This window comes from Oligella sp. HMSC05A10 (assembly GCF_001808335.1).
In the GTDB taxonomy this organism is placed as follows: Bacteria; Pseudomonadota; Gammaproteobacteria; order Burkholderiales; family Burkholderiaceae_B; genus Oligella; species Oligella urethralis.
The window spans coordinates 1-57,671 of record NZ_KV792930.1 but is presented as its reverse complement, the minus strand read 5'-3'; the positions used below and the strand labels follow the sequence as shown (position 1 = coordinate 57,671).

The window sequence follows — 57,671 nt, the reverse complement described above, 5'->3', positions numbered from 1 at the left end:
GATGCCACCATGGGCAATGGTCACGATACAGTGAAGTTAGCCCAGTGGGTAGGGCCTGAGGGGCTGGTGCACGCCTTTGATATACAAGCACAAGCCCTCCAAAGCACCAGAGCACGCTTAGAAGCGCATGGATTAGTTGAGCGCTGTCAATTGCATTTATGTGGGCATCAGTTGATGCAGGAGGTAGTGGAAACTGAGGTCGCCGTGGTGCTTTTTAATCTAGGCTATTTACCAGGACAGGATAAATCCATTACCACCTTGGTCGAGACCACCTTAAGCGCTATTGAACAAGCACTAGAGCTATTAAAAGAAGGTGGCGTATTGATTGTGGTGGTCTATCCGGGGCATGCGCAGGGCCGTGATGAGCAAACAGCCCTGGATCGGTGGATTCGCGAGCTTGATACTGAGCGCTACCGAAGCCTACGCTATCAATTTGAAAATACCGCTGCACCCGCCCCCTACGTCTTAGCCGTGGAAAAACTAAAAACCCGTTAATTGACGACTGATAAAGAACTTCACCGGCGGTAGATTATTACTCAAGCGCACCACGGCCGAGCGTAGCAATCGAGCCGGTGCACGCTCATTGGTAAAGAGCTTAACAATGGCATTGGTCCCATGGAATAAAAACAGGGTGTGTGGCATATGCTTGCGCTCATAGCGCTTTAACACCGCCTCAGAGGCAAAGTCCTCGCCCCGTGTATGGGCTTCACTAATCACTGTCGCCAAAATATCAGCGCCGCCCAGACCCAAGTTAAAGCCGTGCGCAGTGACCGGGTGCATACCCACGGAGGCATCGCCGATTAAGGCGCTACGCTGCGCCACAAAGCTACGCGCATGCACTCCGACTAGAGGATAGGTATGCACATCACTCAGTACCTTCATCTTACCAAAGCGATTATTCAGCATACGCATCATCTCAGCGGCCAGCTCCTCGCGATTAAGACTCAAAATCTCCTGCGCTCGATGCGAATCAATGGTCACCACACAGTTTGTCATATGGTCGCCCAAGGGCAATAAGGCCAAGGTGCGTCCGTAGAAAAAGCACTCCGATGCGATTTCATGATTGGGCACCGTATGTTCAGTGCGGAACACCATCACAGTGCGCCCAAAATCATGCATATCGGTCGCAATGCCTAGCTGACGACGAGTATTAGAAAAACGGCTGTCGGCTGCAACTAACATGCGCGCAGTCAGTACGCGATTATCCTCTAAGGTCACTGTGACTTTATCAGTACCAGTGGTGACCTGCGTCACACCCAAGCCGGTCTGAAAAGTGATATTGTCAAAACCCTGCAGCGATTCATAGGCAACACGGCGGATATTGTAATTGGAAATTAAATAGCCTAAAGTATCAATTTCACGACCGCGCACCCGCTTTGGATGCGGAAAGGTCAAGGAGTAATCAGACTCACCATCCAATACCCGCGCCTCACGCAAGAAGTAAATGGATTTTTCATCAACCCGCTGCCACATATCCAGCTTTTGCATAATCTCGCGCGAGGTGTGAGTTAAGGCAATTTCACGACCATCATAGGGCGGATCAGCCAAAACGGACTCAGAGCTTTTCTCAATCAAGGTGACTTTTAAGCCAGTGGGCGCCACGCCGCGAGCAAAACTAAGGCCGGCGGGACCCGCACCAATCACAATAATATCGCTATCAAATTGATTTTCCTGCATAAGCAAAATCCTATTATTTCTGCATAGAGCCTGTTATTACCCTATGAGTTTAACAAAGGCTGCACCGCTAAGGGCACAATCGACCCCGTGATAAGCTACTTCTTTTGCGTCAACATGTCGCGTAGCCGCGCTAAACGTTCCTTAGGCGACATCCCCTGAAAGGGATCCTTTTCAATGGCGACGCCACTCTCTAATCCCATTTCGGCAATAAAGCGCGATGGCTCACAGATTATATCCTCGCGCGCACGACGGCGCTTTTTACACCAGGTTACGGTCAAATGCTTCTGTGCTCGGGTAATGGCCACGTACATCAGGCGCCGTTCTTCTTGAATGCGTTCACTGTAACCGCCGTCCTCCTTATTCGGGTCGCCGTATTCATCATCCTTGCCCAAATGCGGTAATAAACCCTCTTCGGTGCCGATTAAATGCACATAAGGGTACTCCAAGCCTTTGGAGGCGTGAATGGTGCTAAGCTTCACCGCATCAATCTCTTCTTCGTCCTCACTGCGCTCCAACATGGTGATGAGGGCAATGCGTTGCACCAACTGCAATAAATCCATTTCCTCCTCAACAGCTTTGGTTTTTAGCCAGCTCAAGAGCTCTTGGACATTTTGCCAGCGCGATAAGGCACTACGCTCTTCTAAGCTATCGTATAAATAACGCTCATAATCAATAAAACGCATTAATTCATCTAATAGCTCGGGCGCCTTACGCTCCTCACTCCGGTACAACGCTGGATTACTCAGCAAATCGACCGCCCGCGCAGGGGCACGTCCACGGTTAGCCTGCCAACGAATACTTTCAATCACATGGGCAAAGGCTCTCAAAGCTTGAAGCTGCTTTTCATTGATGTAATTTATCAGTTCATCTTCAAAAATCGCCTCATACAAGCTAATTTCCTTGGCAGCAGCCAATTCGCCCAAGCCGGTCAAGGTCGCTTGCCCAATACCGCGCTTAGGGGTAGTAACGGCGCGGATAAAAGCTGGATCATCTTCCTCATTAACCAACAGACGTAAATAAGCCAAGATATCCCGCACCTCGGCCTTATCAAAAAAGCTTTGCCCACCCGTCAACACATAAGGAATATGCATTTCCCTAAAGGCCTGTTCAATCACCCTGGCTTGGTGATTGCCACGGTACAACACGGCAAAATCCTTCCAGTCGGCACGCTGTTGAAAACGTGCTTGGGTAATCCGCATGGCAACGGTTTCGGCTTCGGCTTGGTCATTATCCATCACCACCACTTGCACCGGCGATCCCTCCTCAAATGAGGACCAAAGCTTTTTAGAAAAAACGCTAGGATTATTGGCAATCACATTATTTGCCGCTTCTAAAATGCGTCCTACTGAGCGATAATTTTGTTCCAGTTTAATTAACTTCAGCTTAGGATAATCGCTCAATAAGCGCGATAAATTTTCAACCGTGGCACCACGCCACGCATAAATAGCTTGATCATCATCGCCCACGGCGGTAAATTGCTGACGAAAATCCGTTAATAACTTCAGCCATTTGTATTGGCAGGCATTGGTGTCCTGATACTCATCCACCAGTAAATAAGTAATGCGTTGCTGCCAACGTTCTCGCACCTCTTCATGCTCGCGCATCAGCAGTACTGGCAAAAGGATTAAATCATCAAAATCCACCGCTTGATAGGCCTTTAAGGTCGCTTCATAACTACGATACAGTCTGGCTGCATCCTGTTCATCCGGCGTTTGCGCTAAGTTTTCTGCTTGCTCAGGTAGAATCAGCTGATTTTTCCACAGTGAAATCACTTGCTGTACTGCCCGAATCCGCCCCTTGTCGGTGGTACTCAGCATTTCCTGAATAATACCGGCTGCATCGGTAGCATCTAGAATTGAAAAACCTCGCTTTAAACCGGCAAACTTCGCCTCCTCTCTTAAAAAGCGCACGCCTAGAGCATGAAAGGTGCAAACCGTCAGATCTCGAATTAAGCTTGGCTCGACTAAAGACTTTAGCCGTTCCATCATTTCTTTTGCTGCTTTATTAGTAAAGGTCAAGGCCAACACGCCACGCGCGTTATAGCCGCAAGTATTAATTAAATAAGCAATTTTTTGGGTAATGACTCGAGTCTTACCACTACCCGCTCCCGCTAAGACCAAGCAAGGACCGTCCAAATACTTGACCGCCTCCAACTGCATGGCATTTAAGCCCATACTGTGCTCTGAAGATTGACGATGAGTAGAATGAGACATACTGAATTAATCACGTGCGTGGTTCAACATAAGCTTAAATCTCTAGCGGATCGACTTCAATCACGTATTTTAGCCGATGCTTTTTAGCGATTTTTGCAATCTGCTCAGCCCAATAGGGTAAAAAACGCTGCAATCTGGCGCGCGAGGCTGACTCAATTAACAGCTGCGCTCGCTCCATATGAAACACTCGCACAATCCGTAAAGGCACGGGGTCATAGAAACGGATTCCCGTTTGTAGCTCGCGTAAGTGCTGATAAGCTGGCTCATCCGCATAGTCTTCAGCCAACACAATGGCTTTAATTTCTTCTAAAAATGCTAAGCATCTTTCAATTTCTTTGCTACTTGCCGTTACTAGGGTCTGAAAGGAAAACGGCGGCAACTGCGCCAGACGTCGTTCTTGTAGCGTATGCTCGGCAAACAGTTCATAATCCTGCCTTTGTAAGGCTTGATAGAGTGGATGATTGAGCTCATTACTTTGAATTAAGACCTTGCCCCCGGGCAAGTGACGTCCGGCGCGACCCGCCACCTGCAATAACTGCGCAAATAGTCGCTCTGAGGAGCGAAAATCGTGTGCGTATAGCCCAGCGTCCGCATTCAATACACACACTAAATTAAGATTTTTGAAGTCATGCCCTTTGGACACCATTTGTGTGCCGACCAAAATATCGATCTTGCCCTCATGCACCCGATTAAAAAGCTCCTCAGCCTGTCCCTTACGCTTGGTACTATCGGCATCAATGCGTTGAATCCTAGCATCGGGAAACTGCTGCCGCAAATACTCTTCCACCTTTTGCGTCCCGCGTCCTAAGGGCTGGATATCTGTATTACCACAGTCCGGACAGGCGCTAGGCGGACGTCGCTGCAAACCACAATGATGACATTGCAACTGATAAGTAGGAGGTCCATTGTGGCGCTTAGTGCCGTGACCACCACTCGGCAGGCGATGCATCACCATAAAAGCCGAGCATCTGCTGCACTCACTATTCCAAGCACAGGTAGGGCAATGCAACACCGGCGCAAAACCACGCCGATTAATAAACACCAATGCTTGTTGACCTCGTTCAATACAGTGCTGAATCTCGTCCAACATCTGTTGACTAATGCCCTCCACTAAAGGCGTTTTGCGTGTATCGATAAACTCAAAACTCGGTTTAAAGGCCAAGGCGCCCACCCGTTCAGGCAAGCTGCAAAGATCGTACTTCGCCTCTTTGGCATGTTGCCAGCTTTCCAGGGATGGCGTAGCAGAGCCTAAGACCACTGGAATATTTAATTGGTGTCCACGCCACACTGCCAAGTCTCTGGCCGAATAACGCAAGGCGTCTAATTGCTTATAGGAGGCGTCGTGCTCTTCATCAATCACAATCAAACCGAGATTTTGCACCGGCGCAAAAATCGCCATACGCGTGCCGAGGATGATGCCCGCCTGCTTCGTCTGCACCGCCACCCAAGCTGCCAAACGCTCACCATCAGATAAATTACTGTGCAGAATAGCTATCTGCTCATGTGGAAATCGCTCTTGAAACTTAGCTTGTAATTGAGGGCTCAGATTAATCTCTGGCACCAATATCATCACCTGTTTGCCTTGCGCCAATATATGCTCAGCCACGTGCAAATACACCTCGGTCTTACCACTACCGGTCACCCCATGCAGTAACACCGTTCTATAGCCCTCAATCGCTGTGATATGCTGAAAAGCAGTGCGCTGTGCCGCAGATAACTGCGGACGCTGAGGCGACTCGGTCTCCGCTACTTCTGCAGACTGGCCTAGGCTCGACACGGCGGTGTCAGTTCCATCCTCTTCCGCCTGTTGACGCTCTTTTGCCGCTGCTTTGGCGGCCTTTTTAGCAGCCGAAGCCTGACGTTTTAATAGCCGCTGTACCGGTCCACCGGCAGCACGGGCACCAGTATAGGCCTTAGGGTTTTTCAGTGGCGTGGGGAGAGTGGATAGTAATGCCTCACCCAGTGGGCGCTGATAATAACTGGCAGCAAAACGACCGAAATCCAGCCAATCCGTCGGCATGGGCGGCAAATCATCATAGACCTCCAACACCTCCTTGATTGACGACTCCTCATACGCAGGCTGCTCTGGCCGCTCGATCACAAAGCCAATCAGCTCCTTGGCGCCGAAGGGCACACGCACGCGCTGACCAATCATCGCTTGCATCCCCTCTGCTAGACGATAATCGAATGAATCAGCCATTGGCAAAGCCAAGGCAACGCGCACCCAAGGCCGCTGCATAAATGATGCTCTCCAGTTAAAAGAAGCCCATTAATCCGTAGACAATGGGCTCCGATGACACGTCATTGACACTAACAACAAAAACGTCTTAGTTGTGATACTGCTTACTGTGATTATGCACCTCGTCTACTAATACTGCCACTTGCTCCGGATTAGTAAATTGAGAAATGCCATGACCCAAGTTAAACACATGACCACCTTGGCCTACCGGACCAAAATCATCAATGACGCGGCGTACCTCTTGGCGCAGACTCTCCTCACTACCAAATAAAGCCATGGGGTCGATATTACCCTGTAAGGCAACCTTATCACCCGTCTCCTGACGTGCGCGAGCTAGGCTCATCGTCCAATCCAAACCGACTGCATCGGCACCGGTGGCGGCAATGTCTTTGATCCACAAACCACCGCCCTTCGTAAAGGCAATCACCGGAATATCTTCGCCCTCATGCTGACGATTTAGCTGATCAATTACCTTTTGCGTATAGGCTAAAGAAAACTGCTGGAATAATCCGTCAGGTAAAACACCACCCCAGCTATCAAAAATCATCACCGCTTGCGCACCCGCCTTAATCTGCTCATTCAAATAAACCGCCGTGGCAGTGGCCGTGATTTCAAGAATTTGCTTTAACAAATCAGGGCGCTGATACATCATGGTTTTGATCTTGCGGTATTCACGTGTAGAACCACCCTCAACCATGTAGCAAGCAACCGTCCACGGACTACCGGCAAAGCCGATTAAAGGTACCTTGCCGCCTAACTCCTGACGAATCAAAGTGACCGCATCAAAAACGTAGCGCAACTTCTCCATATCGGGTGTCTGCAATTCAGCTACACGCTGCTCACTATCCACCGGATTAGCGAACTTAGGCCCCTCACCCTGGACAAAGCTCAAATCTAAACCCATGGCGTCAGGGATTAATAAAATATCGGCAAATAAAATTGAGGCATCCAAATCAAAGCGACGGATCGGCTGTAAGGTCACCTCACAAGCATACTCAGGATTAGAGGCTAAACCCATAAATGAACCCGCTTGGGCGCGGCACTCACGATACTCTGGCAGATAACGGCCTGCTTGGCGCATCAACCACACGGGTGTATAAGGAACGGCTTGACGCTTTAAAGCACGCAAGAAAACATCATTTTTTAAGGTGGGAAACATAAAACCTCCGGAAAATCAGTTAAAGAGGGATAGCAGATAGGAATCCTGCGCACTCGTCGTTAATTTTTGATGACAAATTATAAACGACTACCCCTCTTTAAACAAATGAATCCACCTAAACATCCGGACGGAACTGCTCAGCATCAATCTTGTGCTTGCGCATCAACTCCCAAAAAGAACGGCGATTTTTCTTAGCCAGCGTGGCGGCTTGTGCGATATTACCCTTGGTCGAGCGTAACATATAGCTCAAATAGCCATGCTCAAAGCGGTCAACCACGTTTTGTTTAGCCTCCTTAAAACCCTCATTGTAATAGCTAACATGCTGGTCACTGAAAGCAAAGGCATAATGACCCGTATGCTGCTCGGCACTCCGTAACAGCGCCTCAAAAAATGCGCGCTTCGGCTCCTGATACGATGGGTGACTCGGCGCACTTAAACTTACGATGCCATCATGAGTCGCAGTCCGCGTCACAGTGTAATCATGCGAACGATGCAAACTCGGCTTATTAGCTGCCGCTAACAGCCGCACTCGCAACTCCTCCTGATTGATGGGGTAACGCATAAAATCACTTAAACCCAAACGCAACAAATCAATCATTGCGACTGGTTGCACCCCGGAGACTAAGGCAAAGACTGGGCATAGATTTGGATGAAACTCCTCGGCACTATGCATAAAAAACAAAAAGCGCCGCGCCAAGCTTAAACTCTCGGTATTTAATAACAGGATCACCACATCATAGCGCATCAACTGCATCAATAAAAACTGCCGATCCTCCTCGCGAAACTGAAGCTCGTCGGTCGCTGGCACTAACTCGGATAAAGCGACATCGTGAACTCGCAAGCGCTTATGCTTAATCACAACTTGCTTAAACCTATCGGAACCATCTGCCAACGCCGCTTGTCCTGACACCCCACGCCCAGCCACCTGATCAAAATGCAAGATAGCGCAATCCAATGTCTGCTTCATAAAAAACCTCGCGATTTTCTCTCTATACTCACCATAAATTAGATCGATATTGCATTAGACTAATGAATAATTGGCGCCAATAACATACCCTTGAATACCTAGTCAAAACTACGTATAAATCCAGCAAAAATTTAGTCGCATAGCTAGCTCAAAATCAATCCGATATTAACTAGCAACGCACGTTTTACGACCTCAACCAGCACCGTCCAAAACACAAGCCAAAGACCACGCCAAGGCATCAAAAAACAACAAGCACAGCTTACAACTTAAGCATTTGCCTCGTTCAAAGATTAATACTTGACAGCTAGGGGAAACCCTTTATAATGAATTGCTTATCTGAATAAGTCACGGCATCCATCCATTGGCTATCACAGCCGCCACACGACTCACTCAAATCACAACCAGCGCTTTTAAACGATGCTTCATCGCAAGCGATTGGTTTATATTTAAACAGTTCGTTTTTGTATATTATCGCTCCAACCCCTGACGTAGTTTCACCATGCGTTGATCCGGTCGGCACGATATAAACCGACACGAGATTAATAAGGAAATTACTATGTCTTTTGAATCATTAGGCTTAGCACCGGTATTGCTATCTGCCTTAAAAAAAGCTGGCTTTGTTGAACCCACCGAGGTGCAATCCACCGCCATTCCCGCTGCCCTTCAGGGTAAGGATTTAATCGTCAGCGCCCAAACCGGTAGTGGTAAAACAGCTGCTTTCGTGCTCCCCGCCTTACACCGTATCGCCACCACGCCTGCCACTAAGCAGCAAAGCGTGCGCTTACTGGTACTCACACCGACTCGTGAATTGGCGCTGCAAGTAGCCGCTGCCACCAAGCAATACAGTGCAGGCATGCGTGGTTTACGAGTTGCGACGGTGGTTGGTGGTATGCCTTACGGCCCACAAATTAACGCCTTAAGCCGCCGAGTTGATGTCTTAGTGGCCACACCGGGACGCTTAATTGATCACCTCAACGCCGCTCGTGTCGACCTCAAACAAATTGAGACCTTGGTATTGGATGAGGCGGATCGTATGTTAGATATGGGCTTCTTGGAGGACATGAAAGCCATTGTGAAGCATACCCCCGAGTCTCGTCAGACCTTAATGTTCTCCGCCACCTTTGAACGCACTTTAGCGGAATTAGCAGCGAGTATGTTAAAGGACTCGGTCCGCATTAATGTCGCCAACCAAACGCAAAAGCACGAAAATATTGAGCAGACCCTACTCTATGCGGATAATGCCGGACATAAGTTCCGCCTCTTAAGGCATATTTTAGATAATGAGCCGGTTTACCAAGCCATTGTCTTTACGGCGACCAAACGCAGTGCCGAGGATCTGGCCCAGCGTCTCAAAGACAATGATTACAAAGCCGCCGCTTTACATGGCGATATGAATCAACGCCAACGTAATCGCACCATTACTCAATTACAAAATGGCAAACTACATGTGCTGGTAGCCACTGATGTGGCCGCACGCGGTATTGATGTGCAAGGTATTAGCCACGCCATTAACTTTGATTTACCGCTGCAACCTGAGGATTATGTACATCGTATTGGTCGCACGGGTCGCGCCGGACGGGATGGTCGCGCCTATAGTTTTGCTACTTTTGCTGAGGGCATTAAAATTAAAAAAATTGAGCGCTTTACTGGTCAACCCTTTGAGGTGGAAACCATTGATGGCTTAGAGCCTATTCGTCAAAGCACCAAGCCTAAAAGCAATGCTTCCAAAGCTCGCCGAGATAGTGCTAAAGCCAGTAACGCCAAGCGTCGCACTGCGCCACGCCGTGAAAAAGCAAGCGATTTTGACGGTTTAGACAAAGACTTTGAGCGCACAAACAACGCCGCTTCGGCTAAGGTAGCGCAGCCAGCGCGTCGCCCCAAAGCGGCCTCGCAGAGCACAGCCAAAGCACGCAAGCACAACGATCGTCGCGAGGGTGCCGAGCGAACGCTAGCAATGGATGGCGTACGCCCAAGTCGCAAGCTACGCAAAAACAGTAAAGCACTGATTGAAAGAGTAAACCGCGCTGTTCTCGATCGCATGGCTTACTAGTAAGCCTACGCAGCGGTAACGTCGCACCGCCCACGCTCTACTCCATGCCGGGAATGCTTTTTAGCAGCGCCCGGCATTTTTTTATCAATAAGCGTTATAATCGAAAGTCATAAACTATAATATTTTGGAGATCAGACATGAGCCAGGTCGCACAAATTAAAATCCCTGCCACCTACATGCGTGGCGGCACCAGTAAGGGGGTATTTTTTAGCTTAAATGATTTACCGCCAGCGGCACAACAACCAGGTGCAGCGCGTGATGCGATTTTAAAGCGAGTGATTGGTAGTCCCGATCCCTACGGCAAGCAAATTGACGGTATGGGTGGCGCCACTTCCTCCACCTCCAAAACCGTCATTGTCAGCAAAAGCACGCAGCCTGAGCACGATGTGGATTATTTATTTGGTCAGGTAGCCATTAGCAATGATTTCGTTGATTGGAGCGGCAACTGCGGTAACTTAACCTCGGCGGTTGGACCCTTTGCCATTCAGGTCGGTTTAATTGATCCAGCAAAAATCCCTGACAACGGTATCTGCACAATTAAGATCTGGCAGCGCAACATTCAAAAAACCATTATTGCCCATGTCCCTATCACTAACGGTCAGGTACAGGAAACGGGTGATTTTGAGTTAGACGGCGTGACCTTTCCTGCCGCTGAAATTATTATTGAGTTTATCGATCCCTCGGATGATGACGGGGAAGCAGGTGCTTCAATGTTCCCTACCGGCAATCTAGTGGATCAATTGGAAGTACCAGGCATTGGGACATTTTCTGCGACCATGATTAGCGCAGGGATTCCGACCATTTTCTTAAAAGCAGAGGAGTTAGGCTACAAAGGCACTGAGTTGCAGAGCGATATTAACAGTGATCCCGAGGCCCTACTTCGCTTTGAGACGATCCGCGCATACGGTGCCAAGGCCATGGGCCTAATCAACGACGTGCAAGAGGCTAAAGACCGTCAGCACACCCCTAAAATCGCTTTTGTAGCACCAGCACAGGACTACACTACCTCCAGTGGCAAAGCCATTGCAGCCGATGCCATTGATTTACATGTGCGTGCTTTATCCATGGGGCAGCTCCATCACGCGATGATGGGTACGGCAGCAGTCGCCATTGCGGCGGCTAGCGCGGTGCCCGGCACCTTGGTTAATCAGGCGGCAGGCGGTGCCACTAGCGCAGGCGTGGTCTTCGGGCATCCCTCAGGCACCTTACGGGTAGGCGCTGAAGCGGTTCAAGAGAATGGTCAATGGCAAGTGAAAAAGGCCATTATGAGCCGCAGTGCCCGTATTATCATGAGCGGTTGGGTGCATGTGCCCGGCGACTGCTTTTAATTTTTAATCTAATGAACAACGTATCTACCATGAGCTTACTTCCTGCGATTATCGCCCCCAGCATCCTATCTGCCGACTTTGCCCGTTTGGGCGATGAGGTAAAGCAAGTGATTGCTGATGGCGCCGACTGGATCCACTTCGACGTGATGGATAATCACTACGTCCCCAATCTCACCATCGGCCCTTTAGTCTGTGAAGCCATTCGTCCTTATACCGATGCGGTGATTGATGTGCACCTCATGGTAGAGCCGGTTGATAGCCTTATCCCGCTATTTGCCAAGGCGGGAGCCAATATGATCACCTTCCATCCGGAAGCTTCAAAACATGTGGATCGCAGCTTAAATCTGATTCGTGAGCATGGTTGTCAAGCCGGTCTTGTACTCAACCCAGCCACCAGTTTGAGCGTTTTGGATTATGTTATGGATAAGCTGGATATGGTGTTACTGATGTCGGTCAACCCCGGTTTTGGTGGTCAACAGTTCATTCCTTCCACCCTCGACAAAATCACCCGGCTACGTCATCGCATTGATGCCTGGACAGCGGCAGGCGGTCAAGCGATTCGTCTTGAGGTTGATGGTGGCATTAAGGTGGACAATATTGCTGAGGTGCGGGCGGCAGGCGCCGATACCTTTGTGGCCGGCTCAGCTATTTTCGGTGCTGATAATTATCAAAGCGTGATTGGACAAATGCGTGAGCAAATTGCCCTAGCCGACGGTAAATTAATTAAAATTTAACTGATGAAACGCACAACCCACGCCACCATCACCACCGTCTTATTTGACCTCGACGGTACCTTGGTTGATAGCATGCCGGATTTGGCCTATTGTTCCAATCAAAGTTTAAGCGAATTAGGACGCCCCATGCTCTCCGAGGAAAGGCTTAGCACCTTTGTAGGTAAAGGCCTAGAGCGTCTGATCATCCGCTTTTTAGCCGATGATATTGAGGCTACCAGTGCGGATCCAGCGCTTTTTCAGCAAGCCAAGGCCATTTTCAAGCGTCATTATCATGCAAGCAATGGCGATCGCAGTGTGCTCTATCCCCAGGTGCGTGAGGGCTTAGATCGGCTCAAAGCCATGGGCTTAAGCCTTGGCATTGTCACCAATAAGCCGATGGAATTTACTACCCCACTGGTGGAGAAAAAAGGCATTCTGCCTTACTTTGATGTGCTAGTGGGCGGTGACACCTGCGAGCACAAAAAGCCCCATCCGCAACCCCTGTTATATGCCATGCAACAGCTACAGAGCGATTCACACCATACCGTTTTTGTAGGTGATTCACTGAATGACTCTGCCGCCGCTGCGGCGGCCGCCATCCCCTGCCTGATGCTGCCCTATGGCTACAATGAGGGTCAAGCCATCACGCCGCCGGTGCATGGTGCGGTCGTCGATGATCTAGTGGCCGTAGCGCAATGGGTTGAAAGACAAAACGCATTATCCGAAGCTAATTAAGCCGCGCTTAAACTAAAAAGGAAAATTGTCACACCTTTTTCATAAAACTGTGTTACCATTTTTACTATTCATCCATTAGGATTTGACGATTTTTTTACAATGATGCCATTTAACCCTATCGCTTACGCCCTTAACAACATCGCCTATTATTGGCGTTGGTGGCTTTTGCGCGCCGGGTTTATGGTGTCTTAAGGCTTAATTTAGCGTCTTCACTAGATAGTAGCTCTGAAAACTCTGAAATTAATCCTAAACTTAAAGACTGATGTATTAACCCGGTACCTCGAGTAACCGGGTTTTTTTACGTTGATACTAAGGATACCCGGTCAAACGCTACCACTTGAAAGAGAGTAATTACCATGACTGAAATTGAATTTAACGCCCTCAAGGCTCAAGGTTACAACCGCATTCCTCTACTACAAGAAACCTATGCTGATTTAGACACCACCTTGGGTATTTATTTAAAGCTTGCCCATGCGGATAAAAAGCGCGGCAAAATGAGTTGCTTACTCGAATCCGTCGTCGGTGGTGAACGTTCTGGTCGTTATTCCTTTATCGGTTTACCTGCGCGCACCGTGATCCGCAATATCGGCAACACCACCGAATTAATTACCGACGGTCAAATTGTAGAAACGCATGAGGGTGACCCTTTTGAGTTTATTCGTAGCTACATGGCACGTTTTAATGTGGCTAATCGCCCGGGCATCCCTCGCTTTACCGGTGGTTTAGCTGGCTATATCGGCTACGATGCAGTGCGCCATATGGAGCCCAGCTTAGGCCCGGCAGTTAAGCCATTCCCCCATGGACAAGAAGAAGGCACGCCGGATATTATGCTGATGCATATTGATGAGGCGGTGATTGTGGATAATGTCATTGGTCGCACCTATCTTTTAGTCTATGCCGATCCAGGGGTAGAGGATAGCTACTCTAAAGGGCAAAAGCGCCTCCTGGATTTACGTCGTATGCTGCGCCAGCCAGTTGAAATCCCGTATAGCTTGGCTAGTTTAGTCACTGCAGAAGAGCGTCCTTTTGCTAAAGAGGACTTTTTAGAGGCGGTTGCCCAGGCCAAAGAGCATATTGCGGCGGGTGATTTGATGCAGGTGCAAATCGGTCAAGTTATTAGTAAGCCCTTCCGTGATTCACCACTCTCTTTATACCGCTCGCTACGTTCACTCAATCCCTCGCCCTTTATGTATTACTACAATTTCGACGACTTCCACGTGGTGGGTTCATCGCCGGAAATTTTAGTACGCCAAGAGCATGTGCTTAATAGCGATGGTGAGGAGCATACCGAAGTGACAATTCGTCCCTTAGCTGGCACTCGCCCACGTGGTCGTACACCGCAAGAGGACCAAGCTTTGGCTGAGGAATTACAAAACGATCCTAAGGAAATTGCTGAGCATGTGATGTTAATTGATTTAGCTCGCAATGATATTGGTCGCGTCTCTCAAACCGGTAGCGTTGAGGTGACGGATCAATTTGCGGTAGAAAATTACTCACATGTGATGCATTTAGTGTCCAATGTTAAAGGCATTCTCAAGGAAGGTATGGATTGCATTGATGTGCTACGGGCGACTTTCCCCGCCGGCACCCTGACTGGCGCCCCTAAAGTGCAAGCCATGAAGCTCATTGATGAGTTGGAGCCAGTACGTCGCGGCATCTACGGCGGCGCTGTAGGCTACCTCAGCTATAACGGCACCATGGATATGGCCATTGCCATTCGTACTGGTTTAATTAAAAACGGCAATCTGTATGTACAAGCCGCAGCCGGTATTGTTGCCGACTCCGTTCCCGAAAAAGAATGGTTAGAAACCGAGCATAAGGCACGTGCCGTACTACGCGCTGCCGAGCAAGTGCAATATGGTTTAGATAAGCCAATTTAATAACAACACAGGAAATATCAAATGACTAAGCTTTTTATGCTCGATAACTACGACTCCTTTACCTATAACTTAGTGCAATATTTCGGTGAGTTGGGCGCTGAGGTAACCGTAGCGCGTAATGATGAAATTACCATTGCTGAGATCGAGGCACTGGATCCCGATTTAATTTGCATCTCCCCCGGTCCTTGTTCGCCTGCTGAAGCCGGTATTTCCGTGGATGTGATTAAGCATTTTGCTGGCCAAGTGCCAATTTTAGGCGTCTGCTTGGGGCACCAGTCGATCGGCGCTGCCTTTGGCGGTAACATCATTCGTGCCAAGCAATTAATGCACGGTAAGACCTCCACCATTACGCATCGTGGTAGCGATGTCTTTAGTGATATTCCCTCACCTTTTACTGTCACACGCTATCATTCCTTGGTGATTGAACGTGACTCTTTACCTGAATGTTTAGAGATTAGCGCAGAAAGTGAAGATGGTGAAATCATGGGCGTGGCACATAAAGAACTGCCGGTATTCGGAGTGCAATTCCATCCCGAATCGGTATTGAGTGAATATGGTCATGAGCTATTAAATAACTTTTTAAAATACGCACAATAAATACGGTAGTGGCGTCAAACGGAGCATATCTAATGAAAATATCCTATCAAGAAGCCCTCACTCGTCTGATTGAGCATCGTGAAATCTTCGAAGATGAGATGATTGGCTTAATGCGCACGCTGATGCGAGGTGAAATGCCTCCAGAAATTGCAGCGGCCTTTTTAATTGGTTTACGCGTTAAGAAAGAAACGGTGGACGAAATTACCGCCGCTGCCATGGTCATGCGTGAGTTCAGCACCCGCGTCACATTAGCCCATCCAGAAGAAGCACTCGATATGTGCGGCACCGGTGGCGATGGCTCAAATACCTTTAATATTTCTACTACCGCTATGTTTGTCGCAGCCGCTGCTGGCGTACCCATTGCCAAGCATGGTAATCGCAGTGCTTCCAGCCCCGCTGGTAGCGCCGACGGCTTGGAGGCCTTGGGCGCCTTTGTGGAGACACCGCCTGAGCGGGTAGCCGAAAGTATTCAGGAAACTGGTATTGGCTTTATGTTTGCCCCTTTTCATCATAGCAGCATGAAAAACATTGCACCCATTCGTAAACTATTGGGTGTACGTACCATCTTTAATATCCTCGGCCCCTTGACCAATCCGGCCAATGCCGGCAACCAGTTAATGGGGGTCTTTCACCCCGATTTGGTAGGTATTCAGGTGCGTGTATTAAAGCAATTAGGCGCCAACCATGTGCTGATTGTGCACGGTATGGACGGCATGGATGAAGCAACCTTAGGCGCCAGCACCTTAGTCGGTGAGCTAAAAGACGGCGAGGTCTTCGAGTATGTAATTCACCCAGAGGACTACGGCATGTCGATGGTTTCCAACCGCAGCTATCGTGTAAAAAACAAAGAGGAATCGCGCGATATCATGCTAAGTGTCTTAAAAAATGAAGCGGGACCGGCTTTAGATATTGTCATTTTTAATGCGGGTCTAGCCATTTATGCAGGCAACAAAGCCAACAGCATCAGAGAAGGGATTGACATGGCTAAAGAATTACTGGCAAGCGGTGCTGCCTTTGCTAAAATGCAGCAATTCTGCCAATTCAGTCAAACCCTGAGACCACAACAGTAAGTACGATTTGGAAGTGTGATGGACGATATTTTATTAAAAATTCTTAAGGTCAAACACGCGGAAGTGGCTGAGCTCAAAAAGTCGCGCAGCAGCAATGATTTATTAAGAGAGGCAGAAGCACGTCAAGATACGCGCGGCTTTGCCAATGCCTTAAAAGAGCGTATTGATATTAAGAAAAATGCGGTGATTGCCGAAATTAAAAAGGCCTCACCCTCTAAAGGCGTGATTCGTGAGGACTTTAATCCCGATGCCTTAGCCATCAGTTATGCGGCGGGCGGTGCAAGCTGCTTATCAGTATTAACCGATACGCAGTTTTTTCAAGGCTCTCATGACTACCTGCGACGCGCTCGTGCTGCCTGCGCCTTACCCGTGATTTGTAAAGACTTTATGGTGGATCCCTACCAGATTTACCGCGCTCGTGCCTTTGGTGCTGACTGTATTTTACTGATTGTGGCCGCTTTGGATGATAAGCAATTACAGGATTTCGAGCAAATCGCCATGGACTTGAACATGGATGCCTTAATCGAAGTTCATAATGAAAGTGAAATGGAGCGCGCCTTAAGGCTTAAGTCACCCATGATTGGCGTCAATAACCGTGATCTACGTAGCTTTAAAACCGATATTCACAATACCCTGCGCTTAAAAAACATGCTCGCCCAAGAAAAAGATCGTTTTTTAATCACTGAAAGCGGCATTTTAAGCCGTGATGACGTCAAATTAATGAATGATAACGATGTCTACGGCTTTTTAATCGGTGAGGCCTTTATGCGCCAAGAGGATCCGGGCAAAGCGCTAGCGGCCATGATGGCACAAGACTAAATTAAAGGGGTTGGAGGATGCAAAAGCAATGTGTCTTATGCACGGAGGTGGGCGGTAGGCTACTTTGGGAAAATGATTTTGTACGCATTATCAATGCTGAAGAGCCGAACTACCCTGCCTTTACCCGTGTCATTTTACAAGCGCATTATCAGGAGATGAGCGATCTAGCACCGGCTCAACGCCACGCCTTAATGGATTATGTATGGTTAGTTGAAACGGTGCAGCGCGAGGTGCTTGCACCCACTAAAATCAATCTTGCCCAATTCGGCACCATGGTACCACACGTGCATTGGCATATTATCCCTCGCTTTGAGCAGGATCCACATTATCCGGATGCCATTTGGTCTAGCCCCAAACATTCGCCCGCTAATGCAGCGCAGCAGGACTATTTAGCCAATCAGCAAAAAATGCTGGCACAGTATGAAGCAACACTAATAAATCGTTTAAAATCGATCAGCCATTAAAATCATTACGAGGAGTGTAGACAATGGATTTCCCAAAAAAAGTCACCATTGTGGAGGTGGGCCCGCGCGACGGTCTACAAAATGAAAAGGAGTTTGTACCCACCGCCACCAAGATTGAATTAGTTAATCGTTTGGTTGATGCCGGCGCCCCAAAAATTGAGGCTGCTTCATTTGTATCACCTAAATGGGTACCACAAATGGCCGATGCGGCAGAGGTTATGCAAGGGATTGAGCGCAAAAGCGGTGTGGTTTATGCTGCCTTGACACCAAATGTGCGCGGTCTTGAGGGTGCCCTAGCTAATGGCGCTGATGAGGTCGTCATTTTTGGTGCGGCCAGTGAGGCTTTTTCTCAAAAAAATATCAACTGTTCAATTGCCGAATCCATTGAGCGTTTTGTCGATGTTGCTCGCTTAGCCAAGGAGGCCGGGGTGCTACTGCGCGCCAGTATCAGTACTTCCTTTGGTTGCCCCTATCAAGGTGAGGTGCCCATCGAATCAGTACTTGACGTGGTTAAGCGCATGCAGGACTTAGGCTGTGATGAAATCGATATAGCTGACACCATCGGCGTGGGTACGGCAGCCCAAGTGTATGAGGTGATGTCACGCGTGACAGATATCGTAGCTAAAGAAAAAATTGCTGGCCACTTCCACGACACCTACGGTCAAGCGCTAGCCAATATTGTTGCTTCACTGCAGGCCGGGATTAGTATTTACCACTCCTCCGTGGCCGGTCTCGGTGGCTGTCCTTATGCGAAGGGTGCCACGGGTAATGTTGCCACTGAAGATGTACTCTATATGCTTCACGGCATGGGTATTGAAACCGGTATGAATTTAGACAAAACGGTGCAAATCGGCCAATGGATTTCCGATCAAATCGGTCGCCAAAATGCTAGCCGTGTTGGCCGCGCCTTAATTGCCAAGTGCGCTGCCTAAGCCGAGCCCTTAAGATGATGAGAGCGTCCCTGGCCGGACGCTCTTTTTGATCGTGGACGGCGGCTTATGATAAAGACACTACCACAGCGGTAGCGCTGCAACAGCTATCCTAATCGCTAGCTGAGCATCAATCCGGAATACGATAGGCGGCACGTAGCTCCTCCTCAATATCGGCCGCACGCTCGACCAGCTTTGCTCCCTCGCGAATCAACTGATGACAGCCACGTGCCAACTGCGAATGGATAGAGCCTGGAATCGCAAAGACCTCACGACTATACTCTAAGGCCTGTTTGGCAGTGATTAATGAACCACTGCGTTTAGCCGCCTCCACCACCAGCACGCCTAAGCTCAGCCCCGCCACAATGCGATTGCGCTGTGGAAAATGATGCGTATTGGCTTGCATACCGATACCGTACTCACTCAGCAAAAGACCCTGGTCACGGACCCGCACGGCTAACTCAATATGCTCCCCCGGATAGACCAGATCCAAGCCTGTCGCCATCACCGCAATGGTGGCTGCCGGCTGAGCCGAGGCCAAGGCCCCCTCGTGCGCTGCCTTATCAATACCATAAGCTAAGCCACTCACAACAGCCCATGACTTAGCGGCAAAATAACGCGCAAAAGCACGGGCATTGTCATTACCTCCAGCGGTTGAATGGCGTGAGCCGACAATCGCAAGTTTTGGCTTTTTCAGGGTTTCGATTTGACCTGCATAGTACAGTAAAAAAGGGGCATCTGGAATGCTCAGCAACTCTGCCGGGTAGTCCGCATCAGGGAGGGTTAATATGCCATTAACCGCACTACTTTGCAGCCAATCCAAACTAAGCTCAATCCGCTGCTCAATCTCCGCCGACGGGGGCGCACTTAAACTGCGGGCAATCTCTGGCGAGCACATAGCCGCTAGACTGGTATAAGAAGCATCAAAGATCAACTGTGGCAAACCAATCCTAGCCAACAGCTCCCGCCCCGTCACCGGCCCAACACCAGGCTCCATACTAAAACGTAACCAAGCTTTTAACTCATCGATGCCCATGCTACTCATACCCTATCACCCCGCCGCCAGCGCTCACCATCACTAAACTTATCATCTGCTTATTTTGCCATTATCTTAAAGAACAATTCAGCTATTGGCTAAAAACATCCACCGCTAAAATGCTAAAATACAGCTATCTATGGATTTTTTATTTCTAAACGAATGGCAATATTATCAATTCTTAAGTACCCTGATCCCCGTTTACATAAAATCGCCAAACCGGTGCAAGAGGTGGATGATCGAGTCCGTCAAATCGTTAAGGACATGACGGAAACGATGTATGATGCACAGGGTATCGGTCTAGCCGCGACACAGGTTGATATTCATGAGCGTATTGTCGTCATTGATATCTCCGAAGAGCGTAATGATCTGTTAGTGCTAATTAATCCACAAATTACCGCTCGTAGCGATGATAAAACCGTCTATGAGGAGGGTTGTTTATCGGTGCCCGGCATTTATGATAAGGTTGAGCGCGCCTCCGAGATCACGGTAGAAGCGCTCAATGAACAAGGTGAGAAGTTTAGCCTAGAGGCAGACGGCCTCCTCGCCATTTGTATTCAACATGAGCTGGATCATTTAGTAGGTAAGGTGTTTGTTGAGCATCTTTCGAGCTTAAAGCAAAACCGTATCCGCACTAAAATCAAAAAAGCCGAGCGCGAGGCTAAAAGAGAGGCTCAACGAGTTTAGACTCAAAGCGGCTTCAAAGCTAGGGTGAGCGCTAAGTACATAAGCTATCGTGCCCAGTGCCCACCCCGATGACTATAACGGACCGTATCAGCTACTCATAATCACGCTGATCCTGGATGACTAAACCGTCATTCGGCAAGGTCCCCGGTGCTAACACCTCAACCACGGTACGCAGCTTAATCACTTCGCGCGCCGCTGATTCTGCCTTGGCAATCCACGCTTCATCGGTGGCCTCGGCTCGCTCTAGGCGCAAGATAAGATTTTCACTACCTACCTTAGCATCGGCCACGATGCGTGCTTTGCTCACACCGTCCAAGCGCTTAACTAACTCAGCCACATGTTCAGGGTGAACAAACATGCCACGCACCTTAATGCTCTGATCGGCACGGCCCATCCAACCCTTGATGCGATCATTACTACGACCGCAGGCAGAATGACCACTTAAGATCATTGACATATCACTGGTACCAAAGCGTAGTAGTGGATAGTCGGGATTGAGCGTGGTCACCACCACTTCACCCACCTCACCCTCAGGCACTGGTTCGTTCGTACCGGGGCATACAATCTCCAGAATAATATCTTCTGCCACCACTAAGCCATCACGGGCTGAGGTTTCATAGGCAATTAAGCCTAAATCGGCGGTACCATAACATTGATAACCATCAATACCACGCTCGGCGAACCATTGTTGCATGGTTGGGGTAAAGGCTTCGGCAGTAAAAAGCGCATGCTTTAAACTATCGATTGTGACCCCCATCTCATCGGCCTTTTCCAAAATAATTTTCAAAAAGCTGGGTGTACCAGTATAAGCCTGAGGGCGCAAATCCTGCATTGACTTCACCTGTAGCTCAGTCTGACCAATACCACCGGGAAAGACTGAACAACCCAGAGCTAAGGCTCCACTTTCCAGCATATTACCCGCTGGCGTAAAGTGATAGGAAAAACAGTTATGCACCAACATCCCGCCTCGTATACCGGCGGCATACAGAGCCTGCGCCATGCGCCAATAGTCGGGTCGACTGCTATCCAATTCATAAATCGGTCCTGGCGAGGCATAAACCCGTGCCACCTGCCCCCAAGACACCGGTGCAAAACCACCAAACACGCCTTCACACACATCACCGCTACCCCGTAACGCATGCTGTTGATGCATCAGGGTGGATTTACGCACCACGGGGATAGCGGCTAAATCCTCACGACTTTGTAGTGTGGCGATATCAATCCCTTGCAACTGCTCTTGCAAACGGGGCGTTTGTGGCATCAATTCGCGCAGATTATGGCGCAATTGAGAAAACAACTCAAACTCACGCTCATCCTTGGAGCGCAGCTCGCGTGAGCTGTAATAAGGCGACGCTTTTTTATCGCTACGCACATTACTCTTGAGATCCATCGTCTACCTCCTCTAGGCTAACCAGCGCTTACGACGACGATAAAACTTACCGTCACGGAAGCTTTTACGATCACCACTCTCGATTCCGAGGTAGAACTCCTTGACATCATCGTTATTGAGCAATTCCTCTGCCGTGCCGTCCAACATCACGCGACCGCTTTCCAGAATATAGCCATAATCCGAATAACGCAGAGCAATATTGGTGTTTTGCTCGGCTAAAAGGAAACTCACACCTTCACGCGTATTTAAGTCGCGCACAATTTCAAAAATCTCCACCACGATTTGCGGTGCTAAGCCCATCGACGGCTCATCTAACAGAATCATATCGGGGTTAGCCATCAGGGCGCGACCAATGGCCGCCATTTGCTGCTCACCACCTGAGGTATAACCGGCTTGGCTATTACGACGCGTTTTTAGACGCGGGAAGTATTGATACACCATATCCAATCCCGCTTCCAAATCACCGCGACTCAATTTACGGGTATAGGCACCGGTCAGAAGATTTTCTTCAATCGTCAAATGTTCAAAACAATGACGACCCTCCATCACCTGAATCACGCCGCGTTTAACCAAATCGGCCGGGGTCAGATCCTGCACTTCCTCCCCCTTATAGCTAATAATGCCTTTGGTGACCTCACCACGCTCACTTTTGAGTAAATTGGAGATCGCTCGCAAGGTCGTTGTTTTACCGGCGCCATTCGCACCTAGTAAAGCAACGATTTTCCCCTTGGGTACGACGAGAGAAACCCCTCTTAATACCAAAATAACGTGGTTATAAATTACCTCAATACCATTAACATCCAGTACGTTTTCAAGCGCTGGTGAGACAACGGCAGCTTGGTCCTGCTGTGTTATTTGGCCTTGCATAACAATCTCCAACTACGATCAACTAAGCTTAAATTACTCTACAGCAGAGCAATCACGAGGGGTGATACCTTTGGCATCAGCGTATTTTTTGGCTTCTTCCATGACGATAGGCTTAACAAAGTCTTGATCCGCCTGCATCCAGTCAGAGATAACCTCCCACTTAGCACCGTCCCATTGCGCAATACGTGCCCAGTCACCGCCCACGTGGTCTTCACATGTGGTATGGACAGGACGCATCATGCCGGCCATGCCAGTTTCCTCTAAGCGCGCCTCGTCGATATTAAGGTTTTCAAAGCCCCAACGAATCTGCTCTGAGTTCATATGTTGACCAACACCAAACTTCTCTTGTGCCGTACGAATAGCTTCAACCGCTAAGAAAGAAATCATCATACCGCGGTTATAAGCAATAGTGCCGTGGGTACCGTTAGCCTTACCCATACCTTTACCTTTGGCATATACTTCGTCCTCTAACTTCTGATAGACGCCAAAATCCTTACCTGCAGAGTTGTGTAAGGTAATGGTTTTGTAGCCTTTAGCGACTTGCGCGATGTCTTTTACATCATTTTCAGAACCTGCCCACCAAATGGCTAAAATCTTATCGCGCGGATAACCTGTCGCCTGCGCCTCACGAATAGAGGTCGGTGTCATCACGCCCGCACTCCATAAAATCACATGATCCGGACGACGCTGACGGATTTGTAACCACGTAGACTTCTGCTCAACCCCAGGGGCAGTTACAGGATAAAGTTGTAGTTCAAAGCCATGCGCTTCGGCGCGCTTTTGTAATAATAGAATCGGCTCTTTACCATATGGGGAGTCATGATAAACAAAAGCGATTTTCTTACCCTTAAGCTTATCCAAGCCACCCATTTGCTCAGCAATATGCTGTACCGCAACGTCCGCAGCCGTCCAGTAATGACCTAATAAAGGAAAGCTCCACTCAAAGTAGGCACCCGCTGCTGATTGAGATAAACCATAACCCGTCGTTTGTACTACCATCTTGTCACTGGGTGCTCTATCCGTCACTGCAAAAGTAATACCGGTCGATTGTGTATCAAAAGCCGCAGCACCACCGTGCGCATTCTTCATACGCTCATAGCACTCTACCCCACGGTCCGTGGCATAGGCAGTTTCGCACTCCTCAAAGCGAATTTTGACGCCATTGACCCCGCCTTGCGCATTCACCAGCTCAAGGTAATCAATTTTACCGTCACCCCAAGCAATACCAAGGGGCGCAAAAGAACCTGTACGGTAAGTTAATAAGGGCAAATACTGCTCAGCTGGCTGCGCTTTTAAAGCTGCGCTCACACCAAAAGTACCTGCAACTGTCATCGCTGCCGCTAAGCTTTTGATCATAAATTTCTTCATTTCTGTCTCCCATGTATGAAGTTTTTTAATTACTTTAGTTATTTTAAAAATCGCTCTTCTAAGGGTAGCGTTATTCAATGATTAGTGAGGGAATGGCCAAATTCTCAGCTTCTCACGAGCAATTGACCAGAGCTTCGCTAAACCATGCGGTTCAACAATCAAGAAAAACACGATTAAGGAACCGAAAATCATATGCTCAATATGCGCTGCCGTATCCACCGGGAGATTTAAGCCAAACAACTCCGGAATACGGGTCAATATAATGGGTAGTAGCACAATAAAGGCGGCACCAAAGAAGCTACCCGCAATTGAACCTAAACCGCCAATAATCACCATAAATAAAAGCTGTAATGAGCGATTTAAGTCAAAGGCTAATGGCTCCCATGAACCTAAGTGCACATAGCCCCAAAGACCGCCGGCAATACCGATAATAAATGAGCTCACGGCAAAGGCACTCAATTTGGCATACATCGGGCGAATCCCAATCACTGAGGCAGCCACGTCCATATCACGAATTGCCATCCATTCACGACCAATGGCACCACGCACCAAGTTTTTCACCAGTAGTGCCAACACAATCACCACTAACAGCACAAACACATACTTCTGCACTGGCGTCTGCACCGGCAAGCCGAAGAAATCCAGACGTGCCACAGACACACTACCTGAGGCTGAGTAGTTAGTTAAATAAGGAATGCGCAAGAATGCCCAATCCACAAAGAACTGTGCTGCCAAGGTTGCTACCGCCAAATAAAGACCGCGGATGCGTAGGCTCGGTACGCCAAAGATAATTCCGAACAGCATTGCGCCAAAACCACCAATCAGCAATTGGAAGATAAAGGGAATCTCCGGAATACGGACACCAAAGTTCCATGCCACATAGGCACCCACCGCCATAAAGGCACCACTACCCAATGAAATCTGCCCACAATAACCAACGAGGACATTTAGACCAATCGCCGCTAAGGACAAGATTAAAAAGGGAATTAAAATCGCACTTAAAAAGTAGTTACTAGCAACAAAAGGCACCACAAATAAAGCAACGGCAATAATAGCTAAGATTGCGATGCGATCTTGGCGAATCGGGAAAATCTGCTGATCCGCGCGATAACTGGTTTTAAATTGACCATTTTCACGGTAAAACATTTTTTATACTCCTTAGGCCTTAGATACTAAACACGGTCGATAATTTTCTCGCCGAATAAGCCTTGTGGTCTAAACAATAAGAACACTAAAGCCAGTACATAGGCGAACCAGTTTTCGATACCACCACCCAAGAAGGGACCCAAATAAGCCTCTGAAAGCTTTTCACCGACACCGATAATTAAACCACCGATAATAGCACCCGGCACCGACGTTAAACCGCCCAGAATAACGACCGGTAAAGCACGTAGTGCGGCTGTTGAGAGAGTAAAGGACACACCAAACTTCGAGCCCCAGATAATACCTGCCACCAAGGCCACAACGCCAGCAACCGCCCACACAATCACCCAAATACGATTTAATGGAATACCAATCGACTGCGCCGCTTGGTGATCATCGGCAACGGCACGTAAGGCACGACCGGTCGGTGTAAACTGGAAAAATAGCGCTAAGGTAGCCACTAAGGCGGCTGCAATCACGGCCGCAGTCAAGTCCTCAAGACTCAGTAAAATACCGCCCTCAAAGACATTTTCCATGACAAATAACGGATCCTTAGGCATGCCGACATCAATGGTGTACATCGCACTACCAAAGAGGGTTTGACCAAAGCCATCCAAGAAGTAGCTAATACCCAAGGTCGCCATCAAGAGTGCTGTTGCCTCTTGGTTAACCAAATGACGCAAGACAAAGCGCTCAATGGCAATAGCAAAAAGAATCATCAGGATGGCGCTGACGATGAAAGCCAAGATATTGGCCAACAACATACTTTCAAAGCCTAGCCACTGGGGTAACCAAGCGGAGAAACGTGCCATCGACAAAGCGGCCACCAAAACCATCGCACCTTGAGCAAAGTTAAACACACCCGAGGCTTTGAAAATTAATACAAAGCCGAGTCCAATTAAGGCGTACATCATGCCGCTCATGAGACCGCCAAAAAGAGTTTCTAAAAAATAAGACATATTGGCTTCTCCCTATACCTGAGCGCCCAGATAAGCACGAATAACCTCCTCGTTATTGCGCACCTCATCCGGCGTACCGTCACCGATTTTTTTACCGTAATCAAGTACCACCACGCGATCGGAAATATCCATCACCACGCCCATATCGTGCTCAATCAGCACAATGGTCGTACCGAATTCATCGTTCACATCAAGAATAAAGCGTGACATATCCTGCTTTTCTTCGATGTTCATACCCGCCATTGGTTCATCCAACAGCAGCAATCTAGGCTCCATCGCCAAGGCGCGGCCCAAATCCACACGCTTTTGTAAGCCATAGGGTAAACGACCTACGGGTACCTTGCGGTATGCTTGGATCTCAAGAAAATCAATGATATTTTCTACGAACTCGCGATGCTCAATTTCCTCCTTTTCGGCGCCGAAGATACGAAAAGCCTGGGAAATAATATTGCTCTTCATCCGTAGATTACGGCCGGTCATAATATTGTCCAGTACGCTCATCCCCTTAAAGAGAGCAAGGTTCTGGAAGGTACGACCGATACCACGGGTCGCTGCACGACGCGGTGTCATTTTCTCCAACACCGTACCGTCCAAGGTAATACGACCCTCTTGCGGTGTATAAACACCGTTAATGACGTTAAGCATGGAGCTCTTACCCGCCCCGTTAGGGCCGATAATAGAGCGAATCTCATGCTCTTTTACGTTAAATGAAATATTTGTCAGTGCTTTGACCCCACCAAACGAAAGCGAAATGCTGTCTAGGTCTAGGATAACTTCACCGATTCGACGTTGATTCTGCATCATTCGCCCCCTTATACCGCAACGACTTTGGCAGGTTCAATCTTCAGATCGGCACTGATTTTACCGATGCGGCCGTCTTCATAGCGCACCTCAGTTTCGATATACTGACTGGACTTACCCTCAAATAGTGCATCAATTAATACACCATATTTTTCTACAATAAAATTACGACGGACTTTACGCGTGCGTGTTAATTCACCGTCATCCGGATCCAGCTCCTTATGTAAAATCAAAAAGCGATGTAGCTGTAAACCGGATAGCTGCTCATCTCTGGCTACATCGGCATTAGCCTCCTCAACGCAGTCCTTGATCAGTTGATAAACCTCCTTTTTAGAGGCTAAATCGGTATAACCTGCATAGGTCAAACCGCGACGCTCGGCCCAGTTAGCCACCGCTTCTAAATCGATATTAATAAAGGCAGTACAATAATCCTTATTCGCCCCGAATACGACAGCTTCCTTAATAAAGGAGAAGAACTTCAGCTTATTTTCCATGTATTTTGGCGCGAACATACGACCGTCGTTCAGTTTACCGACGTCCTTTGCACGGTCGATAATCTTTAACTGACCCTCTTCGGTTAAAATACCGGCGTCCCCCGTGTGATACCAACCATCCTCGGTAAAGGACTCCTCGGTAGACTTAGGATTTTTATAATACTCACTAAATAAGCCAGGGCTTTTAATCTGCACCTCACCCGTATCAGCAATCCGCAGCTCCACTCCTTCACATGGTGGCCCCACGGTATCAGCCTCTACCCGACCGTCTTCTTGCACACACACAAATACGGAGGTTTCTGTAGAGCCGTATAATTGCTTTAAATTGACACCAATCGAGCGATAAAAACGGAATAAATCTGGACCGATCGCCTCACCCGCAGTGTAAGCCACCTTAATCCGATTCATGCCCAAAGCATTACGCAACGGCGCATAAATAAAGAAATTCCCTAAGCTGTATAGCAAACGATCCTTTAAGTCCACGGATTGTTTATCCAAAATACGCTGACCGGATTTGGCTGCTACATCCATAAAGTACTTGTAGAGCCAGCGCTTAAAGCGACCAGCATCCTCCATACGAATACTAACAGTGGTGAGTAACTCCTCTAACACGCGCGGTGGCGAGAAGTAATAGGTCGGACCCACATCATGCATATCAATGGAGACCGTGGTGGGCGATTCCGGATGATTCACCGTAAAGCCGGTCACCAAGAATTGCGTGTAAGAGAACATATTCTGACCAATCCAAGCCGGTGGCAAGTAAGCAAGTACATCCTCTTTATCCGTCAGACTTTCCAGGCGCTGGATCACCTCGGCACGGTCAATCAAGGCATGATGCGTTAACACCACCCCCTTAGGATTGCCGGTGGTACCCGAGGTATAGAACATGGCGGCCGGATCCTCAGGGCGCAAGCTGTCGACAATTTGTCTAAATAAGTCCGGATGACGCTGACGATGCGCCTTACCCTGCTCCAGTAAATCCACGTAATTCAATAAAATGTCTTCAGTGTAATTACGCATCCCGCGTGGATCGTCATACACCACATGACGCAAGTGCGGTAACTGCTCCCGCACTTCCAACATCTTGTCAGCTTGCTCCTGATCCTCGACCACCACAACACCAACCTCGGCGTCTTTGAGTACATAGACCATTTCCTGCGCCACTGCATCCTGATACATCGGTACCGGAATTGCGCCTAAACTCTGCGCTGCCATCATACTCATATAAAGACGTGGGCGGTTTTCGCCAACGATGGCCACGTGCTGACCCTTTTGTACACCTAAAGTCATCAAGCCATAAGCGAGGTTTTCAACCTCCTCGGCCATCTCGGACCAGGTAATCGTCTGCCAAATACCCAAGTCCTTTTCACGCATCGCCGCTTGCGTTGGACGCTCTTTGGCATGCTTTAAAAGCAACTTGGCAAAGGTATTTGCCGTATTTTGCTGAGTGACCATATCTCATCGTCTCCTTAATATGGTGCTTTTAATTGCGGATAATTAAATTTATTTTAGTAACAATCTGTGATGATGTGTTTTTATACTTTTTGTGATTTTTCCTTTTGTATTGAAAATATATGCTTTTAAATGTAATCTAAATGTTATTACGGTGACATTTATTCAGTTTTTAGGGAAAGTACTTATGATTAGAACGCGTTTATCTAACACACCGTGGTTTACGATTCTGACAGAGGAACAACAACAACGTGTGATTCAGGAGACCGTCTTACAAGACTACCCAGCAGGTGCTTTTATTGTTAGAAAGGGTGATGCCTCACGCCATTGGATAGGCATGATTGAGGGCTTAGCAAGAATTTCTGTCGGCACCGCTGATGGCAAACTCGCCGCCCTCACCGGCGTACCTGCAGGCGGTTGGATCGGCGAGGGTGCGCTCTTAAAAAAGGAATTACGTCGCTATGATGTGGTGACCCTGCGCAACAGTGTGGTTGCCAAAATGCCGGTGGAAACCTTTTACTGGCTGTTAGACCACAGTTTCAGCTTTAATCGCTTTTTATTAAATCAGTTTAATCATCGTATGGGGCAGTTTATCGGCCGCGTCGAGTCAGACCGTCTCTTTAATGCCGATATTCGCGTAGCGCGTTGCATTGCCGAACTGGTGCGTATGCCTAACTACGCCGATGACAACTATAATCGTCAGTTAAATATTACCCAGGAGGAAATTGGCTATTTGGCCCGTGTTTCTCGACAGCGCACCAACGGTGCCTTAAAAAAGCTAGCGGATGCCGGCTTTATTGAGCTGCAATACCGCAGTGTGATTATTAATGATTTACAAGGTCTGGAGACGCTAGAGGAGATTTAGCAAGCGCCGACAAAAAAGCGCCACAGTCAAAACACAACTGGGCGCCAATCACTTATGGAGCTACTAGTGACTACTCCTCGTCATTCAAGGCCACTACCTGCTCGGGCGCTTTTACCAATAAGCGATCAATACGGTACTTATCCATATCCACCACCTCAAAATAAAAGCCTTTCCACACCAGACTTTCGGTTTCTTTAGGAATGTGACCGAGCTGATTCAGAATAAAACCGGCTAAGGTATGATAATTATCCTCATGATCCGGGAATTCTAATTGCACTTGAAAGTGGTGATTGAAGCGGTCAAGCGTCACTGCCCCGTCAATTAGCCAGCTACCGTCATTACGCTGCACAATATCCGCATCATAATTATCATTGAGTGGAATCTTATAGCCAACCAATACCTTTAGCACATCTCGCAAGGTCACCAAACCCTCAATCTCGCCGTACTCATTAATGACGATCACCATCTCGGTGCGGTACTCTTCGAATGACTCCAGCACATCCATCGCTGAATTGGTCTCAGGCACAAAACGGGCCGGCTTCACCAAAGCGCGAATATCAATCGCATGACCTCGAATTTGCTGTTCAAATAAGGTACCGGCATCAATCACACCAAGTACATTATCCAAGCCACCATCACACACGGGAAAGCGCGAATAATTACTATCGGCAATATAGAGCAAAATCTCGTTGAGCGGACTTTCTAGGTCAATATAGTGCACATCATTACGCGGCGTCATAATGGTTAACACACTCTGATCGTCCAGACTAAGTGCACGCGTCACAATGTCATGCTCGGTTTTTTCAAACAGACCGGCCGTCGCCCCCTCGCGCAAGATACCGCTAATATCCTCCTCGGTTAGCTCATCGCCTTTGCTATCTACCCGTAACAGCTTCAACACCAAATCGGTCACCACCGTCAAAATCCACACAAAGGGTGCCATGGCTTTTGACAAAAGCGTCATCGGCCGCGCCACAACCGTAGCAATTTTCTCGGCGTGATTCATGGCAATGCGCTTAGGTACCAATTCCCCAAAAATCAGCGAGAAAAAGGTAATACCCACCACCACTAAAAACATCGCTATTGCTTTAGCCGTTTGAGCACTAAGACCGATATCCTCAAATAGGGGCGTCAAACGGGACACAATTGAGGCCTCACCAAAGGCCCCCATAAAAATACCAATCAGCGTAATACCAATCTGGATGGTCGATAAGGAGCGGCTCGGATTATCAACCAATAGCAAGGCTGCCGCAGCCGCTTTATCCCCTTGATCTGCCTGCTGTTGTAAGCGCATACGCTTAGCCGACACAAGCGCAATTTCGGACATGGCAAAGAGGCCATTGACCAAAATTAACAATAAAATTATCAGAGTACCGATCATTGTTACTTAGCTAAATCTCCACACGAGAATAAAAATATGTCATCAAGGTATATTACGCTGAAAAAGCGCAGCTTGTCATCATTATCCATCACTAAACGCTGCAGTCTAGCAGATCCATATGACAGATAAATGAAGCCTAATCCGATTTTTCTCTTAATCGCATCAAGCCCTCTTGGCTAGCACTGGCAACCAACTGCCCCTGCTGATTAAAGAAGACCCCATGCACTAAGCCGCGTCCACCCTGCGCCGCAGTTGATTCAGACACATAGAGTAGCCACTGATTCATATCAATAGGACGATGAAACCACTGGGCATGATCCAAACTGGCCATCTGCATTTGCGGATCAAAATGCCAACGCGCGTGCGGTAGTAAGGCTGTCGTCATTAAATAAAAATCCGACACATAAGCCAGCATACCCTGGTGTAGTCGCTGATCATCAGGCATTAAGCCATTGGCCCTAATCCAATACATGGTCTTTGGCTCATAATGCCCTAATTCTAACTGGCGCTCGGGGTAGATTAAACGGATTTCTAACGGCCGTTCACGCTTAAGACGCTCATCCCACTCCCCGGTGCCGAGACGCTGCGCCAGCGCTTGCTGTATCTCCTGCTCTAAGGGACAATCCTCCGGTGGTGGTGCGGCAGGCATCGCCAGCTGATGCTCAAAGCCGAGCTCAACCGATTGATAACTACAGGATAGGGTAAAAATAAACTTGCCCTCTTGGCTGGCCGTGACCCGACGCACCGAGAAGCTACCACCATCACGTATCACTTCTACCGCATACTCGATGGCCTTAGTCGCATCTGCTGGACGCACAAAATAACCATGCATGGAATGGGCTAACCGACCGACGGGTGTAGTATAACTGGCTGCCATCAAGGCCTGGCCCAAGACCTGCCCACCAAATACACGACCGCTGCGAAAAATATCGGTACTGCGCCCAAGAAAACGTCGCTCACCAATTTGCTCTAACGCCAACTGTGAGATAAGGCGATTTAAAATACTCATTGCTATATCAATATCAAATGGTCAATTTCTTACTCAAGACTCAAACCATGATACTTCTGCCCCAGAGCGATATTGGCTTGGAAAAATCCCTCTTTGGAACCACAGTCATAGCGCACACCCTCATAATCAAAGCCGAACACCTGACGACTTTGTAGCATGGAGGCAATGCCATCGGTTAATTGAATTTCATTGCCCGCACCCTTTTGCGTGTGTCGAAGATGCTCGAAAATCTCCGGTTCCAACACATAACGACCCACCACGGCCGAGGTCGATGGGGCCTGTTCAGGGGCAGGTTTTTCTACAATCTGCTCCACCCGTCTGACCCCATCAGCCACCGTTGCGCCAGCGATAATACCGTACTTTTTAGTGTCCGCTTGGGGTACGACCTGGGTCCCTAACACACTGCCACCATAAGCATGGGCTGCATCAATTAACTGCTGCGTCACAGGCACCTCGGCATCAATCAAATCATCCGCCAATAGCACCGCGAAAGGCTCATTACCCACCACCGGCTCAGCGCACAATACGGCGTGACCTAGACCTAAAGGTGCCGGCTGACGAATATAGATGCAATTCACATTAGTCGGGAGAATGCCACGCACAATCTCTAATAACTCATGCTTGCCCTTTTGCTCTAACTCATGCTCAAGCTCGGGCATAAAGTCAAAATGATCCTCAATCGAACGCTTATGACGACCGGTAATAAAGATTAAATCGGTAATACCTGACTTCACCGCCTCTTCAACTGCATATTGAATCAAGGGTTTATCCACCACCGGCAACATTTCTTTAGGCATTGCCTTAGTGGCTGGTAAAAAACGAGTGCCTAAACCGGCAACAGGAAATACAGCCTTACGAACAGGGTTCATTACTATCCTTATATATAATCGCTAATTTGAATTCAACGCTTCAATTGTAATATAAAATCAGATAACAATAAGTAAAGCGTTTTAGCATCATTTAAGCGAGTAGCAAAATTTTATGATACACCAGCTATTAAAAGAGCTTGAGCCCTTAGATCAACTGCCCGAATGGGCGCAGTTTAAGCAAGCCGTTTTAAGCGCCAATATCAACTGTGAGCAGACGGTGATTTTAGACGCCGCCGGACTTAAGGTTGATCTGAGCGCCCAGCACCGCTCCACCGAATTAAGCCAAGCTGCCACTAAGTTATTAGAAGCAAGGAAATTTGAGCCGCTACGACAGGCCTTATTTGATGGTGAGCATCTTAACAGCACCGAGGATCGTGCGGCTTGGCATACGATGTTGCGCCAACCGCAGCCCCTGATGGAGGTTCAAAGTGAGCGTTTGCGCATGCTGGAATTGGTGCGACGTGTCGATAATGATCGACGTTGGCGCAATATTGTACATATAGGCATTGGCGGTAGTGACTGGGGCGTGCGCTTAGTCACACAGGCCTTTGGTTATGCCGGTTCTTGGCGCCACATACGCTTTGTTTCCAATATCGACGGTCACGCCATTGAGGGTGGTTTAGCCGGCTTGGATCCGCACGATACCTTAGTGGTGGTGGCAACCAAGTCTTTCCGTACCGCTGAAACCATGGAAAATGCTGCACGTGCACGTGAATGGTTTGAAGCCGCAGGTGTCAACCCGGGCAATAATATGATTGCCGTCACCGCCAACCCAGAAGCCGCTGCTGCCTGGGGCATTCCACGCCACCATATCTACCGTTTTTGGGATTGGGTCGGTGGTCGTTTTTCACTCTGGTCCACCATTGGCGTGGCAGCAGGCTTAACCGTAGGTTCCGGCGTTTTAGCTGGTTTACAAAGTGGCGCTCATGCCATGGATCGGCATTTTCTCACGGCGCCACCCGAGGAAAACGCCCCCATTCAATTAGCCCTAGCAGAATTAGCTAATCGTAGCGTATTGGGCTATGGCTCACGCAATCTAGCAATCTACGACTCTCGACTGAGTTATTTAATCCCCTATTTACAGCAATTGGAGATGGAGTCGCTGGGCAAATCCGTCGACCACCAAGGACGGCCTATCAATGTCGCTACTGGTCCGGTCGTGTGGGGCATGCCCGGCACCGATGCCCAACACACCTTCTTTCAATGGTTACATCAAAGTAGTGAGGGGGCACCGGTCGATTTTATTGTTTGTAAAACGGCCGACCACCAATGGCAGCAGCACCATCAGCAACTCTTAGCGCATTGCTTAGCCCAGCGCCAAGCTTTGTTACACGGCAAATCCACGGCTCAAGCTGAAGCTGAGAATCTGCAAAAAGGCATGGCACCCGAGCAAGCGCAATGGCTTGCGCATCACCGCAAACAGCCCGGTGGCAGAGCCTCCAATCTGATCGTGCTACCACAACTCACACCCTTCTCACTTGGCGCCCTACTGGCCATGTATGAGCATAAGGTGTTTGTTGAAGCCTTGATCTGGGGCCTCAATCCCTTTGACCAATGGGGTGTGGAACTCGGCAAGGTGCTCGCTGATGATATTTTTGAGCGATTAAGCAAGGACTCATCCCAGCCTCACAAGCCTCTTGAATTGGACCGCTCAACTCAATATTGGATTGAACAGTTTAAAGCCTAAGTCGCTAGCCAATAGTTTATGACAAGCGCAAGGCCTTTAAATATCTTATTTACTGAACATGCCCAAGGCTACGGCGGCCAAGAACGTTATATCCATCGCTTAATGCTGACACTACGTGAGCAAGGTCAGCAGGTGGAGGCCTTATGTATGCCTGGGGCTGAACTCGTGTCACGCCTACAAGATGATGGCTTTGAGGTGCATACAGCGGATATGCGTAAAGGCATCCGGAGTTGGCCTGCCATTTTTTCTATGCGTAGGCTGATGCGTGAACGTGGCTATGATGTTGTCAATACCAATAGTCGCCAAGACACCCTACGAGCAGGCTTAGCGGCACGCTTAGCCAGGGTACCGTTAGTTGTCAGAACACGGCATTTGGCCAAGCCGATAAACTCCTTGCTCGCCTACAGCATGATCCCACAACGACTGATTACCCCCAGTGAGTATGTGCGCCAAATGCTAATTCACAAAGGCGTGCCGCCTGAGCATATTCAAGTCATCGGACCGCCAGTGAATTTACCCACGCCTTTGCCCAGCGCTATTTTGCGTCAGGAATTAGCGCTTTCCGAGAGTGACGTCATTGTCGGTAGCGTAGCAGTGCTCCGCAAAGATAAACATATGGATGAACTCATCCAGGCCATGGCGCCGTTACTCAAGCAACAGGCCTCACTGCACCTAGTGATCGTTGGCGACGGCGCTCAACGCCCTTATTTGCAACAACAAGCGGCAGACTTGGGACTCAATGCACAGGTGCATTTCTTGGGCCGACGCAATGATGTGCCCGCCTTACTGAGTGATTTTGATATTTTTGCCTTAGCTTCACACACCGAAGCATCCGGCACCGTCTTTGCCGAAGCCGGGGCGGCTAGGCTACCGACGGTGGGCTATGCCGTCACAGGCATTCCCGAGATGATTAATCCCGGTGTCAGTGGCTTGCTAGTGCCCCTACAAGACATTGCGGCATTTACCGAGGCCTTAGCAACACTCATACACAATCCCGAACTAAGAGCACAAATGGGTGCAGCGGGTTATCAATTTGTGGTAGCAGATCAGCGCTTTACCATGGATAGGGTTGGACAACTTACACTAAACAGCTATCATAACTGGCTGAGGGAGCTTAACAAATGAAATTTTTAGAGACTTCAGTACCAGTATTGATGTATCACCATATCCGACCGGAGGCAGGGTTTATTGCCTGCACCCCTGAACATTTTGAGCAACAATTACAGTGGCTATCACATCAGGGCTACGAGAGTCTAAGCTTGGCAGAATTCGCCGCTCACTTGGCGGGCGAAACTCGTACAAAAGCGGTGGTGATCACCTTTGATGACGGTTACTTGGATAATTGGGTCTATGCCTTTCCCTTGCTGCAGAAGTATGGTTTTAAGGCGACCATTTTTCTCGTCAGCGGCTGGCTTCATCATGGCGAAATTCGAGCCAACACAGCTACCGCCAAAAGTCCTGCTGAACTGCCACCATGCCCGGAACATGCACAATGCGAACAGCTAATTGAGCACGGTTGCAGTGATGAGGTGATTTTGCGGTGATCTGAGGTAAAAGCCATGATAGATTCTGGCCTAGTTGAGTTTCACTGTCACACCCATAGCCATACTCGCTGGGATCTAGACCCAAGCATTGATAAAAATACCATGTTTCGTCAGGAGCTAAGGGATTCTAAAGCAACCTTTATTCGTGAACTCGGCACCTGTAGTCAGCACTTCTGCTGGCCCCAAGGCTATTTTGACGAGGATTACTTGGCCATCGCACAAAGTGAAGGCTTTGCGTATTTTTACACCACCGATCCCTTCGGTCGCAATACTCAACACACCTCTAACACGCATATTTATCGCTTTCACGCACCAAATCGGAATGGTCATCGCCTAGGCAAAAGAATCCGTGCCTCGCACCATCCATTGATCGCACCAGCTTTCAACCGCTTTAAACGTTGGAAGAAATCGCTTTCACGCACGCACTAAGCATCACCACCAAAAATATCTCGGGTATAGACTTTATGCGCTACATCTGCCAGCTCCGGGCTCTGGCGGTTAGTCACAATGATATCCGATTGCTCTTTAAAGCTTTGCAAATCATGGATTAGCTGACAACCCAAAAACTCGGCTGCTTTTAACATTGGCTCATACACCACCAAACGCAAGCCTTTGGCCAGCAAATGCTCCATCACGCCTTGCACTGAAGAGTCTCTAAAGTTATCCGAGCCCGCCTTCATCACCAGCCGATAAATGCCCACCGTTGCCACTTGATGTCGGCTGATATCCTCAGCGATAAAGGCTTTGCGCGTGCTATTCGAATCCACAATCGATTGAATCAAATTTTGCGGCACATCTTGGTAATTGGCTAATAATTGCTTCGTATCCTTTGGTAGACAATAGCCACCGTAGCCAAAGGAGGGGTTGTTGTAATGGGTGGCAATGCGCGGATCCAAACAAACCCCTTGAATAATTGCCTCAGTATTTAACTGCTTGGTGGCAGCATAGGTATCGAGCTCATTAAAAAAAGCGACTCGCATCGCCAAGTAAGTATTAGCAAATAGCTTAATCGCTTCGGCCTCGGTATTATCCGTCAATACGACGGGAATCGCTTCTTTGAGCGCTGCCTGCCGCAACAATTCAGCAAAACGCTCGGCACGCTCAGAACGCTCGCCCACCACAATACGCGATGGATATAAATTATCATGCAGCGCCTTGCCCTCTCTTAAAAACTCTGGCGAAAATAAAATATTCGATGCGCCTAATTGCGCTTTCAGATGCTCGGTAAAGCCAACCGGCACGGTGGATTTAACAATAATTGTAGCCTCGGGTTCATACTGCAATGCCTCGGCCGCCACTGCCTCCACAGAGGCGGTATTAAAGTAATTTGTCTCTGGATCATAGTTTGTCGGCGTAGCAATCAGCACATAATCTGCCCCGGGGTAGGCCTCTGCCGCTTGGGTGGTAGCCCGTAACTTAAGCGGATACTGCTTAAAATAAGCTTCAATATCCGCATCCACTAAGGGAGAAGTTCTGTGATTAATCAAATCGACCTTCACTGAGTCAATATCTAAAGCAATCACCTCATGCTGCTTAGCTAATAAGGTCGCTAGCGACAAACCCACATAACCCGTACCAACAACAACTATTTTCATTTAAGCTCTAAATTTTTATCAAAAAACAAAGCTAGTGTAACGATAGATGTTGACAGTATAGTGACAGTTCAAAAATGAGTTATTAACGATGAAGTGCAGCCAGCCTTGGTAGATGCTGATCTTTATCCGATAAAATAGGTGCTTTGATGGGCCAAGGAATCGCTAAATCAGGGCAGTTCCAGCGTACACCGGCTTGATCCATCGGATCATAGTAATCCGTGCATTTATACAGCACCTGCGCAGATTCACTTAAGACACAAAAACCATGGGCATAGCCCGGTGGTACCCAAAGCTGCAGCTGATTCTCCGCACTTAATTCAACCGCAAGGTGTCGGCCAAAGGTAGGTGAGTTTGGGGCAATATCAACCACCACATCATAAATCCGCCCCCAGCCGACCATCACTAATTTACCCTGTGGTTTGTTTTTTTGAAAATGCAAGCCGCGCAATACCCCCTGTTTTGACCGGGACAGATTATCCTGCACAAAATCCTGCTCAAGCTCAAGCAGCGATAGGTAGCGCTGGCGACTAAATGACTCCATTAAAAAGCCGCGCTCGTCATAATGCACCTCGGGCTTGAGTAGTTTAACCCCCTTAAGCTCGGTATTTATCAGCTGCATCAAAATCCCTCACAAACCAAGCGACGGTGCTAGCTAAGCCCTCCTCAAAATCCTGCGTCGGTGCCCAGCCAGTGGCTGCCCGTAGCTTAGAGGAATCAACTGCATAACGACGATCATGCCCTGGGCGATCAGTCACATGCACAATCAAATCAGCATAAGATGCACCATCTGCGCGCGGTACCCGTTGATCCAGAATACGACAAATTGCCTGCACCAAATCCAAATTACGATGCTCATTATCCGCACCGATATTATAAACTTGCCCTACTTCTGCTTTACTTAATAATAAATACAGCGCCTTCACATGGTCGTCTACATATAGCCAATCGCGTATTTGTTGACCTGAACCGTAAATCGTCAATGGCTGTAACTTAAGCGCCGCTTGCACCATATGGGGAATCAACTTTTCAGCGAACTGAAAAGGGCCATAATTATTTGAACAACGGCTAATTATCGTTGGTAGACCATAGCTACGATGCCAAGCCTGCACCAAATGGTCAGATGCCGCCTTACTGGCCGAGTAAGGCGAACTGGGACAAAGGGTAGATGATTCTGTAAACTTTAAGGCACTGGCCTTCGGCTCGCTATCCGGATGCGGTAAATCACCATACACCTCATCCGTACTCACATGTAGCAAACGGAATTGCTCACGCTTTGCTGTGGGCAGTGCCTGCCAATACTGCCGCACCGCCTCTAACAAGGCGTAGGTACCCAGATAATTACTTTGCATAAAGGCATCTGCGCCCACAATTGAGCGATCCACATGGGTTTCAGCGGCTAGATGCATCACCGCATCCGGCTTAAAGGCGTCAATAACTTCCTGTAACGCATCCCGCGCTGTAATATCCAGTTTTTTAAAATGGTAACGAGGATCTGCGTTAACACTCGCTAAGGCATAGGGATGCACGGCATAGCTAAGCTTATCAACAACCAACACCTCATCTTGCTGTTGCTCGATAATAAAACGGACCAAGGCAGAACCGATAAAACCAGCCCCACCTGTAATTAAAATTTTCATCATCTTTGCTCTATGGGATTAATGTCACTAACTGCTGATCTTTGCTTGTTCAAAGCGCATCACTTTAAAATAAGCTGCAATCACCATCATATAGCATACATACACCATCACACCGTTGTTATGCCTTAGAAAGGCCTGTGTTAGTCCAAAATCAAAATAACACAGTGACAAAAGAATCCCTGCCATGGCCACCGCCCGCGTCGGCAAATGTGCCGTTCGCTTAGCGCTAGCAAAGGTCCAGAGCGGTACTTGATATAAGAGAATCAATGCTATCAACCCGGTAATACCCTGCTTGGCTAAGCGATCAATAAACTCATTGTGGGCATGCGTAAAGAGATCGGCACGACCGCGTATTTGATTAGTTTCGCGTAATTGCTGCATCCCCTCTTGATAGCCTTCATCGCCCCAGCCGAAAAGGGGTTTTTCCTGCGCTAATTTTATGGCCCCACGCCACATTTCCAAACGATAACCAACGGAGGTCTGCACCGTACCATCTTGGAACAAAGCGATCTCATGATAAGCCTCCGCAATACGCTGCTTGACCCCGATATGCGGGTTACTGAGTAAGAAAAATCCACCCAACACCACACAGAGCAACACCAATAGCTTGGCCCGCAATGAAAAAATCGCATAATAGGCCACAAAGATCACCACTAAAATTATCGGTAATCCAAGCCAACCACCACGGCTTCCGGATAAAGCTGAGGTGATCACGCCGGCCACTGCGGCCAAGCTAAGTAACACCAACATCTTACGTCGATGCCTACTTAAGGAATGAGCCCAAGCCAAACCGGCTAAACACAACATCCCCATCAGCATGGCCAAATTACCGAATTGAATTGCATTACTAAAGCCATCCGCCCGCAGCTCACCTAAAATCAGGCGCTGATAAAGCGCCAACAGCAAGGCCCCTAAAACGCCAAACGCCAAACCCAACCACAAAGCATGGAGCGAGGGACGTGCCCTATAAATCAGAAAAAACACAGGGAGCGCTAAAATAAAGCGTGACAACTTATCCACATCCCCATCAAAGCCATGGATTAGCCAACTAACAAGGCCCTGCACGCCAAATAATAGTACCGCGCCTAGAATCAACTTATCATAGCGGTCCAACGGCAAGGCTCGCCAATGAGTGAATAAGGTATAAAGACCGCCCACGAATAACAGCGTCGCACCATAGGAATAGCCACTAGGAATAATCAAGCACAAAAAGCCCAACAGAAAAACACTGAGCTCGGCATAAATTTTCAGCCGCGGACAGGGAGACCCGGATTGATAAACAAGTAGCTCGGTCACAGAAGGTGGATGAAGCGCCATAAAGAAAACTTAAATTGAGACTGTAAAAACGATAGACTGTCAAGGAACTCAATTATAAGTCAAATGCAATTGAGGCAAGTTGTTATCGAGCAAACACTTGCTCAAGCACAACAAACTACTTAATCAACTGCTTTAAGACCGACGAGAAGCTAGGATGATCCGCACTAGCCATCAACTCAAAAGCCACCATTTCCGTACTCACAACAATCGCCCCCGCTTGTCTAAGGCGTGCCATGGCTAATTTGATATTGCTGCGCTTACGCGAAGAGACTGCGTCACGCACTAGATAAACGGTTTTGCCTTTAGCAAGCAAATCCAAACACGTTTGTAATACGCACACATGAGACTCCATACCACAGACAATCACATGTGCTTTATCTTTTAATAAGGTGCGCTCAACCAAGCCATCACGCACGGCGGAGAAACTACGTTTTTGAAAAACCTGAGCGCCTGCGGCAGCCGCAGACACCGCCTGATTGGTGCCGCCAATTTTATCCACACAATGCTCACTAATCACGGTCGGCAGTTTTAAATACTCAGCTAACTTACAAAGCCACAACACCTTCGCATGCATCTGTTCAGCCTGATGAATATAGGGTAACAAGCTGTCCTGTACATCCACAATTAATAAGGCTGCTTTATCAAATTGAATTCGCATATCGACCTCCCAAACTACTCTAAACCACTAGACTAAAGACTAATTTTAAGCATTAATTCCTGAATCAGCCCCTAGGGTATTCATCAGGCTAGCGTAATTGCTTACAATAGCAGCTGGTAACAATCTTAAGTGTAGGTAGCAGTGAACCATTCTAACAGCCAAGCCGATTTAAACGATATCCGTCACAATGACTGGGTAGAGCACTATCTACCAAGCTCATGGCGTCCCTATGCGCGTATTGCCCGCTTGGATCGCCCCGTAGGCACGTGGCTCACGCTGTTGCCCTGTATTGCCGCACTGTTTCAGGCAGCGGGCGGTTTCCCGGAACTGTTTCGATTATTTATCTTTGCGCTAGGTGCCTTATTGATGCGCAGTGTGGGTTGTACCATCAATGATATTTGGGACCGAGATTTTGATAAGCATGTGGAACGCACCCGTTTTCGTCCTTTAACTAGCGGCGCCATCACGCTCAAGCAAGCCGTCATTTTCTTATTCGCTCAATTTGCCGTGGCAGCCGCTTTGCTATTTTTTATTAATAGCTACAGTCGCTGGATGGCCTTGGCACTGGTCCCTCTAGTCATTATCTATCCACTTTGTAAGCGCTTTACCCATTGGCCACAAGCCGTGCTAGGGGCCGCCTTTAACTGGGGCATGTTAATGGCCTGGTCCGATACAACCAATACCGTACCACTCGCTGCTTGGCTTATGTGGGCTGGGGCGGTGGCCTGGCAAATCGGCTATGACACAATGTATGCCTATACCGATATCAAAGATGACTTAAAACTGGGCTTAAAATCCACCGCGATTCGCTTTGGTGAGCAGGGTATTTATTGGCTAAGTGGCTTTTATCTCCTGACCATGGTTTGTTGGCTCTGGGCCGGCTACTCAATGGCCATGGGTTGGGGCTACTTTGTCATCATGGCAGTGATTGCTGCGCATTTTGTATGGCAATTAGTGATTTTTGATATCAATAAACCCGAGCGCAGCTTTTATTTATTTAGAGCCAATGTTGCCACTGGGGTGCTACTAATTGCGGCCGCATGGCTAGGCGCCATCACGGCTTAGTAGCGAGCTATTTAAGGCACTGTTAAGGGGTCGCTTGACCCCCTTTGCCTGCGTGGTCGTTTTCACTGCCTCAATCTGGGGTAGCATTGCTAACTCCCCACGCTCAAAGGCCTCTGCTACGATTTGCTGTGCCAATTCCCACCGGCTCATCACCTGCTCGCCGGCAAAGTGCATCCGCTGACCACGATAAGGCGTCAAATTCTCACTTAAGCGCATTAAAAAACGCACTAAATCACTGACCTTCGTCGGTGTTCCCCACTCATCGTCCACTACCCTTAAGCGCAGACCGTTGTTAGCTGCGCTTAATAGCTTGGTCTGAAAATTATGCCCAAACTCACTATAAAGCCACGCTGTTCTAACAATGATCGCTTGCGGGTGCTCCTGCATCACTGCCTTTTCAGCGGCTACTTTGCTGTGACCATAAACATTCAGTGGATTTACCTGATCAGTGACCTCATAAGGCGCCCCCTTAGTCCCATCAAACACATAATCAGTGGATAGCTGTATCAAATCCACGCCAGCAGCAGCACAGTGCGCAGCCAATAAGGCCGCCCCCTCCACATTCACTGCATAGGCTTTGTCCGGCTCCAGCTCCGCCCTCGCCACATCCGTATAAGCGGCCGCATTAATCACAAGCCTTGCTTGAGAATGCTGTAGCGCCGTTTGAATCGATGCCGCCGAGGTGATATCTAACTCCGCACGTGTTAACACCATCATCTCGATAGCGTGCCTTTGCGCTGGTGTGCGCTGATAGGCGGCAAATGCCTGCCCTAACTGCCCGCCACCGCCTGTGATTAAAAGCTTAGTCATAAGCTTGATTAAACAGGAAGCGGCTTAAGCGTGTTTTATACGCCTCATTAATATGCTTTTTAGCAGCTTCCGCTGCCGCCTCAGGATCTCGTGCTTCCAGCGCCTTTACAATCGCCTCATGCTCATTGCGCGCCTCATCTGGTCGCCCCCTTTCAGTCAAGGTGCTATGACCTAACAACAGCATGGAATTTTGTAAGGCTTGCAAGCTTTTTAATAAAAAGCGATTATGCCCACATTGGTATAACACCTGATGAAACATACGATTATTATTCGCTATCTCAATCGGATCCGTCATTACCCTATCGGCTTCCATCAAACTTCTTAATAAGTTAATCTCTACATCACTTGCATGCTTGGCCGCTAAGGAAGCAGCCGTGCTCTCCAACACTGCACGCATTTCATACAACTCCCCTACCAAGGCCTGATCCAATTCAGTAATAATCATGCCACGATGTGGATCATTACTCACCAAGCCCTCGCTCACTAAACGATTCAAGGCCTCGCGCACGGGTGTTCTGCTGATACCCAGCTGTTCGGCTAATTCCGTCTCGCGTATCCTGGTACCAGGTTCCAAGCGACCTTGCTCCAAGCCCTGAATCACATATTGATAAGCTTGTTGCGCCGACGTGGTCCCACGCTGCTTATTATCCTCCTCAAATGTCTCTAAGGACGGCGTCTTTTTGAGCGCAGGCTTATTCTTCGCTGCATTTTTTTGAACTGATTTGGCTGTTGTCATCGCTATTAAAAAAACTTGTCGTGATTAGCACTGTAAAAGCTTCTTTATTATATATAAAAACGACATTCAAAAACTAATGTATACAAATGAATACAAAATTCAGGTACAATCAATTTTTGATGGACACATATGAGCTAGGCTGAGGAGAATTCATCCACACTTAGGATAAGGGGCGCTCGCATATAATCGCTAGTGCCTTTTAACAATCACTCAACCTAGGGTGATGTCGAGCGTAGTTTTTCTAGGGTCAATGATATTTCAACCATTCAACTTGTGTTATGACTAAACAAATATTTTTTGGTTTTTTAGTTGCTCTTGCCGGTGCATTAATTGCCGTCGCGGTAGGTACGCCAATTCCCTGGTTATTAGGCTCACTGATTTTTACCGCACTTTTTAAGATTAATGGCGCCAAGATTCAATCGCATGTCGGCTTTAGGAAAATCGGTCAGTGGATTGTAGGCATCGCGCTGGGGCTGCATTTTACACCGGCTACCGTTGAGATTATTAAAAGTCTGTCAGTGTATATCATTGCAGGCTGCCTTTTCGCTGTGCTGATTGCTTGGGTGGGTGCCTTTATTCTGTACAAATTAGGGAGGGTGGACTTTGCTACCGCCTATTTTGCTAGTACCGTCGGCGGTGCTAGTGAGATGGTAGTGTTAGCCGAAAAAAATGGCTCAAGCAATATCCCCCTCGTCGCCTCAGCGCATAGCTTACGCGTTTTAATTATCGTGATCTTAATCCCTTTTACATATCAGTTTTTAGGGCTTAAAGGCGATGTCACGACGGCGGCGCAGTTGGCTCAGTATAGCTATATAGGGCTGTTGAAGCTGTTGCTATTAACCGGGATTGTTTGCTTTATTTTGGACAGGCTAGATGCGCCCAATGCCATGATGTTAGGTGGTATTTCAGTGACGGCTTTACTGACGGCAAATGATATTGTCTTTACGCATTTGCAGCCGGAAATTCAACATATGGGGCAGATGCTATTAGGTTGGGCCTTAGGCAGTAACTATAGGCCGGGCTTTTTTAAACAGGCGCCACGGTTTTTAGGTGCGGTTAGCTTAATGACTATCATCTACTTGCTGCTGGCGTTTATTTTTTGTGTATTTGTCGCTAAGCTGTCTGGTATTTACTTTCCTACCGCTGTGCTGGCCATGAGTCCCGGTGGCTTAGCCGAGATGGCAATTACTGCCAAGGTGTTGATGTTAGGTGCACCGCTGGTGACGAGTTTTCAAGTGAGTCGCTTAGTCTTTGTGTTATTGACGGTGGGACCAAGCTATCGTGTCGTGACTAAGTATTTAAGCAGGAAGGGTATGCTGTAAACACTGTAAAAGTGCCCTTCTAGTCAATTACTCTAATGTACTCACCACCTTAGAGAATGGCACCTCCCTACTCGCACACCCCCTCACTACGCAGGACAATATACTTATGACGACATATTGTGACCTGATCGCTAAGGAGGTGTAGCGATGATGAACAGCGACTCTTTACAAAACGCTCATCGACGAGTGAATGAGCTCAGCCCCTAGAAGCGAGTGTCTGCGAGTGCCGCATCATATATAGCCAGCGCCGTTTTAAGTTGCTCTTCACTCACCACCAAAGGCGGCGCCACATGGATACGATTATCAGTCAGCATCGGCAACATGCCCTTAGCGAGTAAGGCGCCTTTGAGCTCATTCATTGCGGCTGCAGACGGTGTGCTTTTGCTCTCACGATCAGTGACTAATTCAATCGCCCAGAATAAGCCTCGACCACGCACATCACCCACGATCTGATGCTTTTCGGCCAAGGCTTTTAAGCCGGGGCCCAAGACCTCACGACCAAGACGATCGGCATGCTCAACTAAGTTTTCATCCTTCATAATTGCGATATTTTCAATAATCGAACCCATCGCCAAGGGGTGTCCTGAATAAGTCAAACCGCCTGGGAACATTTTATCGTCAAAATAATCACTAATCGCCTCAGAGATAATCACGCCGCCCACTGGCACATAGCCTGAATTGACGCCCTTGGCGATAGTGATTAAATCAGGACGAACATCAGCATGCTGGTGAGCAAACCATCTACCGGTACGACCGAAACCAGACATCACCTCATCCATAATCAGCATAATACCGAATTCATCACAGAGCTGACGCACGCCCTCAAAATAGCCTTGAGGCGGCACAATCACGCCCACACTGCCCGGCAATCCCTCCAAAATAATGGCCGCAATATTGCTAGGATCCTCGGACTCAATCACTCGACGCAAATGCTGTAAGGCACGCTCACATTCCTGCTCCTCGCCGGTGGACCAAAAATCACTACGATATAGATGAGGACCAAAAAAATGCACAAAGCTATGCGCATATTCGTTTTTAAAGCGACGGCGCTCACCGGTGGCTTGAATCGCACCACTGGTATTGCCATGGTACGAACGGTATTGAGACAGAATTTTATCCTTGCCGGTAAAAACACGCGCCATACGGAAGGCATTTTCTACCGCATCCGCACCGCCATTTGTAAAAAAGACCTTTTTAAAACCCTTGGGAGCGACGCTCAAAATGGCTTCGGCAGCACGCGCACGGCTGATATTGGCATGCGATGGTGCAATGGTTGCCAGCTCTGCCGCCTGCGCCTGAATCGCTTTGATGAGGCGTGGATGCTGATGGCCGACGTTGGTGTTAATCAATTGGCTACTGAAATCCAAGTACTCATTACCCTCAAAATCCCAGACCTTAACCCCCAAGCCGGACTTAATGGCTAAGGGGTTTAGGGCACCCTGTACTGACCACGAATGAAACACCTGAGATAAATCGGCTTTTTTTACATCGTCATTCGTCAATGATTGAGTCATCATCTGCTCCTTTAAATTACGATTCTTTAAATCTGATGCTGTTTAGCATGTTACTTATAGTAGCCAATTAAACGCAAAAAGCTAACAAAAAACGACGTTCTAGGGTAAGCCCCAAAACGTCGTTATCCTTGCTATTTATAGCATGAACTACTTAGCTTCTGCTTCCTCTGGCTTTTTACCAAAGTAGCGTGGCTTAAGCGCATCTGGCTTTAAGAAATCCTTGTAACCAACGTTATCATGGTCACCCAAGACCTTGCCGTCGATTTCCTGACCATACAGCGTATGCTTGTGGAAAGTATCTTTGTACAATGCCAAAGTTTCAGCGATATCACCAGTATAGCGTGGATCCTGTGGACGCTCCTGTGAGTCCACGTAAGCAGCAATATCCCATGCATCCGCATCCTCAATCAGCGGGGCTGCACCTAAAGGCATATTGTATTTAATAAAGCCTGCTAAAGTGAATACACGAGAAATACCGGCACCCCAGTTATACGAGCCATCACCCCATAACGGTGGGAATACGGCCTTGTCACCGGTAAACTGACCCTGACCGTCCTCACCATGACAGACTGCACAGTTCTGTGCGTAAAGCTCCTTACCACGCACGCGATCAGGCTCTCTACCCTCAGGTAAGGCTGCTGGACGTGGGTAACCACGACCGTAAATCTTGGCATCAGGATACATGCCCACACCCTTGGCTAACCACTGATGGTAGGCGGTTAAAGCAACCATCTCATCACTACCGTAGGCAGGTGGCTTACCGTTCATTGAATAGCTAAAGCAGCCAGCCAAACGCTCTTCAAAGTTATTCACGTGATTGTTTTTGCCGCGGAAATCAGGCAAGGTCACCACCGCAGGCCACACCGGACCAGCAAAGGGACGAGAACCCGCACCCACGTGACAGCTTGAACAGTTCATGTCGTTAAAGACGTTTTTACCGCGTAGCTGCTGCGTATTGGTAAAGAGATCATAGCCGTAACGGATGGCCTCTTTGAGCTTAGGGTGCATGTCGGCCGCTTCCAAATCATCCATGGTTGGTGGGATATGCACTAACTCACCCTCTTTAGGCTCCGGGAAACCAGGCAATAGCTCTCTTAGCATCTGACGCTCTTCATCCGTCAAGTCTGATGCCATTTTTGTCAATTGAGCACTCGCAGGACCAGTTACTGCTAAGCCCAAACCCAAACTCAATGCTAATAATAATTTCTTCATCATGGCCCCCTATTTCTTTTCCTCTTTGGCTGCGGGTTGAGACGCCAAATAGGCTGCAACCGCATCAATATCTGCCTCAGTCAAACGCTTAGCAACGCGTGACATCAAGTGTAGAGGATCATTAGTACGGCTATCTTCCTTCCAGTCATTAATGGCTTTTTTAACATACGCTGGATTTTGACCGTTAATATTAGGGAATGTATTGCCGATACCATAGGCATCGACACCATGACAGGCCACACAGGCCGGGATATAGCGATTCCAGTCACCGTGATAAACCAACTTCTCACCTAAGGCTAGGGTCTCCTCGCTCGCCTCAACCTTAAAGTCTTCGGCCTTAACCGCTGGCAAGGATGCATAGTAATGAGCAACATCATGCAACTGCTGCTCAGTTAATAAATCAGCAAAAGGCTTCATGCTGACATTAACCCGTGTGCCATTTTTATATGACTCGACTTGATGCTGTATATAGCCGGCATCTAAACCGGTAAGACGGGGTCTATACTCAACGCCCGGTATACTAGAGCCCGCACCGGACTCCATATGACAGGCTACGCAAAGCGCAGATACTTCCTTACCGCGGTCAAGCACGGCTTGGTCAACTTGGGCAGTCGCTACGGAACTAATAGCCAATGCCCCAGTCATAAGTAACGCTTTGGCCATCTTCCTTGACCTAAACATCATCTCAATTTCCTCCTCAAGAATAAATTGAATACCTATGATTTAAAAATGGGAATATGCCAAACGGATGTCGGGCACCGCGTCATTCTACATGAGGTTATTTTAAATTTACAAATATGAATTCATCTCGCTGAGTCTCACCTCATGCAAATCACCTTCCCTAAGCATATGAGAATTACAGCTTAGCCGATTGTTTTTGTCTTACACCTAGGCATTTACCCTAGTTTTTGGAGAACTTTCTTCAAAATTAGCTAGCGCCTTGATCAATAGCAAGCGTTCGCTTATACAATAGGCCTCAAAGTAGACCGTATTCACATAGTTAGGGGTAAAGCATGTCAACGCCTTTAGCAAAAGTCGCCGTGGGTTCTTTAGGCGGCACCATCAGCATGACACCGGCCGCGAGTAGTGATGGCATTGTGCCGACGCTCACTGCCGCCGATTTGATTCGCGCCATTCCTGGTGTGGCTGAGCTCGCCGAGGTACATGCCGAAGCATTGAATCAGGTCGCTAGTATTCATCTGGGCATTCAGGATTTATTGGCGGCCTTGGCTTGGGCCGAGCGCCAATTAGCTGAGGGTGCCGTCGGCGTAATTCTGACGCAAGGCACTGACACCCTAGAAGAAAGTGCCTTTTTACTCGATCTACTGTGGTCGCACTCAGAACCGCTGATTTTAATGGGCGCTATGCGTGGTGCCGCCACGGTATCTGCTGACGGCCCGGCTAACCTGCTTAGCTCCATCCAAGTGGCGGTGAGTGCCAATAGTCGAGATCGTGGGGTGTTGGTGGTGATGAATGAACAAATTCACTACGCGCGTTGGGTACAAAAGCAGCATAGTTTAAGCACTGCAGCTTTTATTTCAGAGGTCGCACAAGCAGGCACCATTGTCGAAGGCAAAGCCTTGTATTTTGCGGCGCCCCCTAAGCGCATGCTCTTTGATAAACCTAGCTGCTCTTCAAAACGTGTTTTATTGTGGACCAATCACCTTGCCGAAGAAAGTGATTTCTTAACCCAGCAGGATAGCTTTGACCCCCTCGGCGAGCGCTTTGATGGGATAGTTTTCGCCGGTGTTGGAGCCGGTCATGTCAGCCCAATGATTGCGCGCTGGATTAGTAAGTGGGCTAATTTAAAAGCTATCTTGGTGTGTCGTGGCACTGGCGCCGGCTCCACCGCCTTTAGCACCTACGGTTACCCTGGTGGTGAGGTGGAGTTGCAACAGCACGGCGCTATCATGGCCGGCTTTTTAAGCCCTAAAAAGGCACGCCTACTGCTATGGCTTATATTGGAAAATGGCTTAACGCCCCGAACGGCCGTTGCTGACTACCTGGCCAGTATGAGCTATTGATCGCTCGCAAGCTAAGCAAAAGCAGCGTTGAGCGCATGCGCAAAAGGCAATCCCTGCTCGCTATGCATGCGCCCCAACAACACATCATCAACCATTAAAACGGCAAATCATCCTCTAGTTCATCAAAGGAGTCCGGTTTTCTTGATGGCTGCGCAGGGGGCTGCTTTACTGACGGCGGATTCTGTCCACCACGGCCTGGTGGTAAGCTGCGGGTATTATTACCAAAACCGCCATTATCACCAAAAACGTCATCACCGCCAGTGTCTGACTTGGATTTCCAACCCCCATCCACTGACGTAGATCCGGGACCACGTCCTACATCACCCAACATCTGCATGCGCTCGCCAACCACATCGGTAGCATAACGCTCAATACCATCGCGATCAGTATACTTACGAGTTTGGAGACGACCCTCAACGTAAATCTGACTACCTTTACGCAAATACTGTTCACATACCTCGGCCTGACGCCCAAAAAACACCACGCGATGCCATTCCGTACTCTCGTTTTTATTACCATCACGGTCATAGCTCACATGATTGGTCGCAATGCTCAGATTACACACCTGAAGCCCGGTAGGTGTCGCACGCGCCTCGGGATCGGCTCCCAAACGCCCGACCAGAATCACTTTATTTACTGACATACGCTTAAATCCTTTAAAAAATCCACAATAAAGCAGAGGCATGACTTTGATAAGCCACCTCTCCATGCCCTAGGCAATCACTATCCATCTATTGTACAAAATTGAGCTGTACCCGACGAGTGGCTAAGTAAGAAATCGCACACAATAGCATCGCCATAATAAACACACTGATGCTGCCCAATTTAGCGGCCACCAAGCCACCTAAAAAACCACCACAGGCTACCCCTAAGGCTTGCGTCATATTAAATACCCCAAGCGCCAAACCCTTTTGTTCAGGTGGGCAACTACGAGACACCGCCGAGGGTAATAAGGCCTCTAAAATATTAAAAGCGATAAAGTACAACAACAGCGCCAAGACTAGCATCGCAAAGCTGTACATACCCGGTATCATCATACCCATGGCCATCATGATAACGATGAGGGTAAGACCGATAGTCTCTCGGTGAATGCGCTTTTTTTCGACCAACATAACCGCCGGTACCATCAGCACTAAAGCCACCACAATCACCGGTAAATACACGCGCCATAATTGGCCAATACTTAAGTCACCCAAGGCCATCAACGCTGGTGGCAGCACCACAAAAATCGCCATTAAGACAAAGTGCAAACTAAACACCGTGAGATTTAACAGCCATAGGCTCTTAGAGGCTAGCACATCCACCATCGTCAAGGAGCGATTGATCGCCAACTGATCTTGAGGCACCACCGGCACTACCCACACCGCCAATAGCAAGCACAAAAAGCCTAACACACTAATGGTCCAAAATAAACCGGAGAGATTAATCCATTCAACCAAAAGCGGCGACACCGCCATGGAGACAGCAAAACTTAAACCAATGGAGGCGCCCACCATGGCCATTGCGCGCGAACGCACCTCAGGCCGCGTGGCGTCAGCAATCCATGCGGTAATCGCGGCCGATACCGCACCGAAGCCCTGAATCCCACGACCCACCGCCACCCACGCGACACTAGGTGCAAAGGCGCAGATAATACCGCCAATCACAAACAGCAGCATACCGAAAATCACCACCGCACGACGCCCAAAACGATCGGATAAAAAGCCCATCGGGATCTGCATCAGCGACTGAGTCAGACCGTATGCGCCAATCGCAATACCAATCATCAGCGGATTATCACCATCAATCAAGCTTTTAGCAGCATCAGCAAACACAGGGGTGAGCAAAAAAAGACCCAACATCCGTACCGCAAAAAGCAAGGCTAGGCTAGCACTTGTTTTACGCTCTAAGGGGGTGAGTTTAAGCTTTGTTGTTGTACTCATTAAAACTCTTTAGAAAAAGCAAGGCCCTAACGGCTGGTGATTAAGAAACTAATCGTTCATTATATCACTGCGCTGGTATTTTTAAGCTCGACATCGTCATTCATGGGGCGCATGCTCTTCATAAATGCGCTAGGTAGGTTATAGTAGAAAGTTTATAGAACTTCTCTTAAAAAGTGCATGAGCAATTCATTTTCCTCAAAACATCAGCCCCTACCAGCACAGGCATATTCCTTGATTCGCATCCGAGGTGCGCGTACGCACAACTTAAAAAATATAGACTTGGATTTGCCGCGTAATCAGCTGGTGATTTTGACCGGACTGTCAGGCTCGGGTAAGTCATCCTTGGCCTTTGATACGCTCTATGCCGAAGGGCAAAGGCGCTATGTAGAAAGCTTATCCACCTATGCGCGTCAGTTTCTGGAGTTGATGGATAAGCCGGATGTGGATTTAATTGAGGGCCTATCCCCAGCCATTGCCATTGAACAAAAATCCGTCAGCCATAATCCCCGCTCGACCGTCGGTACCATTACCGAAATTAGTGATTATTTGCGCCTCCTCTATGCACGTGTTGGCACCCCCTACTGCCCTACGCATAAGGTACCGCTACAGTCTTTTTCAGTCTCGCAAATCGTTGATTTTGTATTGCAGCTAGCACCTGAAACACGGCTGATGATCTTGGCGCCAGTGGTGCCAGCCCCTCAACAAGACTTGATCAGTCTGTTACACAGCCTACAGGCTCAAGGCTATATTCGTGTGCGCCTTGGCGGCGAAATCTATGACTTAGATCAGTTACCCGGGGACCTAACTACGGACTTTGCCCAAGTTGAAGTGATCGTTGATCGTCTACGAGTACGTCCTGAACAAAAGCAACGCCTTGCCGACAGCATTGAAACGGCATTTGAAGTAGCCAATGAGCGAGTGCTGATTGTCGATATGGAGCAGGAGCAAACACATGCCTTTTCAGGACGCTACGCCTGCCCTCGTTGTGATTATCAAATCCCGCGACTAGAGCCTAAGATGTTCAGTTTTAATAGCCCCGAGGGCGCCTGCCCGAGCTGTGACGGCGTCGGTCTAATGGCAGTCTTTGATGCGGATAAAGTCATTGTCAGCGAGGATCTAAGCTTATTAAATGGCGCCATTAAGGGCTGGGACCGGCGCAACCTCTTTAGTATGGCGCTATTAAATAGCTTAGCCACACACTATGATGTTGATTTAGAAACGCCCTGGCATAAACTGCCTAAAGCCATTCAAGACATTATTTTATATGGCTCTGGCAGCACCGAAATTGATTTTGTTTATTTAAATGACAAGGGTAAAAGCACGATCAAACGCCATGCCTTTGAGGGCGTACTACCTAATTTAGAACGACGTTGGGCAGAAACCGAGTCTAACGCCGTCCGTGAGGAATTAGCGCTTTTACGCAGCACCATTCCCTGCCCTGCCTGTCATGGCACACGCTTACGAGAGGAGGCACGATTTGTCCGTATAGGCGCAGCAATTGAAGAAGCCGTGCTGCCTGAACCCTCAACGCCAGCAGATGCCACCAAAGCAGCCCACACGGAGTCCGACAATAGCGCCCGCCTGCCTGGCTATAGCCTCAGCGAAGTCAGCCATTTATCCTTAGCGAGGGCGCAGCAATGGTTCGAGCAGCTCAATCTCAGCGGCGCTGACAATGAGATTGCCCGCCCCATCGTACAAGCCATTAAATCGCGCTTAACTTTTTTGAATAATGTCGGTTTGAATTATTTATCCTTGGATCGTAAGACCAATACCATTTCTGGGGGCGAGGCGCAGCGTATCCGACTAGCCAGTCAAATCGGCTCCGGTCTAACTGGTGTTTTGTACGTACTGGATGAGCCCTCCATCGGCCTACACCAACGGGATAATGATCGTTTAATTGAAACCCTGATTCATCTACGCAATCTTGGCAATACCGTCATTGTGGTTGAACATGATGAAGATATGATTCGCGCCGCGGACTGGGTGGTTGATTTAGGACCCGGGGCCGGTGAGCATGGCGGCAAGGTCATGGCCAGCGCCACGCCAGCCCAACTGCAAGAAGATCCTAATTCCCTCACGGGTCACTATCTAAGTGGCGCCAAAAAGATCCCTGTACCTAAGCGCAGACCCGTCACGCCGCGATCGCCCCTGCCTTGGCTACACTTGCAGGGCGCCAGTGGCAATAACTTAAAACATGTGGATCTACATATCCCCCTACAACGATTAGTCTGTGTCACCGGCGTCTCAGGCTCAGGTAAATCCACCTTGGTAAATGACACCTTAGCCGCAGCACTCGCGCAGAAACTGAATCGAGCACAGACTGAGCCAGCGCCTTATCAATCCATTAGCGGACTGGCGCATTTAGATAAGATCATCACCGTGGATCAAAGCCCTATCGGGCGTACCCCACGCAGTAATCCAGCGACTTATACCGGCTTATTTACACCCATCCGGGAGCTCTTTGCAGGCACACCCGAAGCTCGCGCTCGTGGCTATGACCCTGGTCGCTTCTCTTTTAATGTCAAAGGCGGCCGTTGTGAGCATTGCCAAGGCGATGGTGTGATTAAGGTGGAAATGCACTTTCTGCCGGATGTGTATGTCCCTTGTGATGCCTGTCACGGTAAACGCTACAACCGCGAAACCTTAGACATCCGCTATCGCGGCTTAAATATCAGTGAGGTCCTCAACTTGACAGTTGAACAAGCGCTCACATACTTTGCCGCCGTCCCTTCGATTCAACGACGCCTACAAACTTTAAACGAAGTGGGTTTAGGCTATATCCGTTTGGGTCAGAGCGCCACCACTCTCTCCGGCGGTGAAGCACAGCGCATTAAGCTGTCTTTGGAGCTATCCAAGCGCAGCACCGGCAACACACTTTATGTATTAGATGAGCCAACGACCGGTTTACACTTTGCCGATATTGAGTTACTCCTAGGGGTACTGAATCGACTGGTAGATGCCGGCAACTCCATGGTGATTATTGAGCATAATCTGGATCTGATCAAAACGGCGGATTGGATTATTGATCTGGGGCCAGAGGGTGGACAAGGCGGTGGACGTATCGTGGCTGAGGGCACGCCAGAGGAGATTGTAAAAAACCCAGCCAGCGCCACGGCGCAGTATTTGGCACCGTATTTGGTGAAGTAGCACACTTAAGAGTGATTTGGCTGTTAAACTAACGTGTCGACAAAGCACTGTTAAATAAAAGTTAAACTGACACAACAACCATAAGACATCTCTAACATTAACTGCTGATAAGCTGCACATAACACGTAGTCATTACCCTTGTATTTACGCTGATAATAGTCCTTTAATCTTATAAATACGCTAAAACTGAGTTCGGTGCGCCTAACAACAAACCTCTAAACTTTAAATTCGCCAAAATATAGTATTTCGAACATGGAGTTTTATATTCAAATCATGACCCAAGCTCTATCCTTTCATTTGCACTTAAATAAAAATAAAAAGACAGCCAATTTTAGTGGGGAATTTTTACTGTGATAAGTCAACAACATCGCTTAGAGAAAGTGAGTCCAGCCGAACCTGAGCAACAGAAACAAGAAAAAAGACACAAAGCTCAAGCTAGTCAAACATTGCTCCGTGGTTTAGATATTATTGATGCAGTCGCCAATGATTTTAGTGACTTATCCGAAATAGCCAAAGTTACTGGTATGACATACAGTACCGCACATCGTATATTAAGCGCATTACAGCAACGAAACTATATACGACGAGATCCTGAGCATGGTTACCGTTTAGGTCACGCATTGTTAGGACTAGGCTACCAAGCACAAGCGCAAATTGATTTGGTAAAACTAGCCAATCCCCTGCTTTTAGAATTAGCTAAAAAAACTTCTGATACCGTGCATTTAGGCATGCTTATCCAAGACTCTATTGTTTATTTAGAAAAAATTTCGAGTCGTCGCCCCGTGGAAATTAGCTCCCGCATTGGCGGTAATAAACCTCTGTTCTCAACGGGTATTGGCAAAGCTTTGATACTAGACCAATCTGAAGAACAGTGGCTAGCATTATTCGATCGCAGTTCCCAACGACTTGAAGCGACTTATTCACGTAACAAGTGGCTTAAAATGATGCGTCACTATGCAAGAGAAGGATTTGCTTTTGACTTAGGCGAAGATGAACCAGCCATCCGCTGCGTAGCCGCCCCAGTACGAGATGGACGAAATCATATTATCGCAGCGGTTAGCGTCTCAAGCACCGTCGAGTACATGCCCCCATGGCGCATGCAAGAACTAGTTTCTACAGTACAACATACTGCCTTACAGATTAGCACTAAACTTGGTTTTAGAACAGCCTAACAAAACCAATATGACAAACACACCTTATTCAAAAGACAAAAGAAACTCTTTAAGCACAAAAGATTTTTCACTACTTAAGGGAAAATAGCTTACCCTTTATCTTGAACTTTTCCTGGATTCAAGATGTTTTTCCTGTTTTCATCATTGGGTCACCTAAAAACATTTTTTGCAGATTGTGAGTAATTCCTGCTGCTTTTCGTCCATACCGAGTAAGACGGTTTGTTATTGCTGCCTATGAGTTAGATCCATTTGCACTTGGTACATGGTGTGCGTTAATTCGGTGGCTTGTTTTAGCGATAGGGTAGATTTCTCTTGGTAAAGCGCCATCTCTAGAGTTTTGTAGATGCTATAAGCGCTAAAGACTAAGCAAATATGTGCACGGATTCGCTTTTCTAAGCGATGGTAGACCTGGCGGATACGCAGGTCAGCTTTAAACATCCAGGAGGCCTTCTCTATCTGCCAGAGCTGAGCGTAATGCGCTAACAGCTCCTCAGCACTTAGCCGAGTATTAGTGATGTAGCCTTTCAGGCCATCCCAATCGGCACCGCTGTCATACTTTTCCATGTCGATTTCAATCTGGATTTCGCCCTGCATTTTTAGTACTTGTTATAGCCACGATTGTTGAGATAAGCTTTGGTAAGCTGCCCACTGCGTAAGCGCTATTGAAGCCGCTCCAATCCTTTACGACGGTTATCTTTATCCCGATGAGCTCGTTTGCTGCTATATTGCACGACAAGGCGCTCATCTTCCTCCTTAGTAAAAGGGTGAGCAACGTCATCCTCCCAGTCCACAGCTTGGATTGCTCGCTTCATCTTAGCACTCTCCGTCTTGAGACGCGCACCGATAATGTACTGATAGCCTTTAGCTTTTAGCGCATCAATATTACTTTTAGTCAGCAGCCCACTATCAGCAACCAACACGGGTTTACCAAGGTCAAAACATTGACTAAAACACGCCAAAAAGGAATTAACGTGTGTCCTTCACAACGCTTGCCCGCGAAGATATCGCAAGCGATGGGGAAACCATTGGTGTCGACTAGCAACCCTAAGTCAACCTGCGGATGCGTGTGCTTACCCACTTCAGACGGTATTTGTCAAGGTAGTTGTCACTCATGCATAAATTTTAAGCTGCTTTTTTTGCTTTAATAT

50 protein-coding genes and 1 pseudogene (1 of these 51 running past the window's edge) are annotated in these 57,671 nt (G+C 48.3%); 21 read left to right on the top strand and 30 right to left on the bottom strand.

Annotated features, from left to right (window positions below; translation table 11 throughout):
• Window positions 1-495 carry the 3' portion of a tRNA 5-(aminomethyl)-2-thiouridylate-methyltransferase MnmM gene (locus HMPREF3144_RS07295; protein ID WP_070477219.1) on the top strand. Its footprint begins 120 nt before the window's first position, so 495 of the gene's 615 nt are visible here — the last part of the coding sequence; the start codon falls outside the window, past its left edge; its stop codon occupies window positions 493-495.
• Here the strand turns inward: HMPREF3144_RS07295 and ubiM are convergent.
• From ubiM to HMPREF3144_RS07270, 5 genes are all read right to left on the bottom strand, one after another.
• Window positions 481-1,677 (bottom strand): 5-demethoxyubiquinol-8 5-hydroxylase UbiM, encoded by a 1,197-nt coding sequence (ubiM, locus tag HMPREF3144_RS07290; RefSeq protein ID WP_070477217.1) that lies wholly within the window; start codon window positions 1,675-1,677, stop codon window positions 481-483. The genes HMPREF3144_RS07295 and ubiM overlap by 15 nt on opposite strands.
• A gap of 95 nt (window positions 1,678-1,772) precedes the next feature.
• Window positions 1,773-3,890 (bottom strand): UvrD-helicase domain-containing protein, encoded by a 2,118-nt coding sequence (locus tag HMPREF3144_RS07285; RefSeq protein WP_070477215.1) that lies wholly within the window; start codon window positions 3,888-3,890, stop codon window positions 1,773-1,775.
• A 34-nt stretch (window positions 3,891-3,924) separates the two neighbouring features.
• Window positions 3,925-6,129, bottom strand: coding sequence for a primosomal protein N' (locus tag HMPREF3144_RS07280; protein WP_070477213.1), 2,205 nt, complete (start codon window positions 6,127-6,129; stop codon window positions 3,925-3,927).
• 88 nt (window positions 6,130-6,217) lie between these two features.
• Window positions 6,218-7,288, bottom strand: a complete 1,071-nt coding sequence (hemE, locus tag HMPREF3144_RS07275; protein WP_070477211.1) for a uroporphyrinogen decarboxylase — start codon at window positions 7,286-7,288, stop codon at window positions 6,218-6,220.
• 115 nt (window positions 7,289-7,403) lie between these two features.
• A complete protein-coding gene (locus HMPREF3144_RS07270) occupies window positions 7,404-8,255 on the bottom strand; it encodes a hypothetical protein (RefSeq protein WP_070477209.1) in 852 nt (283 codons plus the stop codon).
• Window positions 8,256-8,811: 556 nt separating this feature from the next.
• Between HMPREF3144_RS07270 and HMPREF3144_RS07265 the strand changes: the two genes are divergently transcribed.
• The 10 genes from HMPREF3144_RS07265 to HMPREF3144_RS07220 all read left to right on the top strand — a co-directional run bounded on the left by HMPREF3144_RS07265 (window position 8,812) and on the right by HMPREF3144_RS07220 (window position 18,843).
• A complete protein-coding gene (locus tag HMPREF3144_RS07265) occupies window positions 8,812-10,305 on the top strand; it encodes a DEAD/DEAH box helicase (RefSeq protein ID WP_070477207.1) in 1,494 nt (497 codons plus the stop codon).
• 137 nt (window positions 10,306-10,442) lie between these two features.
• Complete coding sequence (gene prpF, locus HMPREF3144_RS07260) at window positions 10,443-11,633, top strand: 2-methylaconitate cis-trans isomerase PrpF (RefSeq protein ID WP_070477206.1); 1,191 nt, start codon at window positions 10,443-10,445, stop codon at window positions 11,631-11,633.
• A gap of 29 nt (window positions 11,634-11,662) precedes the next feature.
• Window positions 11,663-12,367, top strand: coding sequence for a ribulose-phosphate 3-epimerase (rpe, locus tag HMPREF3144_RS07255; protein ID WP_141742751.1), 705 nt, complete (start codon window positions 11,663-11,665; stop codon window positions 12,365-12,367).
• 3 nt (window positions 12,368-12,370) lie between these two features.
• The gene (locus HMPREF3144_RS07250; protein WP_070477202.1) at window positions 12,371-13,081 is read left to right on the top strand and encodes a phosphoglycolate phosphatase; all 711 of its coding nucleotides are present in this window, start codon (window positions 12,371-12,373) and stop codon (window positions 13,079-13,081) included.
• A 356-nt stretch (window positions 13,082-13,437) separates the two neighbouring features.
• The gene (locus HMPREF3144_RS07245) at window positions 13,438-14,961 is read left to right on the top strand and encodes an anthranilate synthase component I family protein (protein WP_048767726.1); all 1,524 of its coding nucleotides are present in this window, start codon (window positions 13,438-13,440) and stop codon (window positions 14,959-14,961) included.
• Between the two features lie 21 nt (window positions 14,962-14,982).
• On the top strand, window positions 14,983-15,558 hold the full coding sequence (locus tag HMPREF3144_RS07240; RefSeq protein WP_036556836.1) for an anthranilate synthase component II: 576 nt from the start codon (window positions 14,983-14,985) through the stop codon (window positions 15,556-15,558).
• Window positions 15,559-15,590: 32 nt separating this feature from the next.
• On the top strand, window positions 15,591-16,628 hold the full coding sequence (gene trpD / locus HMPREF3144_RS07235) for an anthranilate phosphoribosyltransferase (RefSeq protein WP_070477200.1): 1,038 nt from the start codon (window positions 15,591-15,593) through the stop codon (window positions 16,626-16,628).
• 18 nt (window positions 16,629-16,646) lie between these two features.
• Window positions 16,647-17,447, top strand: coding sequence for an indole-3-glycerol phosphate synthase TrpC (trpC, locus tag HMPREF3144_RS07230; RefSeq protein WP_018025488.1), 801 nt, complete (start codon window positions 16,647-16,649; stop codon window positions 17,445-17,447).
• A gap of 17 nt (window positions 17,448-17,464) precedes the next feature.
• The gene (locus HMPREF3144_RS07225; protein ID WP_048767721.1) at window positions 17,465-17,911 is read left to right on the top strand and encodes an HIT family protein; all 447 of its coding nucleotides are present in this window, start codon (window positions 17,465-17,467) and stop codon (window positions 17,909-17,911) included.
• A 23-nt stretch (window positions 17,912-17,934) separates the two neighbouring features.
• Complete coding sequence (locus tag HMPREF3144_RS07220; RefSeq protein WP_070477198.1) at window positions 17,935-18,843, top strand: hydroxymethylglutaryl-CoA lyase; 909 nt, start codon at window positions 17,935-17,937, stop codon at window positions 18,841-18,843.
• A 127-nt stretch (window positions 18,844-18,970) separates the two neighbouring features.
• Here the strand turns inward: HMPREF3144_RS07220 and dprA are convergent, their stop codons facing one another.
• A complete protein-coding gene (dprA, locus tag HMPREF3144_RS07215; protein WP_246823927.1) occupies window positions 18,971-19,885 on the bottom strand; it encodes a DNA-processing protein DprA in 915 nt (304 codons plus the stop codon).
• A gap of 153 nt (window positions 19,886-20,038) precedes the next feature.
• Between dprA and def the strand changes: the two genes are divergently transcribed.
• Complete coding sequence (gene def / locus HMPREF3144_RS07210; protein ID WP_048767716.1) at window positions 20,039-20,563, top strand: peptide deformylase; 525 nt, start codon at window positions 20,039-20,041, stop codon at window positions 20,561-20,563.
• Between the two features lie 91 nt (window positions 20,564-20,654).
• Here the strand turns inward: def and HMPREF3144_RS07205 are convergent, their stop codons facing one another.
• The 7 genes from HMPREF3144_RS07205 to HMPREF3144_RS07175 form a co-directional block, all read right to left on the bottom strand.
• Window positions 20,655-21,953: a phenylacetate--CoA ligase family protein gene (locus tag HMPREF3144_RS07205; protein WP_070477194.1), complete on the bottom strand. Its 1,299-nt coding sequence runs from the start codon at window positions 21,951-21,953 to the stop codon at window positions 20,655-20,657.
• Window positions 21,954-21,965: 12 nt separating this feature from the next.
• Window positions 21,966-22,820, bottom strand: coding sequence for an ABC transporter ATP-binding protein (locus HMPREF3144_RS07200; protein ID WP_070477192.1), 855 nt, complete (start codon window positions 22,818-22,820; stop codon window positions 21,966-21,968).
• Window positions 22,821-22,853: 33 nt separating this feature from the next.
• Window positions 22,854-24,188: an ABC transporter substrate-binding protein gene (locus HMPREF3144_RS07195; protein WP_070477190.1), complete on the bottom strand. Its 1,335-nt coding sequence runs from the start codon at window positions 24,186-24,188 to the stop codon at window positions 22,854-22,856.
• Window positions 24,189-24,269: 81 nt separating this feature from the next.
• Window positions 24,270-25,334 carry a branched-chain amino acid ABC transporter permease gene (locus HMPREF3144_RS07190; protein WP_018025480.1) on the bottom strand — a complete coding sequence of 355 codons (1,065 nt, stop codon included), beginning with the start codon at window positions 25,332-25,334 and terminating at the stop codon, window positions 24,270-24,272.
• A 26-nt stretch (window positions 25,335-25,360) separates the two neighbouring features.
• Complete coding sequence (locus HMPREF3144_RS07185; protein WP_070471231.1) at window positions 25,361-26,290, bottom strand: branched-chain amino acid ABC transporter permease; 930 nt, start codon at window positions 26,288-26,290, stop codon at window positions 25,361-25,363.
• Window positions 26,291-26,302: 12 nt separating this feature from the next.
• Window positions 26,303-27,091, bottom strand: a complete 789-nt coding sequence (locus tag HMPREF3144_RS07180; protein ID WP_018025478.1) for an ABC transporter ATP-binding protein — start codon at window positions 27,089-27,091, stop codon at window positions 26,303-26,305.
• Window positions 27,092-27,102: 11 nt separating this feature from the next.
• Window positions 27,103-29,040, bottom strand: coding sequence for an AMP-dependent synthetase/ligase (locus HMPREF3144_RS07175; protein WP_070477187.1), 1,938 nt, complete (start codon window positions 29,038-29,040; stop codon window positions 27,103-27,105).
• Window positions 29,041-29,224: 184 nt separating this feature from the next.
• On the opposite strand from HMPREF3144_RS07175, the gene HMPREF3144_RS07170 reads away from it, so the two are divergent.
• Window positions 29,225-29,902, top strand: coding sequence for a Crp/Fnr family transcriptional regulator (locus tag HMPREF3144_RS07170; protein ID WP_018025476.1), 678 nt, complete (start codon window positions 29,225-29,227; stop codon window positions 29,900-29,902).
• Between the two features lie 70 nt (window positions 29,903-29,972).
• Here HMPREF3144_RS07170 and HMPREF3144_RS07165 read toward each other — a convergent pair whose 3' ends face one another.
• From HMPREF3144_RS07165 to galU, 3 genes are all read right to left on the bottom strand, one after another.
• Window positions 29,973-31,283 (bottom strand): hemolysin family protein, encoded by a 1,311-nt coding sequence (locus HMPREF3144_RS07165; RefSeq protein ID WP_070477185.1) that lies wholly within the window; start codon window positions 31,281-31,283, stop codon window positions 29,973-29,975.
• A 136-nt stretch (window positions 31,284-31,419) separates the two neighbouring features.
• Window positions 31,420-32,292 (bottom strand): acyl-CoA thioesterase, encoded by an 873-nt coding sequence (locus tag HMPREF3144_RS07160; RefSeq protein ID WP_070477183.1) that lies wholly within the window; start codon window positions 32,290-32,292, stop codon window positions 31,420-31,422.
• 29 nt (window positions 32,293-32,321) lie between these two features.
• Entirely contained in the window at window positions 32,322-33,161 is an 840-nt protein-coding gene (gene galU, locus HMPREF3144_RS07155) for a UTP--glucose-1-phosphate uridylyltransferase GalU (RefSeq protein WP_070477181.1), read from the bottom strand.
• Between the two features lie 112 nt (window positions 33,162-33,273).
• Between galU and pgi the strand changes: the two genes are divergently transcribed.
• The 3 genes and pseudogenes from pgi to HMPREF3144_RS07140 all read left to right on the top strand — a co-directional run bounded on the left by pgi (window position 33,274) and on the right by HMPREF3144_RS07140 (window position 36,821).
• Entirely contained in the window at window positions 33,274-34,848 is a 1,575-nt protein-coding gene (gene pgi / locus HMPREF3144_RS07150) for a glucose-6-phosphate isomerase (RefSeq protein WP_070477179.1), read from the top strand.
• Between the two features lie 18 nt (window positions 34,849-34,866).
• Entirely contained in the window at window positions 34,867-35,973 is a 1,107-nt protein-coding gene (locus tag HMPREF3144_RS07145) for a glycosyltransferase (protein ID WP_070471222.1), read from the top strand.
• A pseudogene (locus HMPREF3144_RS07140) lies at window positions 35,970-36,821 on the top strand (polysaccharide deacetylase family protein). The gene HMPREF3144_RS07145 and the pseudogene HMPREF3144_RS07140 overlap by 4 nt, the downstream one beginning before the upstream one ends.
• Here the strand turns inward: HMPREF3144_RS07140 and HMPREF3144_RS07135 are convergent.
• From HMPREF3144_RS07135 to HMPREF3144_RS07115, 5 genes are all read right to left on the bottom strand, one after another.
• Window positions 36,818-37,987, bottom strand: a complete 1,170-nt coding sequence (locus HMPREF3144_RS07135) for a nucleotide sugar dehydrogenase (protein WP_070477176.1) — start codon at window positions 37,985-37,987, stop codon at window positions 36,818-36,820. The pseudogene HMPREF3144_RS07140 and the gene HMPREF3144_RS07135 sit on opposite strands and share 4 nt — an antisense overlap.
• A gap of 82 nt (window positions 37,988-38,069) precedes the next feature.
• Window positions 38,070-38,606: a dTDP-4-dehydrorhamnose 3,5-epimerase gene (rfbC, locus tag HMPREF3144_RS07130; protein WP_048767705.1), complete on the bottom strand. Its 537-nt coding sequence runs from the start codon at window positions 38,604-38,606 to the stop codon at window positions 38,070-38,072.
• Complete coding sequence (gene rfbB, locus HMPREF3144_RS07125; protein WP_141742750.1) at window positions 38,581-39,627, bottom strand: dTDP-glucose 4,6-dehydratase; 1,047 nt, start codon at window positions 39,625-39,627, stop codon at window positions 38,581-38,583. Before rfbB ends, rfbC begins: the two co-directional genes overlap by 26 nt.
• A gap of 24 nt (window positions 39,628-39,651) precedes the next feature.
• Window positions 39,652-40,941 carry an O-antigen ligase family protein gene (locus HMPREF3144_RS07120; RefSeq protein WP_083290418.1) on the bottom strand — a complete coding sequence of 430 codons (1,290 nt, stop codon included), beginning with the start codon at window positions 40,939-40,941 and terminating at the stop codon, window positions 39,652-39,654.
• Between the two features lie 115 nt (window positions 40,942-41,056).
• Window positions 41,057-41,599: an isochorismatase family protein gene (locus HMPREF3144_RS07115; RefSeq protein ID WP_018025465.1), complete on the bottom strand. Its 543-nt coding sequence runs from the start codon at window positions 41,597-41,599 to the stop codon at window positions 41,057-41,059.
• A gap of 141 nt (window positions 41,600-41,740) precedes the next feature.
• On the opposite strand from HMPREF3144_RS07115, the gene ubiA reads away from it, so the two are divergent.
• A complete protein-coding gene (gene ubiA / locus HMPREF3144_RS07110) occupies window positions 41,741-42,664 on the top strand; it encodes a 4-hydroxybenzoate octaprenyltransferase (protein WP_070477175.1) in 924 nt (307 codons plus the stop codon).
• On the opposite strand, the gene rfbD is transcribed toward ubiA, so the two are convergent.
• Window positions 42,644-43,474 (bottom strand): dTDP-4-dehydrorhamnose reductase, encoded by an 831-nt coding sequence (rfbD, locus tag HMPREF3144_RS07105; RefSeq protein WP_070477173.1) that lies wholly within the window; start codon window positions 43,472-43,474, stop codon window positions 42,644-42,646. The two genes, ubiA and rfbD, sit on opposite strands and share 21 nt — an antisense overlap.
• A complete protein-coding gene (locus HMPREF3144_RS07100; protein ID WP_070477171.1) occupies window positions 43,467-44,210 on the bottom strand; it encodes a GntR family transcriptional regulator in 744 nt (247 codons plus the stop codon). Before HMPREF3144_RS07100 ends, rfbD begins: the two co-directional genes overlap by 8 nt.
• A gap of 278 nt (window positions 44,211-44,488) precedes the next feature.
• On the opposite strand from HMPREF3144_RS07100, the gene HMPREF3144_RS07095 reads away from it, so the two are divergent.
• Window positions 44,489-45,532, top strand: a complete 1,044-nt coding sequence (locus HMPREF3144_RS07095; protein WP_070477169.1) for an AbrB family transcriptional regulator — start codon at window positions 44,489-44,491, stop codon at window positions 45,530-45,532.
• Window positions 45,533-45,735: 203 nt separating this feature from the next.
• Here the strand turns inward: HMPREF3144_RS07095 and HMPREF3144_RS07090 are convergent, their stop codons facing one another.
• From HMPREF3144_RS07090 to HMPREF3144_RS07080, 3 genes are all read right to left on the bottom strand, one after another.
• The gene (locus HMPREF3144_RS07090; RefSeq protein ID WP_246823924.1) at window positions 45,736-47,049 is read right to left on the bottom strand and encodes an aspartate aminotransferase family protein; all 1,314 of its coding nucleotides are present in this window, start codon (window positions 47,047-47,049) and stop codon (window positions 45,736-45,738) included.
• Between the two features lie 144 nt (window positions 47,050-47,193).
• Window positions 47,194-48,258, bottom strand: a complete 1,065-nt coding sequence (locus HMPREF3144_RS07085) for a c-type cytochrome (protein ID WP_141742753.1) — start codon at window positions 48,256-48,258, stop codon at window positions 47,194-47,196.
• 9 nt (window positions 48,259-48,267) lie between these two features.
• Complete coding sequence (locus tag HMPREF3144_RS07080) at window positions 48,268-48,942, bottom strand: c-type cytochrome (RefSeq protein ID WP_225792229.1); 675 nt, start codon at window positions 48,940-48,942, stop codon at window positions 48,268-48,270.
• 329 nt (window positions 48,943-49,271) lie between these two features.
• On the opposite strand from HMPREF3144_RS07080, the gene HMPREF3144_RS07075 reads away from it, so the two are divergent.
• Entirely contained in the window at window positions 49,272-50,282 is a 1,011-nt protein-coding gene (locus tag HMPREF3144_RS07075) for an asparaginase (protein WP_048767682.1), read from the top strand.
• A gap of 94 nt (window positions 50,283-50,376) precedes the next feature.
• Here the strand turns inward: HMPREF3144_RS07075 and HMPREF3144_RS07070 are convergent, their stop codons facing one another.
• Both HMPREF3144_RS07070 and HMPREF3144_RS07065 read right to left on the bottom strand, forming a co-directional pair.
• Window positions 50,377-50,925, bottom strand: a complete 549-nt coding sequence (locus tag HMPREF3144_RS07070) for a single-stranded DNA-binding protein (protein ID WP_018025456.1) — start codon at window positions 50,923-50,925, stop codon at window positions 50,377-50,379.
• Between the two features lie 88 nt (window positions 50,926-51,013).
• Window positions 51,014-52,204 (bottom strand): MFS transporter, encoded by a 1,191-nt coding sequence (locus tag HMPREF3144_RS07065; RefSeq protein ID WP_048767679.1) that lies wholly within the window; start codon window positions 52,202-52,204, stop codon window positions 51,014-51,016.
• 177 nt (window positions 52,205-52,381) lie between these two features.
• Here HMPREF3144_RS07065 and uvrA point away from each other — a divergent pair, with 177 nt between their 5' ends.
• The gene (gene uvrA, locus HMPREF3144_RS07060; protein WP_070477161.1) at window positions 52,382-55,351 is read left to right on the top strand and encodes an excinuclease ABC subunit UvrA; all 2,970 of its coding nucleotides are present in this window, start codon (window positions 52,382-52,384) and stop codon (window positions 55,349-55,351) included.
• A gap of 350 nt (window positions 55,352-55,701) precedes the next feature.
• Entirely contained in the window at window positions 55,702-56,523 is an 822-nt protein-coding gene (locus HMPREF3144_RS07055; protein WP_083290417.1) for an IclR family transcriptional regulator, read from the top strand.
• Window positions 56,524-56,745: 222 nt separating this feature from the next.
• Here HMPREF3144_RS07055 and HMPREF3144_RS07050 read toward each other — a convergent pair whose 3' ends face one another.
• Window positions 56,746-57,117 (bottom strand): hypothetical protein, encoded by a 372-nt coding sequence (locus tag HMPREF3144_RS07050; protein ID WP_070477159.1) that lies wholly within the window; start codon window positions 57,115-57,117, stop codon window positions 56,746-56,748.
• A gap of 65 nt (window positions 57,118-57,182) precedes the next feature.
• On the bottom strand, window positions 57,183-57,443 hold the full coding sequence (locus tag HMPREF3144_RS07045) for a hypothetical protein (RefSeq protein ID WP_141742749.1): 261 nt from the start codon (window positions 57,441-57,443) through the stop codon (window positions 57,183-57,185).
• Between the last annotated feature and the right edge of the window lie 228 nt (window positions 57,444-57,671).

Coding starts and splice junctions, on each gene's coding strand:
- ubiM (WP_070477217.1), bottom strand. CDS start 1,677: ATGCAGGAAAATCAATTTGATAGCGATATTATTGTGATTGGTGCGGGT.
- HMPREF3144_RS07285 (WP_070477215.1), bottom strand. CDS start 3,890: ATGTCTCATTCTACTCATCGTCAATCTTCAGAGCACAGTATGGGCTTA.
- HMPREF3144_RS07280 (WP_070477213.1), bottom strand. CDS start 6,129: ATGCAGCGGCCTTGGGTGCGCGTTGCCTTGGCTTTGCCAATGGCTGAT.
- hemE (WP_070477211.1), bottom strand. CDS start 7,288: ATGTTTCCCACCTTAAAAAATGATGTTTTCTTGCGTGCTTTAAAGCGT.
- HMPREF3144_RS07270 (WP_070477209.1), bottom strand. CDS start 8,255: ATGAAGCAGACATTGGATTGCGCTATCTTGCATTTTGATCAGGTGGCT.
- HMPREF3144_RS07265 (WP_070477207.1), top strand. CDS start 8,812: ATGTCTTTTGAATCATTAGGCTTAGCACCGGTATTGCTATCTGCCTTA.
- prpF (WP_070477206.1), top strand. CDS start 10,443: ATGAGCCAGGTCGCACAAATTAAAATCCCTGCCACCTACATGCGTGGC.
- rpe (WP_141742751.1), top strand. CDS start 11,663: ATGAGCTTACTTCCTGCGATTATCGCCCCCAGCATCCTATCTGCCGAC.
- HMPREF3144_RS07250 (WP_070477202.1), top strand. CDS start 12,371: ATGAAACGCACAACCCACGCCACCATCACCACCGTCTTATTTGACCTC.
- HMPREF3144_RS07245 (WP_048767726.1), top strand. CDS start 13,438: ATGACTGAAATTGAATTTAACGCCCTCAAGGCTCAAGGTTACAACCGC.
- HMPREF3144_RS07240 (WP_036556836.1), top strand. CDS start 14,983: ATGACTAAGCTTTTTATGCTCGATAACTACGACTCCTTTACCTATAAC.
- trpD (WP_070477200.1), top strand. CDS start 15,591: ATGAAAATATCCTATCAAGAAGCCCTCACTCGTCTGATTGAGCATCGT.
- trpC (WP_018025488.1), top strand. CDS start 16,647: ATGGACGATATTTTATTAAAAATTCTTAAGGTCAAACACGCGGAAGTG.
- HMPREF3144_RS07225 (WP_048767721.1), top strand. CDS start 17,465: ATGCAAAAGCAATGTGTCTTATGCACGGAGGTGGGCGGTAGGCTACTT.
- HMPREF3144_RS07220 (WP_070477198.1), top strand. CDS start 17,935: ATGGATTTCCCAAAAAAAGTCACCATTGTGGAGGTGGGCCCGCGCGAC.
- dprA (WP_246823927.1), bottom strand. CDS start 19,885: ATGAGTAGCATGGGCATCGATGAGTTAAAAGCTTGGTTACGTTTTAGT.
- def (WP_048767716.1), top strand. CDS start 20,039: ATGGCAATATTATCAATTCTTAAGTACCCTGATCCCCGTTTACATAAA.
- HMPREF3144_RS07205 (WP_070477194.1), bottom strand. CDS start 21,953: ATGGATCTCAAGAGTAATGTGCGTAGCGATAAAAAAGCGTCGCCTTAT.
- HMPREF3144_RS07200 (WP_070477192.1), bottom strand. CDS start 22,820: ATGCAAGGCCAAATAACACAGCAGGACCAAGCTGCCGTTGTCTCACCA.
- HMPREF3144_RS07195 (WP_070477190.1), bottom strand. CDS start 24,188: ATGAAGAAATTTATGATCAAAAGCTTAGCGGCAGCGATGACAGTTGCA.
- HMPREF3144_RS07190 (WP_018025480.1), bottom strand. CDS start 25,334: ATGTTTTACCGTGAAAATGGTCAATTTAAAACCAGTTATCGCGCGGAT.
- HMPREF3144_RS07185 (WP_070471231.1), bottom strand. CDS start 26,290: ATGTCTTATTTTTTAGAAACTCTTTTTGGCGGTCTCATGAGCGGCATG.
- HMPREF3144_RS07180 (WP_018025478.1), bottom strand. CDS start 27,091: ATGCAGAATCAACGTCGAATCGGTGAAGTTATCCTAGACCTAGACAGC.
- HMPREF3144_RS07175 (WP_070477187.1), bottom strand. CDS start 29,040: ATGGTCACTCAGCAAAATACGGCAAATACCTTTGCCAAGTTGCTTTTA.
- HMPREF3144_RS07170 (WP_018025476.1), top strand. CDS start 29,225: ATGATTAGAACGCGTTTATCTAACACACCGTGGTTTACGATTCTGACA.
- HMPREF3144_RS07165 (WP_070477185.1), bottom strand. CDS start 31,283: ATGATCGGTACTCTGATAATTTTATTGTTAATTTTGGTCAATGGCCTC.
- HMPREF3144_RS07160 (WP_070477183.1), bottom strand. CDS start 32,292: ATGAGTATTTTAAATCGCCTTATCTCACAGTTGGCGTTAGAGCAAATT.
- galU (WP_070477181.1), bottom strand. CDS start 33,161: ATGAACCCTGTTCGTAAGGCTGTATTTCCTGTTGCCGGTTTAGGCACT.
- pgi (WP_070477179.1), top strand. CDS start 33,274: ATGATACACCAGCTATTAAAAGAGCTTGAGCCCTTAGATCAACTGCCC.
- HMPREF3144_RS07145 (WP_070471222.1), top strand. CDS start 34,867: ATGACAAGCGCAAGGCCTTTAAATATCTTATTTACTGAACATGCCCAA.
- HMPREF3144_RS07135 (WP_070477176.1), bottom strand. CDS start 37,987: ATGAAAATAGTTGTTGTTGGTACGGGTTATGTGGGTTTGTCGCTAGCG.
- rfbC (WP_048767705.1), bottom strand. CDS start 38,606: ATGCAGCTGATAAATACCGAGCTTAAGGGGGTTAAACTACTCAAGCCC.
- rfbB (WP_141742750.1), bottom strand. CDS start 39,627: ATGATGAAAATTTTAATTACAGGTGGGGCTGGTTTTATCGGTTCTGCC.
- HMPREF3144_RS07120 (WP_083290418.1), bottom strand. CDS start 40,941: ATGGCGCTTCATCCACCTTCTGTGACCGAGCTACTTGTTTATCAATCC.
- HMPREF3144_RS07115 (WP_018025465.1), bottom strand. CDS start 41,599: ATGCGAATTCAATTTGATAAAGCAGCCTTATTAATTGTGGATGTACAG.
- rfbD (WP_070477173.1), bottom strand. CDS start 43,474: ATGACTAAGCTTTTAATCACAGGCGGTGGCGGGCAGTTAGGGCAGGCA.
- HMPREF3144_RS07100 (WP_070477171.1), bottom strand. CDS start 44,210: ATGACAACAGCCAAATCAGTTCAAAAAAATGCAGCGAAGAATAAGCCT.
- HMPREF3144_RS07095 (WP_070477169.1), top strand. CDS start 44,489: ATGACTAAACAAATATTTTTTGGTTTTTTAGTTGCTCTTGCCGGTGCA.
- HMPREF3144_RS07090 (WP_246823924.1), bottom strand. CDS start 47,049: ATGATGACTCAATCATTGACGAATGACGATGTAAAAAAAGCCGATTTA.
- HMPREF3144_RS07085 (WP_141742753.1), bottom strand. CDS start 48,258: ATGAAGAAATTATTATTAGCATTGAGTTTGGGTTTGGGCTTAGCAGTA.
- HMPREF3144_RS07080 (WP_225792229.1), bottom strand. CDS start 48,942: ATGATGTTTAGGTCAAGGAAGATGGCCAAAGCGTTACTTATGACTGGG.
- HMPREF3144_RS07075 (WP_048767682.1), top strand. CDS start 49,272: ATGTCAACGCCTTTAGCAAAAGTCGCCGTGGGTTCTTTAGGCGGCACC.
- HMPREF3144_RS07070 (WP_018025456.1), bottom strand. CDS start 50,925: ATGTCAGTAAATAAAGTGATTCTGGTCGGGCGTTTGGGAGCCGATCCC.
- HMPREF3144_RS07065 (WP_048767679.1), bottom strand. CDS start 52,204: ATGAGTACAACAACAAAGCTTAAACTCACCCCCTTAGAGCGTAAAACA.
- uvrA (WP_070477161.1), top strand. CDS start 52,382: ATGAGCAATTCATTTTCCTCAAAACATCAGCCCCTACCAGCACAGGCA.
- HMPREF3144_RS07050 (WP_070477159.1), bottom strand. CDS start 57,117: ATGCAGGGCGAAATCCAGATTGAAATCGACATGGAAAAGTATGACAGC.